Source organism: Terrimonas alba, from assembly GCF_042434975.1.
GTDB lineage: Bacteria > Bacteroidota > Bacteroidia > Chitinophagales > Chitinophagaceae > Terrimonas_B > Terrimonas_B alba.
Window position 1 is genome coordinate 1 of the sequence record NZ_JBHMQM010000001.1, and the last position, 57,671, is coordinate 57,671.

Genomic DNA, 57,671 nt, shown 5'->3' on the forward strand with positions numbered 1-57,671 from the left:
GCAGTAACCGGTGAAGAAACTGTTACACTCTGTCCTGCTGCATTACCATATAGCTGGAACGGCCAGTCCATTACCGATGCCGGTGATTATACGGCAACGCTTACTGCCGCCAATGGTTGTGACTCGGTTGCTACACTGCATTTAGTAATCAATCCTGCAGTAACCGGTGAAGAGACTGTTACACTCTGTCCTGCTGCATTACCATATAGCTGGAACGGCCAGTCCATTACCGATGCCGGTGATTATACGGCTACACTCACTGCCGCTAATGGTTGTGACTCGGTTGCGACATTGCATTTAGTAATCAATCCAGCAGTAACCGGTGAAGAAACTGTTACACTCTGTCCTGCTGCATTACCATATAGCTGGAACGGCCAGTCCATTACCGATGCCGGTGATTATACGGCAACGCTTACTGCTGCCAATGGTTGTGATTCGATTGCCACATTACACCTGGTGATCAATCCTGCAGTAACCGGTGAAGAAACGGTTACACTCTGTCCTGCTGCATTACCATATAGCTGGAACGGCCAGTCCATTACCGATGCCGGTGATTATACGGCTACACTCACTGCCGCTAATGGTTGTGACTCGGTTGCGACATTGCATTTAGTAATCAATCCAGCAGTAACCGGTGAAGAAACTGTTACACTCTGTCCTGCTGCATTACCATATAGCTGGAACGGCCAGTCCATTACCGATGCCGGTGATTATACGGCAACGCTTACTGCTGCCAATGGTTGTGATTCCATTGCTACGCTGCATTTAGTAATAACACCAGAGCCACCGGCTCCGATAGTCAGTATAACACCTGCTATTTGTAACGCAATAAATGGAACTATCACAGTCAATTTGCCTGCGCCGGGCAATGGCATCACTTATAGTATCAATGGAGTCGACTTCCAATCCAGTAACATTTTCACGGCCCTTGCTCCAGGAAGCTATACTATAACGGTTAACGACATTAACGGATGCAATTCATCAACATCTGTCACAATTGATAAGACAACGAATATTTTCAATATTAATCAAAGGGTCACTAATATTAACTGTACGACAACCAACGGCGCCATTGACTTAACGGCAAGCGGCAGTACACCGCCTTACACTTTTGCATGGAGCGGACCTAACAATTTCACTTCCACTAATGAAGATATCACCGGTTTGTCCGCAGGCGACTACACCGTAATGGTAACCGACGCCAATGGATGTACCCAGACAAAGACCATAAAAGTTGGCCGCGATATAAATACAATTGCTATCAACCAGGTGGTAGCAAATACAATTTGCACTGCTAATAACGGCTCGATAAACCTGGTCGTTCAAAATGGGTCGGCTCCTTATGGCTATCAATGGTCAGGACCAAATAATTTCACTTCAACAAATAAAGATTTAAATGGATTGTCAGCAGGTAACTATACGGTTATTGTAACAGATGCAAATGGTTGCAGCGCTTCATCTGCCATAACAATCAGCCAGGTAAATAATATTATTACATTAAATAATTCCATTACAAATGCTACCTGCACAACGATGGATGGTTCTGTAAATCTTATTGTGAACGGTGGTAGTTCTCCTTATTCATATGCATGGACCGGGCCTTCAGGCTTCGTTGCCACAACAGAGGATTTGACTGGACTCGCACCAGGCGAATACAGTGTGGTTGTTAAAGATGTAAACGGCTGCTCAGCTACAATAACAGCAGTAGTTGGTCGATCAGATCTGGCACCAAACATTGTGACATCTGATATTTCATTGTGTTCTCCCGCTAATCTCACCGACCCATCGGTTACAGCCGGTTCGGATAATGGTTTGACATATACTTACTGGCTCGATGCCGCAGCTACTAACCCTGTTGCCAATCCGCAGACCGTACTTGCGGGAACCTATTATATCAAAGGAACAAATGCATTGGGCTGTTACTCGATCAAGCCTGTGACAGTAACCATCGAATCATCACCGGTATTTGTAGTAACCAATCCTGCAGGTGTTTGTGAACCTGCGACTGTAGATCTCACAGCTCCTGCTATTACAGCAGGCAGTGATCCACGCTTGACCTACACATATTGGATAGATCAGGCCACAACGATACCACTGACCAATCCGCAGGCTGTCAACACCAGTGGTACGTATTACATCAAAGCTTCAGCTGTCGGTGGATGTAATTTTGTGAAAGCGGTCGAAGTTGTCGTAAGTGTCACGAAAGGTGAAAAATCAATACGCTATCCAACTATAACCGTTTCGCCAAATACATCAATACAGTTAACTGCGAGAGCTCTATCACTCAATAATAAATACACCTGGTATCCGCCGGTTGGTCTGAACGCTTATGACAGAAAAAATCCAACCTTCCGCCACAACAGCAACGTGGAATACACCATTACAATAGATAATGGAACCCCATGCCCGGTAGTTGATACGCTGTTGGTGATGATGCGTCCGATAAATCCGGGCGGATGCGTGTCGGATATTTTTGTTCCGAAGGCTTGGTCGCCGAATAACGATGGTCATAATGATAAGCTCTACCCAATCCCAGTATGCATCCGTGAATTGATATACTTCCGTGTCTTTAATCGTTGGGGTGAACTTGTATTTGAAACCAATATTCTCCGACATGGATGGGATGGTATTTACAAAGGCGTTCCACAAGTAATGGATACGTATACATGGACATTAGAAGCTATAGGCGAAGACGGCAAATATTATAAGCGTGCCGGCAACTCAGTTCTTTTAAGATAAAATCAACTCATGACATGAACTCTTAAAAACTATTACAATGAAAACCTGGAATCGAATTGTGGCAGTTGTGCTTTTATTGATGGCGACAAAATCCTCGTTTGCACAGGATCCTAGTTTTTCTCAATTTTTTTCGTCACCCTTAAATATCAACCCCGGGCTGACGGCCAATATTAATGCAGACTGGCGGATGATCTCCAATTTCAGAGATCAATGGATCGGGCCGGCGAGTCCTTATGTCACGGGAACGGTTTCTTATGACATGAAGATCATGCAGAACAAAGTTCCTAATGTTGAAACAGAAAATAATATCATTGGTATTGGTACCATGCTAATGTTTGACCACGCCATGAGTGGCGTAGTAAAAAGCACTTATGCATCTTTTAATCTTTCCTACAATATCAAGTTGATAGAAAATGATCAGCAAAAGCAACGGCTTGGATTGGGATTTGGCGCTATCTACGGAAGAAGGCATATCGATTTTGACAGGCTGACTTTTGAAGAACAGTTTACCGGGAGTGGATTTAATACCAGTCTGCCTACCGGTGAACTGGCATTATCGAACATGAAACCTTACTTCTCGGCAAGTGCCGGCATTGTGTACACTTATACATCGCAAAAAAGCAATCTTGATCTTGGAGTGGCGGGTTTTCATTTAAACAAACCTAAACAAACCTTTTTGAAAGATGAAAACCAGATACTGGCGATGCGTAAAGTGGCACATGCCAATTTTGAAACATTTTTAAACGAACGTGTAGTACTGAATACAAATGCCATTTATCAATACCAGGATAAGGCGAGCTATTTTTCAGTTGGCGGAGCACTGGGCTACTATCTCGGTGACCAGGCAGGCTCCTTATTTACTACCGGGCTTTGGTATTGGTCAAAGAATGCTATCATACCTTATGCCGGACTTGCTTATGGTGATTTTCAATTCGGGCTCAGTTATGACATCACCATTTCAAAACTGAACCAGGCTGCACGAAAACCAAAGACCTGGGAGCTGTCCCTAATTTTACGCGGTGTTAAAAAACCGAGCGGCATTATTCCCTGTCCCTGGAAATAATCTATATCAAACGAAAAAGCGTCATAAGGACAAGCCCTATGACGCAACAAAAACTCACCTTATTTAAACCGTCCTTACTTACGAATTTCTAATAACTCTGTAGGAGTAATGAATGTGATCAAATGTGAAGGCACACCCATTTCAGACAAAGAGATAGTTGTAGGATATTCAAAGGATGTATTGCTACAGTTGCCAGCATCCCATCCGTTGTTGATACTTCCGCTTTTGTCTGTCCAGTTTACCCTGTTACCTTTTACAGTGATGTTAGAACAAGATGCACCTTGTTGTGCCCATACATAAAGAGGATTGTTGGTAAACTCCTGTTGTCTTGCGTAGATCTTGTTATTGATCAGAGAGATATTGCTACCACCAGCTGCTGCAATACCATATTGACCCGGATCGAGCAATGTATTGTTTTCAACAATTTGGTAACCGCCACCATAGTCGCCTGTCATGATACCACCCCCAGATGTTGATGGACCACCGCCTCTGAACATATTGTTACGAACAGAGATCGGGCTTGATGCAGTTCCTGAACTTTGATACAATGAAATCAGATCTTCCGGATCACTTTCACCAGCAAAATTCTCTCCCTGGTTGTTTTCAATGAGGTTGCCTTCGCCGCTTACATTGTTAAACTGTACAAACTGACCACGACCACCAGTGCTACGCATACGTACGTTTACAAATTGGTTGTTACGGATTTTGATTGTTTTAGAACCCAGTGCGTAAACACCGGTAGTTACACCATTGAATAAGCAATTCTCAATGGTGATGTTGGAAGAGTTTTCAATGCTGATCGCTTCTGCACTTGCCCTGTCGAAGAAACAGTTTCTGATAGTGATATTGCTGCTTCCATTTAACAGCAACGGATTTCCTGAAATGTCAACAAATCTCAAATTCTCGATTACAACATTTGATTGCCCGGACAGGTTCTTAGCCCCTGATGTAGGCAATGACAGATAAGCAACCGTTCCGGTTGACGGACTGGTGGGCTCTGTCGGCGTCGGAGATGTTACTGTATCCGTTGGAGAAGTAGGTGTTTCTGTAGTAGGAGTGTTGCGACGTCTTCTCTTGTATTCGGCGTCCTCCTTGCTACAACTGGTTATTAACGCTGCACTGAAGGCTAGTGCGAGTACGGCTTTGCCGCTAAACGACATAGGGTTTAGTTTCATAAGTATTGAATTTTCGCCTACATTGCCAACAAGTGTGCCACTAACACTTAACTGAAATCAATGCATTCAAACAACAACGTTTAAATAATTATTCATCAGTGATTAGAATATTTTTTCTGTTTTTTTCAGAATAAAAAACTGCAGATTTTTTTTCTTAGAAAAAATCAACGCATGAAAAAGTAAATAGAAGATGCAATAACATTAACTGAAATCAATGCATTGAAATTTGAATACGATTCTTAATAAATCAAATCACGAAGTAGTACTACTAACAGATGTAGTACTCAGGAAAGTGATGGCATAGATTTTTTTTGTATGACGGTAAGGCCATACACTTATTGAACTGAACAATGTTGCTCAATATAAAATTCAAATAATAAAAAAGGGATAGCCTGGTGAGCTATCCCTTCAAAGTGGAGCTGAGGGGAATCGAACCCCTGTCCAAACATATTCGTCAAAAGCTTTCTACATGCTTATTTCATTATTGTTTGTCGGCGATAAGCAGGAAATGAACAAACCAACTTATCACTTAGCTGAATGATCTTAGTCAACCGTCACAGCCTTCGGTCGCAGCATCCTGTTTTGTTGTTGAGTCGGCGGCGGGGCATGGTAACAGAACAACCGGCCCGGCGGCCCAAATGACTACTTAATCACTGATTAGGCAGCCATGGCATACTGAGTATTGCCATTTAAAGTTTGAATCTTCAGATTAAAGTGCTAATGATACAACGCACTGCATGCTTACACTCTCAAAGATCTATGCTGTCAAAACCGGAACAGCCCCAGTGCCAATTGACAATGGGCAATTGGCAATTGATTGTTTTATATTGCTTATTGTCTATTGTCATTTTCCCCAACCAAACCAATCGTTTCCATTGGCATATAACATCAACAATAGTAACAAAATCATGCCAGCCACTTGTGCATACTCCATGAATTTCTCATTGGGTTTTCTGCCACTCACCATTTCATATAAAGTAAACATGACGTGTCCGCCATCTAACGCAGGTATTGGTAAAAGGTTCATAAAGGCCAGGATGATGGAAAGAAATGCTGTGAATGTCCAGAAAGATTCCCATATCCAAACCGGGGCAAATGCACTCCCAATTGCTTTAAAACCTCCCAAGCCTTTATAGCCACCTGTCCTGGGATTTAGAATTTTTTTAAACTGGTCGATATAATAAGAAAGTTCACTGCCGGTTTTCTTTATACCTGCCGGAAAAGCGGCAAAAAATCCATATTTAGTCACATTCAATTTTAACCACCCCAAACTATCCATTTGTTGATAATCCCTGTAACCATATAGTCCAAACCCGAGTTTTCCTTCGGAATCCACCGGTGTCTTCAACTGTACTTCCTGGTTATTTCTTAGTACCGTAACAAGGACCTCTTTATTCTGCTTTTTATCTAATTGCGCCTTCAGCTCATCATAAAACTGAACTTTTACTGAATCTATCCCGACTATTTGGTCATCTTTTCGCAACCCGGCTTTAAACAGTCGGGATGTGTCGGGTACAAATAAAGCTATTGCCGGTATTCTCGGTTCAATTAATGAAATTCTTCCCTTTTTCTTGTTTTCTATCAGTTGTCCCAGCAAGTCTTCAGGAATATGAATATCCATTACCTTTCCATCCCGCTCTATCGTGATTTTTTCATCAGACACAATCATCCTTTTCAGTGTCCTTTCAAAATCATCAATTGTTTCACCATCTACGGCAATAATTTTATCACCGCTTTTCAGACCTATTTTTTGCAACGTACTATCGGTAACCTGTATTCCATACTTTAAAGAACTAGAAGGTATTTTTTTGTCGCCCCAAATCATCAAAACAAACGCATAGATAATAAATGCCACCAGCACATTCATAATGATCCCACCCAACATAATGATGAGTCTTTGCCAGGCTGGTTTGCTTCTAAACTCCCATTCTTTTGGTGGTTGTTTCATTGCTTCTTTATCCATGCTTTCGTCAATCATCCCGGAGATTTTCACATATCCACCCAGGGGCAACCAACCTATCCCATATACTGTTTCACCAACTTTCTTCTTTACCAATGAAAACCATGGATCGAAAAACAAAAAGAATTTCTCTACCCGGCAACCAAACCACCTGGCAGTAATATAGTGGCCAAACTCATGCAACACAATTAGTATTGACAAGGCCAATAGCAACTGCCCCACCTGCACGCCTACCGCACCCCAATTGATTGCTAATAAATACATATTCAAAAAATATATTTTATAAAAAATTGAAAGAATCGCAAATATCAGCTAAATATAAAAGATTTTTTAACCGTTGCTGAATTATTTGATTTTATTAAGAATAACAATATAAAGGAAGCAATTGTTAAAGCCGGATAAGATCGGCGGCATAGTTACGGGCCATGCCATCGCTTTCAAAATATTCATCCAAAGTCGGGTTTTCAATAAAGTTGACCTTTTGCATTGTCTTTTCAATGATATCCGTCATATCCAAAAAGTTGACCCTGTTGCGAAGAAAGGCATATACAGCAATTTCGTTAGCAGCATTCATGACTGCAGGCAGGTTGCCACCTTTATTCAACGCCTCCATTGCCAGTACAAGGTTTTTGAATGTTCGCAGATCAGGATCTTCAAAAGTCAATGTGTTTACCTTTTTGAAATCGTAACGTGGAAAATTGTTAGCAATACGCCTGGGAAAAGCTAATGCATACTGAATAGGCAGCTTCATATCGGGTAATCCCATTTGAGCTTTTATACTTCCGTCTTCAAACTGTACCATGCTATGAATAATACTCTGCGGATGAATAACCACTTGTATCTGCTCAGGCTTTAAGTTAAACAACCATTTTGCTTCGATCATTTCCAGCCCTTTATTCATCAGTGTTGCTGAGTCAATACTCACTTTCACACCCATATTCCAATTAGGGTGCTGCAATGCATGTTCTCTTTTTACATTAACAAGGTAGTTAGGTTTTCTTCCAAGAAACGGGCCTCCGGATGCAGTCAGGATGATTTTTTCAATACGGTTTCTTGTTTCACCAACCAGGCATTGAAAGATAGCTGAATGTTCTGAATCGACCGGTATCACAGGAACCCTGTTCTCCACCGCTTTCCGCATGATGATATCACCGGCTACCACTAAAGTTTCTTTATTAGCCAGAGCAATGGGCTTACCAATGCTAATCGCTTGTAAAGTTGGCCTGAGTCCGGCATACCCCACTATAGCGGCCAGCATCAGATCATAACAATCCATGGCCGCCACTTCCTCCAATGATTTTTCACCGGCAAAAACTTTTATATCGGTTGATGCAAGGGCATCTTTTACTTTTAAATATTTTTTTTCGTCGCCTATGACTACCATGTTGGGATTGAACCGCAAAGCCTGCTCTATCAACAATTCTTCATTAGTATAAGCAGTCAATATTTCGGCCGAAAACAAACCAGGATTAGCTGCAATCACATCCAATGCCTGTGTGCCAATTGAACCTGTAGAACCGAATACTGCAATACGCCTGGTCAATCGCTCCGCCGAAGCGTCTGCCGATTCAGCCTTTTTATATTGTTGTTCTTTCATTTTTTACAATCTCTAATTTAATTCCCGGCAGCTATCAGAAATCATTAATTATCCATCCATTTAATTAAATCATCGGCAATCTTTCGATCGTTACTCAAACGGGGTACCTTATTTTGTCCCCCCAATTTACCCACTGACTTCATATAGTCAATGAAACCATTTTTTCTTATCGCGGTCAATTTCAACGGCCGTAAAATATTCCCGGAGATAAGATCATCATAATAAACATTTTTCTGACGCAAATTTTCATCCAGCTTTTTTGCAAAGGCTTGCATATTGGCTGGCTTATTTTCAAATTCGATAAACCATTCATGATAAGACTTCCCTTCTCCTTCACTCACATAAGGAGCAACTGTAAACTCCGTTATTTGAACATGCTCCTCCTCAGCAGCTTTTAAGAGACTTTGCTCCACTTCCTCTCCTATTACATGCTCACCAAATGCAGAAATAAAATGCTTTGTTCTGCCAGTCACAACAAGCCTGTAGGGATTCGTAGATACAAACTTTACTGTATCTCCTAAGTTATATCCCCAAAGTCCTGCATTGCTATTAATAATGAGTGCGTAGTTCTCACCGACTTTCACATCAGCTAAAGAAAGGCGGGAAGGGTTGGCATTGTTGATTTCACCGGCAGGAATGAATTCAAAGAAAATTCCACTGTTGGTGTTTAACAAGAGACCTTCTGCATTTTGAGAATCCTGGAAAGCAAAAAATCCCTCACTTGCTGGAAATAGTTCTATCGTATCAATCTTCTTACCGATACTTTCAAACAACTTGGCTTTGTAGGGTTCAAAGTTTACACCACCTTGCACCATCAGGCTGAAATTCGGGAACAGTTCTGCTATCTTCCTGCCGCTTCTCTTCATCAGTTCATCAAAATACATCTGCATCCACGGTGGTATCCCGCTGATCAGGGTCATATCCTTGTTGATCGTTTCATCCACGATCTTATTCAACTTGCTTTCCCAATCTTCAATGCAATTAGTTTCATACGAAGGCAGCTGATTGGTGCGTAAATAACCCGGCACATGATGATTGACGATTCCACTCAACCGGCCGGTGGGGATACCACCTACCCTTTCCAACACCGGCGATCCTGACAGGAAGATCATTTTACCATTGGCAAATCTTGAATTCCCTGTTTCCGCCATATAGCAAAGCAGTGCATTCCGGGCGGTATTAATATGATTAGGAATCGAGTCTTTGGTGATTGGAATATACTTTGTGCCACTGGTAGTACCCGAGGTTTTGGCTAAGTAAATGGGCCGGCCTTTCCAAAGCACGTTATGCTTTCCTTCTTTTATCAAATCGATGAAAGGACGGAATTGCTCATAGTCCCGAATGGAAACGGCCTGCTTAAATTCGTCGTAGGCGTTCACCTTGTCCAGCCCTGCCTGTTTTCCAAACTCGGTATTTCGTCCGATTTTAATAAGATCTTTCAGAATATTTTCCTGGTCAACAACAGCGGTAGCCATGCCTTTACGGATACCTTTATATATATAGGAAGCAAATGGCTTAGCTAAGAAAGACTTGATTTTCATCTGTATATATCGGTTTTGCCCGCCTGATGAAACGGGCATATGTCTTAATTATGGGTAACTGAATCGGCAATTCACAAAGATAAAGGAAGGCAATTCAAAAGGGCCGTGATTTTGGTCATTAAAACTTTGACATTTCCGTTTGCGGGTTGAAATTTTCCCCTTACCTTTGCCACCCTAATTTCAGATTATGATAGCAGTAATAAAAGTGGCCGGTCAGCAATTTAAAGTAGAAAAGGATCAGACTCTGTTCGTTCCGCATGTAGCAGGAAACGCCGGAGATAAAGTAAACCTGGAAGTAATATTAGCGGAAGCTGATGGAAAGCTCTCGGTTGGTTCTGCTTTAAAAACAAAAGTATCTGCAGAAATCCTTGATCATGTAAAAGGCGATACTGTGATCGCTTACAAACAAAAAAGAAGAAAAGGCTTTCACAAAAAGAAAGGTCATCGTACTGCTTATACAAAAATCAAAGTAACAAGCATCGCTTAAGAAATAACAAATTAAAAATTACAAATTCCAGTTACAGTATACTTTGAAATTTGGAATTTATTATTTGGAATTTAAAATTTATAAAACATGGCACATAAGAAAGGTGAAGGTAGTGTAAAGAACGGCCGCGATTCACAAAGCAAACGCCTTGGTGTAAAAATTTTTGGTGGTCAACCCGCTGTTGCAGGTAACATCATCCTTCGTCAACGTGGTACTGTTTATCATCCTGGAAAAAATGTTGGAGTTGGAAAAGACTTTACATTGTTTGCATTGAGTGATGGTGTAGTTGAATTCAGAAAAGGTCGTAACGACAGAACATATGTTTCTGTAACTGCAGCTGAAGCATAACTTCTTCGATTGTCATTTTGTGGAAAAAAAATTTGGGTAGTATAAAATAATTATTATTTTTACTTACGATAACCCATTTCACTAAACATTAAATTCTAAAAAATGGCAACAAAGAAAAAAGCAGCTAAAAAAGCAGCTCCAAAGAAAGCAGCTAAGAAAGCAGCTCCAAAGAAAAAAGCAGCTAAGAAAGCAGCTCCAAAGAAAAAAGCAGCTAAAAAGAAATAAGTTTAATTTCTTAGAAGTTTATAAGAGTCCTGAGTTAATCAGGACTTTTTCTTTTATAGTACTCCTTTCTCTTAACCAAAATAAAATTTCCCGCATTATATTAACTTGCGTCAATGGATAACTCTGCCATTGCCGACAACTTTTCTCTTCTCTCCAAACTAATGGACATCCATGGAGAGAACTCATTCAAAACAAAAACCTATTCCATTGCAGCTTTTAATATTGATAAGCTTCCGCTGCAATTAAAAGATACTCCCCGTGAAAATTTGTTTAGTATCCAGGGCATCGGAAAAAGCGTTGGAGAGAAAGTGATTGAAATGCTTGACCACGGGCACCTGACTATCCTCAATGAATATATCGCTGCTACGCCTGTTGGTGTGGTTGAAATGCTAAACATAAAAGGCATCGGCCCAAAGAAGATTCATACGATCTGGAAAGAGATGGGAATTGAATCGGTCGGCGAATTATTATATGCCTGTAATGAAAACAGGCTAACCCTCTTCAAAGGTTTTGGAGAAAAGACACAGCAAAACGTCCAGGAGTCAATTGAATATTACCTGCAAAACCAAGGAAGCTTTTTATATGCCCAGGTTGATGAATTATTTCCACAGATAGATGCCTACCTGAAAAAAATATTCACTCCCGAAAAAGTTTGTGTAACCGGCGCATTTCGAAGACAGGACCTGACAATTGATGAACTCGAGTATATCGTTTTGGAAAACAATGACACGATAAAACCAAAATTTCAAACCGCACAACCACCAGAGTTGTTGGAAGAAACGTCCGGCAGTCTCTTATATAAATTAAAAAATGGCTTAAAACTAAAATTATATACAGGAGGAAAAAACAGGGCGGAACATTTATTTAATACAACCGGCTCCCCGGATTTCTTAGCAGCTTTTCAAACAGAATTTCCGGACATTTCCGGTGTGCTAACAGGAAAAGAAGATGAAGATATTTTCACACAGGCAGGTGTTCAATACATACCACCCTGTCAACGGGAAACCGCGGGTATCATTGACAAAGCAAAAAAGAAGCAACTACCCGCTCTCATACAGCCTGCAGACGTAAGGTCAATTATCCATAGCCATAGTAACTGGAGCGACGGCGCCAATACGATTGAAGAAATGGCAAATGAGTGTATAAAAAGAAATTTAGAATACCTGGTTATTTCAGATCACTCCAAAACGGCGGCTTACGCCAATGGTCTGTCGGAAGAAAGAATCAGGGAACAGCACCGGTATATCGATGAATTAAATAAAAAGCTGGCTCCATTCAAAATATTCAAGAGTATAGAGTGTGACATTCTGAATGACGGAACACTTGATTACAGCAACGATATTTTAGCAAGCTTTGATCTTATCATTGCCTCTGTTCACAGCAACTTAAAAATGTCAGAAGAAAAAGCAATGCCCCGTTTACTAACTGCTCTTTCTAATCCCTATGTAACCATTTTGGGACATTTAACGGGGCGTTTATTATTGAGCCGTAAAGGCTATCCACTCGATCATAAAAAAATAATTGATGTTTGCGCTGCCAACAATATCGCGGTTGAAGTAAATGCCCACCCCCGTCGTCTCGACCTCGATTGGCGGTGGATAGAATATGCGACCGAAAAAAATGTGGTGCTTTCCATTAATCCCGATGCACACTACCTCGAAGGCTTCAATGATGTTAAATATGGCGTATTAGCTGCGCAAAAAGGTGGCTTGACAAAAGAACAAAACCTGAGCAGTTTTTCATTGCAGCAATTTGAAACATACCTGGCAAACCGCAAAAAACAAAAAGGCATTTAATTGGCTAATGGCACTTCCACATGAAAAGTAGTGCCATTTCCTTTTTCTGTATCAAACCATATTTTCCCTTTTACCTGTTCCACTATTCCTTTACACATTGCCAGTCCAAGACCAGTGCCTGATGACTTCGTGGTGAAGTTTGGAATGAATATACGGGATTGCATTTCCTGCGGTATTCCTTCGCCATGATCTTTGATATTTATTTTCACCACTCCGTCATACCGTTCTTCCGTGACTTCGATCTTGCAGTCTCCCTCCTCACTGGCTTCCACGGCATTGGCAAAAAGATTGGTAAACAAACGGTTCATCTGCGTTTTATCAGCATTCACAATGATTTTTTCAGGCAAAGGTTTCCAGATAAACTCAATGTTTTCGTCCGATCGATACAACTCATGCAATGAACGCAGCACATCATGCAAATCAAACTCTTCCATATTTGTATTACTGATATTCGCAAACTGTGAAAAGTCGGCAGCGATTTTTGACAGGTGATCTATTTGTTCCACCAAAGTATTAGCAACATTGCTTGACAATTCCTTTACATTGGGATGATTGCTATCTATCGATTTTTGCAGGTACTGAATACTCAGCTTCATGGGCGTCAATGGATTTTTGATCTCATGCGCTACCTGCCTCGCCATTTCACGCCACGCTCCTTCTCTTTCTGTCTTGGCAAGAGCTTCAGCACTCTCTTCCAGCTTTGCCACCATTTTATTGTATTCTTTGACAAGATCACCGATTTCATCCTTCCGGCTCCATACAATTTCTTCGTTCATCCTTCCCAGGTTCACATCTTTCATCTTATCACTTATAATTGAGAAAGAACGGGTGATCCTGTTGGTAATAAATAAGGCGATAAGTCCCGCTATCAATAATATAAAGGCATTAAGATTGATCACCGTCACGATAAAGTTGGATATCTCCTGGTCAAGCTCAGGCTGCGATGTAAAATAGGGAATGCTTAAATAGGCGTAGGCTCTTCCATCTTTATCCCTCACAGGTGCATAGATACTTAAATAAGAAAGATTGGCAATCTGCTCTTCCTGCACATATTCGATCAGGTTTTGCCTGTTCAGGCGGTAAAAAGCAACGGGATCCATTTTTTTACTCAGGACGCCTCTTGTATAAACATTATCCTCAGATGAAACCTGTAGGTCGCCATTCAGATCATATACATTTACATCCACACCATGAATAACAGAAACATCTTTTACCAGTGCCTGCAGGGTGTAAACGGAACCCGAATCATTCATCTGAACAAACGGATCAAAGGGATATTCGCTGTCAATCCTTTTTTCCATTTCGTTCACCATTATTTTCATCGTACGGCTTAGCTTGTCGCTGTTATTCCGGTGATACCGGTTTTTAAAAAATGTAATAGTTGCAACTCCGATAATGATGAAAGAAAATATGCTGATAAAAATAATCGTGCTGTGCACCTGGTTCCGGATGTTGAAATGAAAAAAGCTTTTGAATCCGTCCCAATCATACACCGCTTTTAAAATCAGTGACAGTATCTGCACAATAAAAACGAGAAACAGAAACGAACAGAATATGTAGGAGAACAAGGTGATGGCTTCAATTATTGTATCCCCTTTACGGGCCATAACTACCACTTTTTCATTACTGGCCCGGTACCACATTTCATCATAATCTCCATTTGCTTTTCGTTCGAACTCTTTGTTCTTCGGAATATCCTTATCGGTCAATTGTGTTGCAAAAGGATACTTATTAGAAAGAGCAATTAGCTTTTTCTGGCTATACACCGCATAGGAATAAATAGGCGAATTCTCGGGATCATTCTTTTTATATTGCTTAAAAAATTCCGGGAACAGTGCATCTCCCCTGTATTTTTTAGGATTAGAAATCAGGAAAAAGTAGCCGAGCTTGTTCGAATTGCTATCCGTAACAACCCTCTCAGTGATATAGGTGTATTTATCAAAAGCCGTTTCGTAATAGTAAAGATCAGGCGTTTTGGTGGGATGAGATTGAACGGTTACAATCGTGTTTAATGCATCAAAAGTGGTGAAATCTTCATTATACAAAGGTCGTTTGAGCGAGTCGTAAACATAGAGCTTTGTCTCATATTTATTGATATAGGCGCTATAATTGCTCCGCATGATGCTATCGCGGATATAATGATTGCTGGCACTGTCCCCGAAACGATAAAAATTTTCCTGCAGAAAATCATTATCCAAATATTTCATGGCAATGTTCATCAGGCGTTCACTGGACGCATCCGTTTGATCCGCTAATTTTTCAGCATAAAACTTTCTTTTTTCCCACTCTGCCTTCCGGTTCTCCGCCAACATGATGGCTGCAATGGAAACCGAGAATAAAAAGATCCAGAACAGGATGCCGGCAATATTGATACGGATGCGATTTAAGATCACCCCGTCCTTGTTAACTAACCACGTGTAAAGAAGCAGCCAGGCCAGTACAGGAATATAAAATAAGACTGCCGGATCTCCGGATTTTAAACTCAGGTAAATAAGGCCTGAAAACCCGATAGCAAAATATACCAACCATATATTGTTGCTGAATAACGGGAAAATCACTCTAAACAATAATTGCGTGAAATAGTAGTAAGACAGTGACAGCGTAGCCAGCACTATAAAACCAACGACGGTATACCGGTCAAGACTGAAAAAGTTGGTAACATCAAAAGATATTTTTGAATCAGCGACAATACTTCTGATAACCGACGAAAGAATAAAAGTTGAATAAATTAGCAGGCAAAGGCAAAAAACACCGGCCGTCACCCTTAGCCAACGATAAGGCAGCCATTGCACGATATTTTTTACATGCTGTACTTTGTACCAGGTAAATAATACCAACCAACAGAAAAAAGTGGAATTCATCAACAGATCACCCAATGATCTCTGAATAATATTTGAGCCGTAGATGGAAGGATCAAACAATTCAAACTGGCGGAGATTTAACAACTCCGGAAACATGTAGATGATGATCCGGATAGCCAATAAAGACACTCCTAAAAAAGCAATGCCTTTCCATCTTTTATCCCTGGCCAATGACTCCGCCACCAAATGAGTAAAGAGTAACAGCAACAGCAGTCCGCTAAATCGTAAAATGATGGTGAGTTTGTTGTTGTAGGGTACAGCACCAGCTGTTTTTTTATCGAGATAGTATAATGTGTTGCCCGTTAAGGATTTTACAGGAAAGTCAGTTTTTGTTTTACTCAGGACAACCCGGTTATCGGCTGAATTGCTGTAAACAAATTTTTGTGGCAGATACTCCGTCTCCAAAAAAAATTCTGATCGCACCGGTATCATCGCATACGCAAAAACCGGGTAGGCAGGCAGGTTAATAATTCGCTTGATCACCAGGTAATAGCCATTATCCAGGTGCATAAACTCTTCCATATCTCCTGCTCCAAATGTCTGGGACGGTGGCAGAATAAGCTGGTCATTCCAAAAACTTAAAGACAGCGTATTCGTGGTATTGATCCGGTATAAAAATATACCATAGGACCTTGAAATGACATCATGAAACTCATTAGCCGATTCCGTGTTTTCTACCAATTTCCTGATCAGTACGGTGTCAGCAAGAAACGAATTAAAATTCTTTTGTTGCCGGTGAAGATAGTTTTCAGCATTCTTGACCTCCTGTATTACCGACGTGCGATTGGTATATAGCTTATTAAATATGAAAGAAAGTGCAAAAAGAATGGCTGCCAGGAGAAGCAAGCTGGATTTCCAGACAAAACTATTTTTAAAGAGTGGCTTCACGTATCCCTATGTTGTTTTACACTGTTCCAGATGTCGTCTAATTCTGTAAGGGTCATTTTGGTCATATCTTTTCCTTCCTTCAAAACCTGTTGCTCCATCTGTGTAAAGCGGTGGATGAATTTTTTATTGGTTAGTTCAAGAGCATTTTCAGCATCCACCTGCAAAAACCGTGCATAATTAATTAAAGAAAATATAAGATCACCAAACTCCTCTTCCACTTTCGCTTGTTGACCCGTATCAATGACCTCCTTCAGCTCTTTCATTTCCTCTTCCACTTTTTCCCAAACCTGGTCTTCGTTTTCCCATTCAAAGCCAACCTGCTTCGCCTTTTCCTGCAACCGCATCGCTTTTACCGTGGCTGGCAATGATGCCGGCACCCCACCCAGAATCGATTTTTTGCCCTCTTTCAATTTCAGCTTTTCCCAATTTTTTTTCACTTCTTCTTCATCCGCAACTTTAATCACTTCTCCACCATTGGCGGCATCACCGTATATATGCGGATGCCGGAATATCAATTTTTCACTGATGCTCGTAATCACTTCCTCCAAATCGAACTTTTTTTGTTCATTGCCGATTTTTGCATAAAACAAAATATGCAACAGCAGGTCACCCAATTCTTCCTTTAAGCCCTTCCAGTCCTCGTTGGTTATAGCATCAGCTAATTCATAAGTCTCTTCAATGGTCAATTGTCGGAGGCTTTGAATTGTTTGTTTTCTATCCCAGGGACATTTTTCCCGGAGATCGTCCATTATAGAAACCAGTTTAAGAAAAGCTCCACTCAGTGTATCGTTCATTAGTTATCGTTAAAGTTGAAAAATAGAAAAAAGGAAAAAGAACACCAGAAGAATCATAGCTACGATAAAACCCATAATATTCAACAAAACAAACTTGACAAAGGTTTTACCACTGCCCTGGTGGTAAAATCGCTTCATAGCCCGAAATAAGTAGACCGGCCAAAACAATATCGTTATGAATTGAACAATGCCCCAGATGCTCCAGCCAGTCATATCATCCATTTTATCCCAGAAAAAGATAAACAACAACAGGATAAAACTAAATATATAATGATGGATGGTGAATATGCCATGATCAGCATAATAAAACTCCTTTCTCCGCCTGATATAAAGCAATTTCAAAATCAATGCAAAAAATGGAAGGGAGATAAATAGTAAATATGGGAGTTTATGCAATACTGAATCCGACAAAGTGGTCATAGAAAAAGATCCTTCCTTTTTATATTTCTCGTTCAACCGGATCGCCCTTTTATTCCATAATCCTTTTAGCCATCCGTCTTTTTCACCCGCGGGCAACACTTTTTGCAAAGAATCATACTCGTGCCTGCTCTTGTAATCCCGGCCAATAGTGCTCACCATCGTGAAATCTTCCGACAAAGGAACTAAATCCAGGGCGGTCAGAGGTTTGCTGGTATCTTTTAAAATTTCAAGCTTCTTCTTCAATTTCTCATTCGCCATATCCCGCCCTAGTTTTTTTTCCACCCGTAGAATGATAGAATCTCTTGCATGAAGACTAAGCGGCTCGTTGCCTTCTGTAATTTTAAATGCATCCTTTGGATTAATCAGGCTGAAAAAGATAAGGAAAAAAATGGCGGACGTAAATACATACATCCTCACCGGGTTCAGGTAACTCATCCTCCTGCCCTTCATGTATTCAACCGATAAAAAACCTGGTTTGAATAATAAATCCTTCAGTGTAGTAAAAAACTTCCCGTCGAAATGGGTGATATCATTAAAAAAATGCGTGACCATCCCGAAAAAAGTCTCCTTGGGTTCTATGTTTTCCTGGCCACAAATGTGACAGAACCTTCCCTGTACAATCGTTCCGCAATTGAGACAATTTTTTTCTTTTCGTTCCGGGCTGTGAGACATGTAAAAATTTTTCTAAAAATAAGTACTAAAAATACAAGAACTGGTTTCTTTTTCGTTACTGCAGAATTCAACTATTTTTGAGCCGAATCAATATCAGTCTCTACATGAAAAACATCCTGGTTTTTATTGCCCTGTTCCTGACAATTTCCTCTTTTGGCCAATTTTACTACAATGATATTGCTGATGCGCGGGCCATCAGCGACAGGATGAAAATTTACCTAAATCAAAAGGTAAAAACCGTAACAGCCACTGGCTATGACGCCCGCAATGTAAAAACAACGGACTTCAACGAATGGCAGGAAATTGACCCATCCAAAAAGATTCTGAAAATTACAAGCCGAAACGGTCAGCAAATAACCCGCCAGTCGTACCAATTTGATGACCAGCTGAAACTTATCGGCATAATTGACTCGTCAAAAGACATAAAAAGTACAACCGTATATTCTTATAATGGAAAAGGTAATATTGTCTCCATCAAAACTACTACTACTGATTCGTTGAAAGACTTTTCTGAAACCATTGAGCATTCCTATATCAATAATGCCGCGGGCAAACCTGAAAAACTTTGGCGGATCACCAATGGTACAGATAGCATGGAATATCGCTTTACCGTGGACGATAAAGGAAACGTAATTGACGAGCATTTGTACAGGCGGGATGTTGCCTTTGACCCTATATATTACTATTATGATGATAAAAACCGGTTGACGGATGTTGTCCGTTATGACAAGAAATTAAAAAAATTGATGCCTGACATGCTCTTTGAGTACGATGAGTCTGACAGGGTGATTCAAAAAATGAATGTGGTATCATCCAACCGGCCTGACTATATCATCTGGCGATATATCTTTAATGAAAAGGGTCTGAAGACCAAAGAAGCGCTGTTTAATAAACAAAAAGAGCTCACCGGCAAAATCGAATACGCTTACACTTTCCAATAAGACAGTGGGTCTATAACCAGCTTCCAAACATTTCTATACGATAGTTGTTATAAATAGCTGTATTTACTACCAACTGAAAATAAAATATAATAAGTATGAAGTATAGAAATCTGGCCAACACAGGTGAAAAGCTTTCTGCCATTGGCCTTGGCTGCATGGGTATGAGTTTTGCCTACGGCCCGCGGAATGATGCTGAGTCCCTGGCCACGCTTAACAGGGCACTCGAACTGGGTATTAACTTCTGGGACACGGCTGATATGTATGGCTTTGACCACAATGAAGAGCTAATTTCAAAAATATTGGCGCCCAACCGGGATAAAGTATTTATTGCAACAAAGTTTGGTTTTCGCCAAAGAGAAGGAAGCACTTCCAATTTTGCCGGCACTTCTGCCACCTACTTTGATGGTTCTCCCGCTTACCTGAAACAGGCCGTGGAAAAGAGTCTAAAAAGATTAAATATAGAGACGATTGATCTTTATTATGCCCATCGTATCGACCCTAATGTGCCCGTAGAAGATATGGTTGGAGCAATGGCGGACCTGGTGAAAGAAGGAAAAGTAAAATACCTGGGTTTATCAGAAGCCTCGCCTGCTTCCATACGTAAGGCACATGCGGTTCACCCAATCGCCGCACTGCAAAGCGAATATTCGTTGCTGACAAGAGATCCCGAGAATGAGATATTAAAAACTGTCAGGGAACTAGGAATTACGTTTGTTCCTTACAGTCCACTGGCAAGAGGTCTTGTCACCGCCACTCTTGGCGAAAAAGATTCATTGGCAGCGGATGATTTTCGCAGAACACTTCCCCGGTTTGACAATGAACATTGGGAGAATAATAACAAGCTGGTCGAAGAATTTGCGGAACTGGCCGCTTCTAAAAAAGCCACTCCTGCACAACTAGCCCTGGCCTGGGTACTGGCGCAAGGTGATGACATCATCCCAATACCGGGCACTAAAAAAAGAAAATACCTGGAAGAGAATGCAGCAGCCGTCGATATTACACTAACATCTAAAGACCTGCAGGAAATAGAAACCCTGATAGCAAAATATCCCAACATTGGTCAACGCTATAGTGATGGCGCTATGAAACTGGTGAATCATTAATTCAAATTTATCTTCAGCATCAGGAGCCGCATCATACGATGCGGCTTTTTATTGTGTAATCATGCAACTGCTTTAATAAAAAATTTCTCACATACGATTAAAGCAAAAATTTATACAACTAATACGTTGAATATTCCGGTTTAAGCATTTCGCCAGTAAACAACCGGGTTGCCACAAATAGTTTCGTGTCTCCAAAAAGTTAGTTATAGCTGGTATCTGTGGCCCGATTGTGTTGAATTCTTTATGTACCCTGCTTTATCACTTCCTTTTTCATCCTTCGAAACCATTCTATCGCTTTGACCACATCAAAGACGGGACGACTTTTTATACTTAACTCTTTAAACCTTTATGAAAAAGATTTTTACTTTTCTAGTGCTCTTGCTGTTTACACAAGCATCCGTATTCGCTGCACCACCAACGGTTACCGGCAGCAACTTAAAATTCAGTGACCTTGACGGAAACAGGTTCTCTACCAATTTTACCACGGGAAATGGTGTTTACCGAATAATCGTCATGAAAGAAGGCAGTCCGGTTACAGGTTTGCCTTTAAATGGAAGAGAATACAGCAGCAATTCTAATTTTGGAACAACCGGCACCGAATTTACCGGGCCGGGAGAATTTGTTGTAGCGAGCAAAACTAGCTGGAACAGCTTTATTTTTCAAAATTTAAAACCCGGAACTACTTATCACCTCGCCGTATTTGAATACAATGGGACCGGCACCAATGCTGAATACCTGATGTTGCCTCTTACCGGCAGTGTGTCTACCGTAACAGCGCCAACAACACAGGCAGCATTCACAACATCAACTGCCATTGGTAATGCTATTACGTTAAATTTCACAAAAGGAAATGGCAGTGGTCGTTTGATACTTGCTCGAAAAGCGGCACCCGTAAATGCATCGCCAGTTGACCTTACCTATTATTATGCAGAAGAGAATTTTGGCAGCGGAACAAAAATCAATACTGACAATTTTGTAGTGTACAAAGCAAATGGAATATCCACTACTGTAAAAAATCTCGAGCCGAACACAACTTATCATTTTTCTATTTTTGAGTATAATGGCAACTCATCGCCTGTATTTCTAGACCCGGCTGCGACAACTTCATTCGTCACTCATACCGGGCCTACAGTTGCATCGTCGTCCATTGGTTTAAGTTATGTAGAAGGAAACAGTTTCAGAGTAGGCTGCACACAAGGTAATGGTGCAAGAAGATTATTTATCATGAGCAAAAATGGGCCCGTTACAGCTGCACCTGTCAATGGCATAAACTATGCGGCCAATAAAGTTTTTGGAACAGCGGGCACAGAAATTGCTCCCGGTGAATTTGTAGTAGCCGCCATCGCTGGCAATTCTGTCGACGTCACGAACCTGGAAGGAAATACGCTTTATTATTTCAGGATATACGACTATGATATTGATAATGCAGGCAACACCTATTATCTGACCAGCAGTTCCGCGATAAAAACAGGCAGCACGGCGCTTATACCAACTACCATCGGCTCCAACCTGAGATTAACAAGCCTTACAGGCAGCAGTGCTTCTATCGGGCTTACACATGGCAACGGAGCATACCGAATGGTTATAGTAAAAGAAGGAAGCCCTGTTGACGCCGTACCCTCCGATTATTTAACTTATGCAGGCAATACCAATTTTGGCAGCGGCACTCAAATAACTCCGGGCAACTATGTCACACATGGTCTTATCAATGGTAATCCTTTTACCATAAACAACCTGAAACCTGGCATCACTTATCATGTGGCTATATTCGAGTTTAACGGGAATTCTGCACCGGTTTACTCCAGAACGGGGGCAACGTTTAGTTTTTCAATACCAGTAGAACCCACTGCCTGCGCCACTTCTCCCTGGACCACTTTTACCGAAGGAAGTTCGTTCAGGCTGGTGTGGACAAATGGCAATGGCGCCAAACGGATTATTATTGCCCGCAAAGGATCTGCGGTGACAACGATGCCTGTTGATGGAACCATTTACAGCGCCAGCCCGAATGTGGGCGAAGGCTCAGCTCTTTCTGCCGATGAATTTGTGGTATATGACGGCTCTTATTATTCTGTTGACCTGAAGCAAATGGATATTAGCAGTACTTACCACTTTGCAATAGTTGAGTACAATTTGGGGGCCGATGGCAAACCTGATTATCTTACCTCCTGCTGGTTGCCGGCTTCAGCCTCTACTGCTACCTGGCCCACTACCCAAACTACCATCCAAAGTGCGACTGGCATACAAGCCAGCCAGGCCACTATTAATTTTACAAAGGGTAATGGAACAAGCCGCCTGTTTATTATGCGTGAAGGCGCTGCAGTAAATGTGGAGCCGCAGGACCTTATAAAATATACTTACAACGCCACCTTTGGTACTGCGGGCACACATATCAGCGATGGCAACTATGTTGTAGTCTCTTCCAACGGCACTGGTTCTTTTGCTGTATATAACCTGAAGCCATTGACAACGTATTATGTCAGTGCTTTTGAATTCAATGGTTCTGCTGAACCTGCCTACCTGCGTGGTATTTCTTCCACGATTAGTTTTACTACTATTGATGTCCCGGGAGCTACGGTGCCCACGACACCTTCCCTAAATCCTGTTTTCACTGGTATCGATGGAAATAAACTGACATTTAAATGGACCAATGGCAATGGTGAAAAAAGAATAGTTGTCATGAAAAAGGATGGCCCAGTGAGCTTTGTCCCTGTTGCTGCAACAAGCTATACCGCCAATGCCGTATTCGGCACAGGCACTGATCTTGGTGACAACGAGTATATAGTTTATAATGGTATAGGCAGTACGGTGGACATTACCAACCTGCAGCCAGCCTCCACGTATCATTTTGCCGTTTTTGAGTATAATGGTACTGAAAGTTTGGTGCGTTATCTTACCAGTTCCACATTAACAGCCAGCTCCGCTACCGCGATGGCACCTTCTGTTAATAGTCATGATATAAATGCATCAACAACTATCAATAGCCTCACCTTAAGCTGGCAAAATGGAAATGGAAGCGGACGTATCGTAGTGATGAAAGAAGGATCTGCAATAACGGCAACACCTGTCAACCTTAGCGTGTACCCTGCCAATGCTGTTTTCAAAAGTGGTTCTCAACTGGCCGCAGGTGAATATGTGGTTTATGCCGGAACAGGAAACTCAGTTACTATTACCGGGCTTTCGCAGAACACTTATCACTACAGCATATTTGAATATAACGGTGTTAGCGCACCGGTGTATAACACAACTGCATTAACCGGCCTTGCCTCCGTTGGGTCTACTCTGCCTGTTAACCTTGAATATTTTGTCGCACGGGAAAAAGACGGAAAAGTTATTCTTAATTGGGCCACGTCGCAGGAAATTAATAACGAGCATTTCGTAGTGAAGCGTAGCAAAGATGGTAGTATTTTTCACTCTATCAAGATCATTAAGGGCGCTGGCAACAGTGATGCTACACTGGAATATTCTTATACAGATGACTTAACCAACGATGCAGAAAAAATCTATTACCGGTTGAAACAGGTAGACATCGATGGCCGGTACACGTATTCAAAAGTTGTAGTAGTAAACATCCAACAATCAAAAAATAGTATCAACATTTATCCTAACCCTGTACTGGATCATTTTACAATAAAACTGCCAGCCAGTATTACACAAGCAACAGTTATCTTATACAACAATAACGGTGCAGCTTTAATCACGCAGAAGATCAATACAGCAAAACAATTCGATGTAAGACATTTGCCCAATGGCGTCTATTACATTTCGGTACAATATGCTGATAAAAAGTATCGGCATACATTAATCAAGCATTGATTAGGGTCTAAATATAAAAGCCGGAAGTTTCTACTTTCGGCTTTTGCTTTTCAATCAGAAGCCGCTTAAATGCAAAAGTGGAACGCTGATAATGCTGATTATTATGATTTACTAAGATAAAATCAGCGAAAATCATCACTATCTTAACATGGCTGCGCCTGCCTGCTGACAGGCAAGTTCTATTCTGAAAAATTTAAACATCTTCTTAGAAAGATAGCTGATCAAAATTTCCAACCCAGGCCAATCAAAGGCAAGTTATCTTCTTTGGAAGCGGCGTATGTAAATGTCAGTACCATGCGACGAAGCGGTGATATCCAAAAACCTGCACCATAACCGCTCACCCATTTATTACTATCGTCATTGTCAGCCCACACTCTGCCGGTATCATAAAATCCGAGAAAGCCCAATGATCCGGGAAAGAGATAGGTTTTGAAATTCGCTATCCGCCATCTCAGCTCAACATTATTGTAAAATTTCGACTCACCGGCAAACCTGTATTTTCTGTAGCCACGCAAATTATCTTCACTGCCGAGGTATTGCGCCTGGTAAAATTCAAAATCTCCAAAATTGTGACCACCGCCAACTCTATCCACCAACACTAATGCATTTTTTACAAGACTGATATAAAAACTGAGATCAGAATTGACTTGCGTGACATCATACTTCGTTTCATTCAATCCCGATAAATAGCGAACCCTTGTCTGCCAGAATATTCCCTTTTCGGGCAACACTTTGTTATCACGGGTATCAGCCGTCAATGAAAATTTAGCACCAACATAGGATTGCTTTGTAAAGGCGGTGCTTCTATCCAGGTCATCATCAAACTCCTGCACAATCCGTCTCTTCCTGTTGTTCTTGTCGGTGGAATCCATTTTAAAAAACTGGAATGTCGGTCCCAATGTCACAATAACTTTCTCTGAAAAATTTTTACGCAGCAATAAGGAAATGTCTCCCAGGTTATACCTTGTCCAATAATAACGGAACTTACCCGGTTTTGACTTATCATAAACCGTTGCATTGCCGTAGCCAAAAAAGTTGGTGATATTGGGGGCCTGGATATCTGTTTCAAACAACAGATCGGATCGCCTGCCAAACGTCCCGATAAACTCGGCATTATATTTAAAATTGAAAGCCTTTGTCCGCAATGCATGATTCAGCGTAATGGTGTGGCTGTTTTTGTAAGGCGTTTTCCTGAATCCATGATGTATGACCTTGAGCCAACCACCCAGGTAAACTCCATCATCCCGGTTGAAGCCCACGGACAAAAATGGTATTACCTGGTTGTATTTATAATAGATCGGGTTATAATAATTGGCCATACTATCTTTTGCCATTTTATTTTTCAGATTACCAACGATCGTATTGTTGCCTGGCAAACTATCATAAACAATTCCGCCTTTACCCGACGAAGCTGTATTTTCAAATACATCTTCGCCATCACCACCGATCATGCGGATCTTGATTTTATCATTGGATCCCTTGATGACAAACTTATCATCGCCGCCAAATCCATATAAGTTCAGCTCCTTTGTGTCACCGGGATCAAACAACCTTTCAAACATTTTGATATCTCTTTCGCCCCCCTTACTAATCTTATAGACCTGCAGCAAAACGGATCCATCTTCATGGCGTGAAATATCAAACAGTTCTTTTTTATCACTGCTGGTGACGTCAACGATTTCTGCGAGGAATTTGTAATACTCCATCACGTCCGCTGCCAGATATTTTCGTCTTTCTTTTAAAATAGCAATGATCTTGTCACCTGAAATATTTCTAATTTCAGGTGGTTGTTGTGCGATCGCTTTTTCAATAACAGCGTCTGTCATTTTTGGAAGAAAAGCATCTACAGCATCCCGCCAATCTTTTTCCGTTAAGCCATTCAGGAAAAACCGGTCGAGATTGCGGGCAGCAAAGTTGAAGCGTTTTATGTTCTTTGTCCTGGCTTTGAGTCCTTCCAGTTGCGGCACCAACCAGGGCCATTGCACAATATGTGGTAGCACTCCCTGGTTAATATAAAAAGCCTGGTCTCTGTCTTTGGGAATGGGATAAAACTGTTTGCCTTTGTCTTTATCGTAAGCTCCCCATTCCCATTGTCCTTCATGCCTGTCAAAATCCATGACGAACATGTCCAGTATTCTTGCTCTCAATAATGCATGCTGATCGGCAGAGTTATCATTATCATCCCGAAGTTTCTTCACCACCTCTTCGGTGTCATAATCTTTTTTTACGGAGTCCGGTGTTTTCTCTTCCAGGTAGGCCAACAGGTTTTTGAAATCTTTTCGATGCTCACCGAGTTGGGGATCATCCGGTATATACACTACCCTCACTTTAAGATAAGGCACACCTGCCGCCTCAGCCAATGTTTGCATTGACAATGCAGCATAGGGATATGAAGCCGAAATACCATCCGCTACCAGGTCTTCTGCTGCCTCACTTTGCAGATCGGCCGGCAATGTTTTGCTGGTAATAAATTTTTGAATCGATCTGAAATTATATTCCTTTTTATTGGCATTTTCCAGGCGAAGTGAACGGGTTTGTTTGCCACCGCCCCGTTTTACCGGGGTAAGTCCCCCGGCCTCCGTAGCAAGATTGATCACCGGAACTTTTACCGGTGTCAACCATTCCCGCCGGTAATTAGCGCCCATCCAGAATTTTCTGCCACCATTGATTTTAAATAATGTTGAGCCAGGTACCGTAATTGAGTCATTGTTTGATTGGGCGAACGAGTCGGTAAAAGCAACAATAAAGACTAAGGATAATAGCCGAAGTAATCTCATAAATGATCTTTTAATAATTGAGCAAACCAAATTATAGGGTAATCGATTTAAGTCTCAATAAAATACTAATCCTCACTAAACCAAATTATATTCCAATTCAACCTCTTCTTGTCAACAAATAGAAATTACATATTAAAGCTATGAAAAATCGGACTGCCCCGGAGAATTTGAAGTGAAAGGGGGAAGTTCTTCTACAGGAAAGCATTTTCCGTCGTTCATGAGATACAAGATTGCACTGGAAAAATAAAGCTGGCGAAGTGTATTGCCGTCCCAAAAAACGAAATGAAAGTTTCAATACTTGTGCCGTTAAGCTGTTCGTTACTATAGTCCTGACTTAGTTGCGGCGTTAATAGGTATATCCGTATAGAGAGTATAGCTTATAGTAAAATAGCCTCCGGGAAAACCTGAGATTACATTATTTTCTTTATTATCTTTCTTTTGATCTCATCGGTACAGTGCTCCACAAATGTATCAGCAATAATAGTAATCTGGCGGAAGTCCAGCGGCTTTGTAATAAAACCAGCATTGTATTTTAAGGCAAACTCCCTGTCGTCGGGAAGAGAGGACGTGGTAAAAAGAACGACGGGAGTATGTTTAAACCGATCCATGCTTCGCAGCTCTTTCAGTGCTTCTTTGCCATTCATTCGTGGCATATTAATATCCAAAATGATTAAACAGGGCGCAGGCTCTATCGGGGAAAGCGATTTTAAATACTGGACAGCTTCGACACCATCGTTTGCCGTTACCAGCTCAATATTCTCAGCATATTTTTCAAAAGCGTCTTTTACGATCATCAGGTCATCCGGATCATCGTCAGCATATAATATGGAATGTTTGATGAAGTCAAAATTGCTTATCATGAATTGGGGGTTGCGTCAAAAATAAAATAAAGTAAACACACCTGGTAAAATGTTTTTTCTTCTAACAGCAACTGATGAGTTCTTCAATATCCATTTGATGCAGGTAAGCATCGAGCCGGTTAGTTGATTCAAAACAACGTATCCTGCTCACAACCCGCCGGTATTTTTTATATATGATCTCTACATAAAAACTATTGAACTGGTATAAAATTTTATACTGTGATTCTTCCCTGAGTTTACCAATAAAAGTGCCTTCTTTGTAAAGCAGGTCCAGTTGTTCGCATTGGGTAAGCAAGCTAAATTCAAATAGTTTCATGGTGTATAACGGTCTTTGTTGTGATGCAGGGGTAAAGTTAATTTAAATGACTAAGGACGCAACATGATACCACGGTTGCCAGCGGCAGTAAAAAGATAGTATAACAAAAAAGGATAATCCGAACCTATCGAACTATCCTTTTTTGTGCCCAGGACTGGATTCGAACCAGCACGTCCTTTCGGACACCACCACCTCAAAGTGGCTTGTCTACCAATTTCAACACCTGGGCAATTATTTCAATCTCTTCAGAGATTCTTTTCCAATGCCTGATTTCAAAAACTTCTCTTTTTCTCTTGCGTCAACTCTCGTTTGAAAAGTTTCGGTATAAATAAGCACAAATGGCTTGTAAGCTTTTGTACTTCGGTTTTCCCCATTGTTATGCTCTTTAAGCCTCCTTTCAATATCTCCAGTCAAACCAACGTAAATATAATTCCTCACCTCACTTCTTATGGCATAGACTATGAACATAAGTTAACCCAAAGGGACTGGTCTACCAATCCTGCCTGCCGGCAGGTTCAACACCTGGGCAGACTAAGTTCTAAAGTTTACCAATTTTTGAAAGTTCAATCGGGCAACTTTATGGGAGTGCAAATATAACAGATATGTTGGAAAGAAGAATATTGGTGCTACCCAAATTTCGCAAACCACAAACCCACCCCCATCGAATATTTCCTTATGCAAAATTGCTTCCTCCCCTCCGGGGAGGGGAGGTAAAGTTTTTTAGAATATTTCCCTTGAACTTGCGAACTTTTAAACCTGTCTGCCGACAGGCAGGCCAGTAAACTATTGAACTATTTCTTCAGCATTATTCTAAATGTCGTTCCTTTTCCCGGCTCTGATTGCTTGACAAAGATCTCTCCCTTGTGATATTGTTCTATAATGCGTTTCGAAAGACTTAAGCCTAGTCCCCACCCTCTTTTTTTAGTGGTGAACCCGGGTTTGAAAACCTTAGAAATATTTTGCCGGGCAATCCCCTTGCCGGTATCCGTCACATCAATGATCACTGCTTTTTTTTCATCCCTGATATCCACCTTGATGTATCCTTTTCCCTCCATCGCATCCAACGCATTCTTCAAAAGATTTTCAATCACCCAGTCAAACAAAGGAGCCGAAACAGTAGCATTGATGGATGATTTGCCATATGTATTGACCACGAAACTTACGGAACCCGGTGATCGCTTCCGGATATAATCCACCATATCACTCACCTGTTTTACAATATCGATTACATCCAGTTGCGGCTTACTGCCAATTTTTCCAAAGCGATCGGATACGAGACGCAGTCTTGTTACATCCTTACCCAGTTCCTGTGCAATACCCTGCGTTTCGGTTTTCTCTTTCATCACTTCTACCCAGCCCTCCAGCGATGATACGGGTGTTCCCAATTGATGTGCTGTTTCCTTTGCCATACCGGCCCATACCTGGTTTTGCACCGAACGATAATTGCTGCGCAATGTCAGCAGCGTCACGATAATAAATAATCCAACTATCACCAGTTGCACCAGCGGATAATAGCGTACTTCGTTTTGCAGTTGTGACTCACCATAATAGTATTTAGTATAAGTAAGCGGTTCCCTGGTGATTTCAACCAGCACGGGCGGATTGATACTTCCAAAATGCTTTACCATTTTGCGCAGGTAGTTGCTATCACGGGCCACTTTGACGGAATCAAGGTTGACGTACTGACCCGACGGATTATCGTTCTCATCGGTTTCAATAATCGGGATGTCTACATTGTCCCCGGCAATCTGGTTGGTAAAAAGCAATACATTGGGATCCTCACTCAGCGCTTTTATTTTTAACGATTCTCCAAAAGCTATAACCCGCCCTCTTTCTTCTTTGGCAATCTTCCGGGACACATAACGGGAATAAAAGATAGTACCTGTAACAATCAGTATGGCAATCATCGCCAGTCCTATCCGCCAATTTAAAAGTTGCTGAAACATGTTCTCAATTTAACAAGGATAATTCGTCCCGTTCATTTTATGTGTAAATATTAAGCTTTCTTACCATTCCCAGCAAAGACGGGATGAAAAAGTTTCTGTACGTTTGAACAAATTTATCAATAAGCATTGATGCCTTTACCGAAATGTGCTATCGTCATTCTTAACTGGAACGGGAGAAATTTTCTTGAACAGTTTTTGCCTTCTGTTTGCAGGTCCACTTATGGAAATTATGACCTGGTTGTAGCAGACAACAATTCAACAGACGATTCCATTTCATTTTTAAAGCAGCACTACCCTTCCGTTCGCATTATCAGCCTTGCCGAAAATTTTGGTTTTGCCAAAGGTTATAATGAAGCCCTGAAGCAGGTTGATGCGGATTATTTCATTTTATTAAACTCTGATGTTGAAGTAACCCCCGGTTGGATAGAACCCATGGTCGGTTTGCTGGAAAACAATGCTTCCATAGCAGCCTGCCAGCCGAAGATTCTTTCTTTTCACAATAAGAAAATGTTTGAATATGCCGGTGCTGCCGGTGGCTGGATCGACAAATATGGTTATCCCTTTTCGAGAGGCCGGGTTTTCGATACCTGCGAAGAGGACCGGGGACAATACGACCAGGCGGCCCCTGTTTTTTGGGCGAGCGGCGCCTGCTTATTTATCCGGGCTGCCGTTTTTCAACAAATGAATGGCTTTGATGATTTCTTTTTTGCTCACCAGGAAGAGATTGATCTGTGCTGGCGCATGCAACTGGCGGGATATAAAATTTATTCCTGTCCTGCTTCTATCGTATATCATGTAGGCGGAGGAACGCTGCCAAAAGGAAATTCAAAAAAGACTTTTCTCAACTTTCGAAACAATCTCATCATGCTTTCCAAAAATGTTCCGTCTTCCAAAAAAAACTGGCTCATTCCTTATCGCATTTTGTTGGACATGGTCGCTGCGTTCAAAGAACTGTTATCAGGTGATGCAGGCTACTTCAGGGCCGTGATGAAAGCGCATTGTGCATTTATAAAATGGCGATTTTCTCCTGCGAAGAATAAGACAAGTGCAATCATAAGCCCTTCGAAGCTGGATGGATATATTTCAAAAAGTATAATCTGGCAATATTTTATCAGGAAGAAAAAAACCTTTTTTGAAATTGCGGATAAAACAGGATAATTATTTATTTTGAACCCCTATTTTTGCACCACAATTAATCTCAGCATGGCGACTATCCAAAACGAATATCAACAAGAACTGCAAAAGGTACAGGACAGGGATTTTACACATAACTGGGTTTCTTCCTCCGCTTTTCTTTTTTACCTGCAGATAGCCTGCGTGGTAGCATTTATTTTAGGCGGTTGTTATATGCTCAGCACCAAACGCTTTGAGAAGCCAAAAGTGCCGATCCAGGAAAGCACCTTATACACGCCAAAGTATAAATAATTTTAGCTAAAAAATTTTTTTGCAAAAGCTGATATACCTATTTTTGCACCCCCTTAGTTCTTTGGACATCGGAACTCTGTTCCGATAAACTTTAATCCGGAACAGAGTTCCGGAATCCATAAGCGGAAGTAGCTCATTTGGTAGAGCACGACCTTGCCAAGGTCGGGGTGGCCGGTTCGAGCCCGGTCTTCCGCTCTGAAAGTCCTTCCTCCTTTGGCGGAGGGATTTTTTTTTCGTTCTCGTTGAGAATCGAATGCCCTAGTGGTGGACCTGCCGGCAGGCAGGATTGGTAGACACGTCCCGATTACAATCGGGATGACCCACAACGGTCGCAACGGTTCAAAATAATTTAGTTCTTGTTATTAATAAAATGATTGCCCCGGTGGTGGACCTGCCTGACGGCAGGCAGGATTGGTAGACACGTCCCGATTACAATCGGGATGACCCACAACGGTCGCAACGGTTCAAAATAATTTAGTTCTTGTTATTAATAAAATGATTGCCCCGGTGGTGGAATTGGTAGACACGCAGGACTTAAAATCCTGTGACCCGCAACGGTCGTAACGGTTCAACTCCGTTCCGGGGCACAACTTAAAAGCGACGCAAGTCGCTTTTGTTGTTTTATGTACTTTACCTATATTTTATATTCTGAAAAATGTGATCGCTATTACATTGGCTATTGTTCAGACGTTTTGAAACGATTAGAAAGACATAACGCCGGAATGGTAACTGCAACACGAAACTGCAGACCTTATTTGATCAAAGCAACAAAGAACTTCTCAACAGAACTGGAAGCAAGGAAACAAGAACTCCGGTTAAAAAAACAAAAAAGCAGAAAATATCTTGAATGGCTGGTTGCAGGCAATTGGTAGACAGAAAGCCGGATTCGAACCTCTTTAACAAAAAAGCCCCCGAAGAATCGGGAGCCTGAGATTGAAACGAAAACCAACTATTTTGAATTCATTACACAGCATTCTTTTGTTCCTGTGTTTTAAGCCTGACTTTATTTAAGTGTACCAAAAATACTAATGCGGCAATCAGCATTATCACGGCTGCCAGGTAAGCGATAAAAAAGCCATAATCTTTTTGCAGCGACAGCGGCCTGTAGTCTGTTTTCTTTACCGCAGGTTTGGCAAATGGCGCTTTCTCTTCACCGGCAGGTTTCGCCTCTGATTTTATATACTCCACAATACTTTTGATATGATCATCCGTCAGATCAGGATGATCGGGCATTGGCACATTATTAAACTGGTTAAAAACGGCCACCGCATCTTTGTCACCGCTTTTTACCAGCGTTTGTGATGAATGCACAAATTTGATGATCCAGTCAATAGAGCGTCGCTGATCCACGCCGGCCAAAGCGGGACCGGTCATTGCCTTATTTATATTGTGACAGGCAGCGCAGCGGCTGGTAAAAATTGTTCTCCCTTCTTCAACCGGCGGAGCTGCATGTACCAGGATTACTCCGCTCAATAATAATAGCAGTAGTGGTAATTTCTTACAGTTCATGTTTTAATTTTTTTATATCGTTTACCAATTGTTTCACTTCTGTGTCGCTGGTGCCATCATAGTAGCCCCGTATTCTCTTTTGTGGATCGATCAGCACCAGCCTTTCGCTATGGATAAAATCATTCGGACCACCATCACCATCCGTTGCCACGATCATAAAACTGTTACGGGCCAGTTTGTAGATCTCTCTTTTATCACCGGTCAGCAGATCCCACTTCGCCGTAACAATTCCAAACCGGTCTACATACGTTTTTAACTGTGTGGCACTGTCACTTTCGGGATCAACACTAAATGAACTCAGCCAGATGGCACTGTCATTTTTAAATTCCTCATTGACCCGCTTCATACTGCTTGTCATTTTCGGGCAAATGGTTGGACAATGCGTGAAGAAGAAATCTGCCACCACAATCTTATCATCCCACTGCTTTTCCGTTTTTACAGTCCCATCCTGGTTCACCAACCGGAAACTACCAATGTGATGATCTTTTGTTTTACCAATGACCGGCAATGCTTGAAACTTTTTTTCGTAGAAATTCAGCAAGGCCCAGGCGCTGAACGGCAACACAAACACGGCTACGATGAACAATACTATCGTGGATCTTTTTTGCATTACTTCTTAACTGACGCTTCCGGTACAGGGTTATCTATATTGAATCGTGGAGAACCCGGTCCACTGTTTTTATTTACATTATACAGAGCGGGGACATAAGCCAGCAGGATGATCACCAGCATAGTCACCAGCCAGGGTTTAAACCTGTCAAAAATGGGTACTCGTTTTTCATCATGATAAGCTTCACTTACCGGTATCTCCAACTCTCCTTCCACTTTCTTTTTGCTGAAAATGGTAGCGAAGAAAATAATGATGAAAAGCATACCGGCAATAAACATGATGATACCACCCAGCAAAGCCAACAATGTAGTCGGCACCCAGTCGCTACGGAAAAGTGGGTTTTCAGGATCGAGATAAGAAGTGCCGAGATTGGTTCTCCGTGGTTCGCCACGCAAACCACCCCAGCTCATACCGAAAGAAAAGATCAGCATGCCTATTACCCATAAATAAGGAATGATGGTATTGAGCTTTGGCAACGCAATTTTCTTTCCACTCAGTTTTGAATAAATGTATAAGCTCATACCCACAATACTCAGGAACACCGGACCAGCTACGGTCATGTGAAAGTGCCCCGGCATCCAGGCCGTATTATGTACTACTGTGTTTAATGAATAAGAAGCATTGATGATGCCGGTAACGCCACCGAATACGAATAAAATCAGGCCACCGATAAAATAGGCAAACAAAAACCTGTTCTCGTCAAACCAGGGGAGCTTTGCCATCCAGCCAAACAATCCTTTGGCTCCTCTCTGCCTGCCTGCATATTCCAGCGACGCAGCCAGTGTGAAAGCAGTGATAAAGCTTGGTATTGCTACACCATAGGTCAGCATGCCATGAAAGAATTTTACACCTTGTGTAATAGTCGGATCGCTGTATTGGTGGTGCACACCCACCGGAATTGAAAACAATAAGAACAGGAACAACGCAACTCTCCCGGCAAGATCAGAATATAATTTACCACCAGCCACTTTTGGAAGAACGGTATAAAACATGATGTAGGCAGGTAACAACCAGAAATACACCAGTGCATGGCCAAAGAACCAGAATAATGTTCTTGCCAGGTTCACATTCACGGTATCTGTCCATCCCATGGACCAGGGAATCAATAATACCAGCACTTCATAGGCTACAGCCAGTGTACATACAAACCAAATGATAAAATTGATGAGGGTGCCTAATACCGCTAATGGTGTTTTGGTTTCAGGATTTTCTTTTTTCCATTGATTGTACATTCTTGCCCAATCAAACAAAGGAATCCATGATCCCACGATTAGCAGAGCAGCGCCGAGATAGAACAAAGGATGTGCTTTCAATGGCGGATAAAAAGTGTACAGTACAGATGCTTTACCGGCCAGCATGGCCCAGGCTGCCATCAGCACACCGGTCAGCATAAGCCAGAAGCTAAGCCACATTAATTTTTTATTCGGCTCTTTTTTAAAATAGAAAGCGATCGTCACATGACCAAAAGCCACGGCAAAAAAGGTAGTAAGTACCAGCGCATTGATCACACCGTGCAACGTGAGACCCTGGTAGTAATCCAATTTTGCAAAAGCACTTTGGTGCAAGACACCGGCCCGGTAGATTGTTTGCATCAGTCCATGATAAATGCCTATGGTCAATAATGCTACGGGGATGGCCAGTTCAAGAAAGATGACTCGTTTGAATGATTTTGATACTTGCATGTTTGTTAGTTTCGATTTTATTTAGCTTCAGGATAATTGACGATCACCTGCGCCCGCATGTTTTGGTGACCTACGCCACAATATTCATGGCAAACGATATCATATACGCCGGGCTTATCAAACTTTACCGTTGTCTTATTGACAGCTCCATGAACTGCCATCATATTGATATTTTTTTGGGCGATATTGAAACCGTGCACCACATCTTTTGAAGTAAGGTAGAAGTCCACTTCGCTGCCAACGGGTACATATATTTCAGATGGTTGAAACTGCCACATGGAAGCCACAGAAAATACCTGGTAGGTAGTTGAGTCCAGTTTATTGATCTTCGGTTCTTCGTAGGCCTTGTCGTACGGCAGGCACTCCGGTACATCGCTTTTATATTTTCCCTTTGCATAGAGCAATGAAAAAACAAACAGGCCAATCACCGCTAAGGTGATCGCCACTACTTTTTTTTCAGATTTGTCGATTGTCATAATCAGTTAGTTTTAAACTCGGTCGATCATTAATAAATAGATACCATACCAGAAAAGCAGTGCGAGGATGACTAACAGGATAAAGAAAGCCATGGCACCTTTGGGAATAAATTTTTCTTCGTTGGGTGATTCCATATTTGTTGTTTTTGACATTTCGGAGACAAAAGTATCCTGCACTATTTCCGCAAATGATGATTCAAGGTATTCGGACCACATGATTTTTATCAGGTGGGAAAATGAGGATCGTCAAGCTGGTTGATCGAGTGTTTAGTCTTACTTCCGGATGATTAATATCTGCCTGGTATTTAACCTTAATCATATGATACGAAATGGATGCAGATGACATTTGCTAAATGAATACTACAAGCATCAGCCCGCTATTGGTAAGAAAGTACAACCAGCCCGTACCCCGCTATACCAGTTATCCTACGGTCCCTTTCTGGTATGATAACATCGATAAGGAGAAATGGAAAGGACAATTTGCCCGGCAATTTGATAAACAAAACGCAGCCAACGGCATCAGCATTTATATTCATCTGCCTTTTTGTGAATCACTATGCACCTATTGCGGTTGCAATAAAAAGATCACCCAAAATCATTCTGTGGAAGAAGAATACCTGGCAGCCATTGAAAAAGAATGGAAACTCTATCGCCGGTTGATGAGTCAAACTCCTGTTATAAGAGAAATACACCTGGGCGGTGGCACCCCTACTTTCTTTTCGCCGCAAAATTTAAAAAGACTGCTCGATGCCATACTCAAATACAGCATCGTTCATCCGCAACATGAATTCAGTATTGAAGGACATCCGAATAATACGACCAAACAACATTTGAAGCTTTTATATTCTCTGGGCTTTCGCCGGATCAGCTATGGTGTGCAGGACCTTGATCCCGAAGTACAGCGGGTCATTAACCGAATCCAACCTTTTGAAAATGTAAAGCAGGCTACTGAAAATGCAAGAGCAGCCGGCTTTCGTTCGGTGAACTTCGATCTGATCTACGGTTTACCCCTGCAAAACATCCAAAGCATTGAAAACACCATCAACCAGGTGATCACCTTAAAACCGGACCGTATCGCCTTTTACAGTTATGCCCACGTACCATGGACAAGCCGTGGTCAACGGTTATTTAATGAAACCGACCTGCCCGGCGCTGAAGAAAAAATCCTGTTATACCTGAGGGGAAAAGAATTGTTGACAGCACATGGATACACTGATATTGGCATGGATCACTTTGCGCTGCCGCATGACGAACTATTCGTCGCAAAACAGAATGGTAAGCTGCACCGGAATTTCATGGGTTATACCACGCAAAACAGCGGACTTTTATTAGGACTTGGCGTATCCAGCATCAGCGATCTTGGTAATGCGTTTGCACAAAATGACAAAACATTGCATAACTACTATGCGCTTATAAACAAAGGCGAGCTGGCTGTCACCCGCGGTTATTTTTTAAATGAAGAGGACCTGGCTTTCCGTCAATACATCAAAGACATTTCCTGTAAAGGAGCAACTGTATTTCAACCGGAACATCTCCCCGTATTACAGGAATTCTGTTTCCCGCAATTGGAGCAGTTGGCTGCAGATGGTTTAGTAGAATTTGATCTGCACCAATTAAAGATTACAGAGGAAGGGCATTATTTTATTCGAAATATTTGTGCTGCTTTTGATTTGTATCTCCAACGGGGCAGTTCATTAACCAACAAAGAGACTTTTAGTAAGGCGATATAAGAAGATTTTTTAAACCTTGTTGGTGAATCCATAATGATCAGCCAAGCGGATCGTTGTATAAAGCATCTTTATTTAATAGATTTGGCTTATGAAAGCATTGGTCATAACTCCAAAAGACGATAATGAATTTAAATTTCTTTCCGATCTTTTAAAAAAACTCGGTATTAATTCTTCGTCATTGACCCAGGATGAGTTGGAAGATATCGGTATGTCTAAACTAAACTATTGCGTGAGGTTGACAAAACAAAAAAAATCAGCCGGGCTGAAATAATGAAAAAGCTATCCGCCTGATGAAAGTCGAATTTCTAAAGAAATTTTCTAAAGACCTGGATGACCTTAACACAAAATCAGTAAGACAATCTCTGATAAAATGCCCATCGGTCGTTCAAGTCTTGGTCTTGAACCATGCTAATGTTTTTGTCTTTTGTTAAAAATAGCTTCTGAAGAATTGAAAATATGGTGACAGGTTTTGCCGGCACAAAACAGAATCCGGCAGGATGACCGATACCTCAAATATTTAGCAGCCAACGTCGCAACTCCTATTCAACCGGTGAGCTGTTGCATACAAGCACAAGCTTACCTGTCACACCTCCTTTACCGAGCAGTTCATGTGCTTTTCTGGCTTCGGCAAGCGGAAATTGCTGTGCGATGAGCGGTTTGATTTTGTGATGTTGAAGCAGATCAAACAGAGCTGTCAAATCCTGTCGAAAATATGCCGGTTTCAGTCGCATGAGCGTTTGGATGCTGTAGGGAACCACCCGTCTGCGGCTTGGAAGAATCCAGCTGAGGGCAATATACAACCCGAAGATGGAGATGGCACGAAAGCGATGACGGCGCCCCGAACGTCCTAGGGTTGACCGCCCCCCACGCAGCGAGCCGGTAAGACCAAAGGCCACCACCCTACCGCCATGGCGGAGCGCCTTGCGGGATAGCCAGATATGGGAGCCACCAATGCTTTCAAAAACGGCGTCCACACCATCACCTGTGAGGCGGTGAATTTCCTTTACGAAATCCTGGTGTTCGTAATCAATAGGGGTACAACCCATATCGGAAACAGCCGCCGCATCGGCTGATGTACAAGTACCATACATTTCCAGCCCGGCGAGGCGACCAAGCTGCAGGAGAGCCGTTCCAACTCCGCCTGCCGCACCGTGAATCAGCACACGTTGGCCTTGTTTGACTTTTGCAGAACGGTGCAGCATTTGATAAGCGGTGATGTAGTTCAAAACAAGACTGACTGCTTCGGCGTAATTCAGTCCGGCTGGTACATGCACCAGGCTGGTTTGCGGCAGGCAGACAAATTCTGTGTATGCACCAAAGATCGGAAGTGCAGCAACTATCTGACCTGTTTGTATTCCTGAAACACCTTCGCCAAGGCGATCCACCATACCAACCAAATCCCAACCCGGTGTAAAAGGTAGCCGTGGTGTTTCAGGATGAATGCCTTCCCGCATCATAACGTCGGGCAAAGAGACGCCTGCTGTCAACACTTTTACTCTTACTTCACCTTTCTTTGGCTCGGGACATTCTTCTTCAACTACGCGGAGCTCATCAGGTCCGCCGTAGTGAGTGATGAGGATGCGCTTATATTTCATGACGTCATTCCTCCTTTGCTGTGCATTGGTTTATTATGCTCAGCTTTTTGATGTTTGCAATGAGAGAGATTTAATGATCCGCTTGTTTAAAGGTAATTATGAAAAACCTGAAAACTCCTGACGATGATCAATAGTAGGATTGACAATCGCAATTCATCTGAAGCCCCACTTAGGTGTACTTTCAGTATAAAAAAAGTAAGGTGATGACTAATTGCTCTTTGGTCACATGGAATCTTGCCTGTCGGCAGACAGGTTCACCATAAAAATTTTCATCGCGGATGGTATGAATTTACTCGTCCGCCGCGGCGGATTATAGTTCATTTCTTTTGTTATCAGAATGACGATCCTGTATCAGGCTTAACAATTGAGGTCAGAGAAGCTCTTTATAGTAATAAGAATATTTTCAGAATAGCAATCATGTTTGAAAAATGATGAACACTTTTCCTGGAACGTCTTTTCATAAATGTAAAAATCCGCATTATGACGATTGAAGAGGAAAGAGTAAAAACGGCAAATTGGAGAACATGGGGGCCTTATGTAAGCGACCGGCAATGGGGGACGGTGCGGGAAGATTACAGCGCAAACGGCGACCCCTGGAACTATACCACACATGATATGGCCCGGAGCAAAGCATATCGTTGGGGCGAGGAAGGCATTGCAGGTATTTGTGACGATGAACAGCTTTTGTGCTTTGCATTATCACTGTGGAATAAACAAGATCCGATTCTCAAAGAACGCTATTTTGGATTGACCAATACCGAAGGCAATCACGGCGAAGATGTGAAGGAACTTTATTACTACCTGGATAATACGCCTGCACACTCATACATGAAAATGTTGTATAAATATCCCCAGGCATGTTTTCCGTATACACAACTTCTTGAAGAAAATCGCCGCCGGTCTAAACAAGACACCGAATTTGAACTTATTGACACCGGGGTATTTGACGACAACCGGTATTTTGATATCGTAGTGGAATACGCCAAACAATCACCACACCATATTCTAATTCTGATTTCTATCTATAACCGGGCAAGCGAAGAGAAGTCCATTCATGTACTTCCTACCATCTGGTTCCGGAACACATGGGCCTGGGGACATGATACTAACAAGCCCCAATTAAATTCCAATAGAGCCGGAACCATAGAGGCGTATCACCAGGCCCTGGGTCAATATTACCTTCGGTGCCAAGACTTACCCGAATCATTGTTCTGTGACAATGAAACCAATATTGTTCGTCTCTATGGACATGCTGGAATCAAAGGCTATTATAAAGACGGCATCAACGATTATCTAATCCGGGGCACTGCAAGCATCAACCCTGGAAAAAAAGGCACCAAAGCTGCCTTCAATCATGACCTCACTATTCCTGCCGGTGAACATATTGTCATTCGCTTATCTCTGTCGCAGGATTCGAATTATGACTTTGAAAGTTTTGATCAAATCTTCAATCAACGGAAAGAAGAAGCTGATGCTTTTTACCGGAAAGTTTTGAAAGATGAAAAGAATCCGGATATCATCAATATCAAAAGGCAGGCGCTGTCAGGCCTGTTGTGGAGTAAACAATTTTATTATTACGATGTGCATCAATGGCTGAAGGGTGATTCCGGACAGCCTCCACCACCTTCGCAGCGATCGGAATTACGGAACACCGATTGGAAACACCTTCACAGCAAAGAAATTCTTTCGGTACCTGACAAGTGGGAGTTTCCCTGGTTTGCCGCCTGGGACATGGCATTTCACTGTTACGCCTTGTCAATCGTGGACAGGGAATTTGCCAAAAGTCAGTTATTGTACATGGTAAACGAATGGTACATGCACCCCAACGGTCAACTGCCGGCTTATGAATGGAACTTCAGTGACTGCAACCCTCCGATTCACGCCATGGCCATTTGGGAAATTTACAAAGCTGAAAAGGAAGCTAACCAGGGCAAAGGGGATGTGTTGTTTTTGGAAAAAGTATTTCATAAGCTCATGCTCAATTTTAACTGGTGGGTAAACCGAAAGGATGCAATAGGTAACAATATTTTCGAAGGTGGTTTTTTGGGGCTGGACAATATTGGCGTGATAGACCGGAGCAACCCTTTGCCCAATGGCAGGTATCTCGAACAGGCAGATGCAACAGGTTGGATGGCTATGTATGCACTGAATATGCTTCGCATTGCCCATGAGCTTTTATGGCATAATCCCGCTTATACTGAGATAACGTCGAAGTATTTTGAACATTTTCTTTACATCGCTGGCGCCATGAATGGAGTAGAAGGAAATTTATGGGATGATGAGGATAACTTTTATTATGACCGCTTGCTCCTGCCCGATAATATATCTGTATCCCTAAAGATCAGAAGTCTGGTGGGTCTGATACCACTCTTTGTGGTAGAAACCGTAGCAGACAATGAAATAAAACAAGATGAATTTTTTGATAAGCGCAGAAAATGGTTTGAAGAATACCGGCCTGACCTGGCCGAACTTGTTTCGCACTGGAATAAAGTAAACAAAAATGATACTCATCTCTTCAGCCTGATGCGGGGCTTCAGAATGAAGATGACATTGAAACGTTTATTGGACGAAAATGAATTTCTTAGCAATTATGGCATTCGATCCCTTTCGAAATTTCATTTGGAACATCCTTTTCATTTTAACGAAGGAGATCAGGTTTACACAGTAAAATATACACCCGGCGAAAGCGACAACAATATGTTCGGCGGCAACAGCAACTGGCGGGGACCTGTCTGGTTGCCTATGAACTGGCTGATAATTGAAAGCTTACGACGATATCATATTTTTTACGGAGACGATTTTAAAGTGGAATGTCCAATCGGGTCCGGCAGTTACATGACGTTAAACGAAGTGGCCGATGAATTGAGCCGCCGGGTACTCCGGATCTTTGAGCGAAATGAAGAAGGCATCCGTCCGGTATTTGGCAATTTGAAAAAACTGCAAACAGATGAGCATTTCAGAGATCATCTGTTGTTTTACGAATACTTCGATGGTGAAAGTGGCAGAGGCTTAGGCGCCTCGCATCAAACAGGGTGGACGGCTTTGATTGCAACTTATTTTACAAACAAGTAAATAGCAAACAAGAATGCTTAAACTTGGAATCAATGACAGGTTTTTTGATTGTTTCGGGATATTGAATGGTTTGTGCGATTGAACGATAGTTTACCAACTGACATAATAGAAGAAAAGAAATAAGATGTTTCATCTTCGAGTCATTTTGCCACTTAACAAAAAATCTTTACTTTCTCCTTCTGGCAGAGGGTATTTACACGGCTATTTAAATCGATCATAAAACGCTTTCTCCAGTTCTTCCCGATGATCCGGATGGGCGATGCTGATCAATGCCCGTCCTCTTTGCTTGAGGTTCTTTCCAAACAGGTTGACAATACCATATTCGGTCACCACCCAATGCACATGGCCACGGGTGGTAACAACGCCGGCTCCCTGTTTTAAAAATGGTACGATACGGGACTGGCCTTTCGTTGTGACAGATGGCAAAGCAATAATGGGTTTGCCTCCTTCTGACAAAGACGCACCGCGGATAAAATCCATTTGGCCGCCTATACCGGAAAATTGATAAACACCAATTGAGTCGGCGCATACCTGGCCGGTCAAATCTATCTCAATGGCGCTGTTAATAGCAGTTGCTTTTGGATTTCTGCGTATCACACTCGTATCATTCACATACGCAATATCCATCACCCGCATTTGCGGATTGTCATGCACAAAATCGTAGAGCTGCCTGGTGCCGGCCATAAACCCGGTGACGGAACGGCCTACGTTGATTTTCTTCCGGCTATTATTAATAACACCGCTTTCCAGTAAAGGAATGATACCATCCGACAACATCTCCGTATGTATACCCAGGTTTTTATGGCCATGCAGGTTTTGCAATACCTGGTCGGGAATGCTGCCAATGCCCATTTGCAAAGTGGCTTCATCGTCAATCAGCGAAGCCACATTCTTTCCGATTTGTTTAATAGCATCCGAGGTCTTAGTTGAATAATCCACCTCCGGCAGATCACTTTCATCCCATACCATGGCATTAATTCTTTTGACATGCAAAAAACCATCGCCATGTGTACGTGGCATTTTAGGATTGACCTGTGCAATAATTATTTTGGCCGTATCAACTGCCGCTTTGGCAATATCTACCGAAGTGCCCAGCGAACAATAGCCATGCAGGTCAGGCGGCGAAACCTGTATCAATGCCACATCTATCGGTAAAATATTTCTGCGGAACAACAATGGTATTTCACTAAGAAAAATAGGTACATAATCACCATCGCTGCTATTTACCACCGATCTTGTATTAGCAGAAACAAACAAGGAATTAAAGAAAAAACTCTTTCCGTACTCAGGCTTATCAAAATCGATATTTCCGAGATTGGTAATGCTTACCAGCTCTATATCTTTCAACTCAGCATGCCGGTTCTGCAAAGCTTTGACAAGTGTGACCGGCGTAGCGGCACTGCCGTGTATAAAAACACGGTGGCCTGATTGAATATGTTGTACTGCCTGTGATGCGGACACAAACTGGTGATTGCTCATTGTGTTAACTGTTTTGTAGGGTTATGAAATAACAGCCGCAAAACTATTGAAGAAAACCGATGCCTGTTGTGAGCAATATCAGCAGGCGCCCTATATAAGATCAGGGATTGACCCGGTAAAACAGCTATCTAGCCAACAAGATGAGCCAAACCTTTACTGACTGGTTCGCAAAGATCAATGATCTTTTTTTGTGAGAATAGTTTTTGAATATGATCACGGCTGACTTTATACTCATCATGTATAGGGCAGGGATGGGTTGCGGAACATTTGCTCAATCCCAACCCACACTCTTTAAACACATCCCTCCCATCTATGGCCTCAACAATCGCCATGACAGGCTTTCTTAATTGCTCCTTAGCAATATAAAAACCACCGGAAGGTCCTTTTACACTATTAATAACTCCCTCCCTCACCAGTGTTTGCAACAATTTGCCTACCGTATGTTCATTGCCGTCTATATATTCCGCAACTTCTTTGATACCGGCATTCATACCTGATCCATATTTCGAAGCCAGGTAGAGAACCGCTTTTACCGCCGTTTTACAGGTCAAACTCAGCATATTCTATTTATTTAAAAACATTTTTCCTTTTGCTGATATCAATGTGGCATTCCATCGCGGGTTAAATGTCAATGACACATCCATATCATCACCCGGGAACGCTGCGTGCAAAGCATTCTTCACTGCGTCAACGATGGATTCACCCATGGGACAAAATTGCGTCGTTAATGTCATCAGCGCATAAATTTTTCTCAACTCCTCATCAAAATCGATTTGATAGATCAGGCCAAGGTCCACTACACCCAAGCCTATCTCCGGGTCTTTCACCTGCCGCAGTGCAGCCAGTGCAATATTACACCTGCTGCTGTTATTCGTAATTACATTCATGATAGTGCCGGGCGGTGTTTAACTATTTTAAAAACATTCAGGTTGTACAAAAGGGCAGCCGCCAGCAAAAGTATAGCGGAAGATTTTAAGATAAACAGGTATGATAGCATGATACCGGCAGCAAACAATATAAACCCGGCGATATAAATTACAACCATCACAGCAAATATCTTTTGATCGAAGAGCTCTTTTGGATCCGGTGTTTTCCCCATTCCTGCTTTTTCATGATATATTTTATTCCAGACAATAAACGGTAGTGTCTTAAATGTCATTCCCAGGATGATCGCGGTTATCCAGCCAAAGAAAATAGTAAATCCATAGGTCAGTACCAGCCGCGTATTATCGGTCACAGTCATTGAAAAGACCATGATAATAAACAGGATCATCAATGGCAACATCGTCATTAACACTGATAACAGGGATATCTTCACCGGCTTGTCAACATGTTTCCTGATCCTTTGTTTGTAAGCCTGATAAATGTAATACCCGAACAGCAGTAAAGCCATCACCACAAGTGACAAGGCCACCAGGAAGAAAGATGATTTTGGAAAATAAATAAACAATCCTATAAAAGAAAGCAACCCACCATTGATCAGCGCATAGATGCACCAGAGCAACTTAGTATTCTCATACGTTGAAATAAGAAACATGGGAATAAGGCGGGAACCAACCCCCATGATCAATAACAAAAACCAGCCGATAATGCCCAGATGTGCGTGCAGGGGTAGATAATTCAGCGATTCATTGGATAATAATGGGTAAGAAAAATTGTAAACCAGGATCAATCCAAGAGCCGTTGTAACAAGCAGCCAGCAAACAGCGGTAAATACAAAAACAGCTTGCACATTTTCCTGCTTGCTTTTTGAAATACTGAGTGCAAGATTTATTAAATAGACAAGGATAGCTGCATTGATCAATATACCACCCCATCTTGCAGGCCAGCCGATATTGAAAACATAAAAAGCATAGACCAGCAATGGGATACCCAGGGCCGCCAGCACAAAAGAAAGATAAGCCAACCCGTTGCTGAATAGCTTTGTTTCAATCAGCACCGGCACCAGTTGGTGACTGGCGCCCAATATGATCATGGTGCCCCAGCCCAGCGCCATGGCATGAGTGATCGCCAATACATGCGGATGAAAATAATGCTGTGAAAAAGCCGGGCTTGAAAACACTAAAAGAACTGTGCTTCCCAAAAAAGCCAATGCCGCATAGATATAAAATGGCAACACTACCTTATGTGTTGTATGCTTTACAGGGTTGTGTTTTTCAAGCGGGACATTCATACTAATCTTTATAAATTAAAAGATTCACCTCTCCTTCCCTGATCTCTTTGATACGGTAACTGAATTTTCTTTCAACCAATTCAGGAAGCAGGTAAACGGGTATCCGTTTATGATAAACAAACAAGGCCATGCCGTCAGACAGTTTATCCAATGCGTCCAGAATAGTCATCATGGGCAATGGCATTTCCAGGCGGCGCACATCAAGCTCCTGCAATTTATCTTTATGTTTTTGCAACACTTCATCCCATCCTTGCTGTGCGTCCATCACAGGTTCTGCGATCTGTGTTTTTGTATTTTCTTTTTTATAGAAATAAGTTTCCACCAGGTCATCGCCAATAATATCTGCATAAGACTCAAAGCCCTGCTTTTGCAATAACTGAATAAGCGGCTCCGGATAAAAACTGTTGACAATTTTTAATGACTGTCCCGGTTTCAGCCATTTTATTTTTTGCATGATAAGAGCAAGCGGGTCTTTCCCCGATGTTATCAGCGGTCTCACATCCAGCTCAGTCAGCTGATCCTTCCGCATGGCAAGCATGAAGGCCGGCAAATCTCTTTTTTCCTTATCCTCTGCTAAAACGCTGCCATCAATTTCAAAACCCAAAGGCCTTAGCTTATTGAAAAAATCAGTCACTTTACACCCTCCAATCTTTGAAGCAGTAGCGATGCTGGTTCTTGCTGCCATTAGTTTTCGCAACAATGGGTTTCTGAGCTTTTCAAATTTTGGGCTGATGCTTATAATAGCATCCAGCGCATCGGCCCTCTCCTTTATTATACTGCCAATTTTTGTATGAGCATTGATCACCATTTCATTGCATTTTATTGTTCATTGATTGTATGTTCTCCGACTCCCCTCCCATCCTTCGACAAGCCCAGGAGAGAGGGGAATTAGAGCCCCTAGCCAGTAATTGCTTTATAGAATTTGCAAGATTTTAGTCGGACAATATTGATTGATTTTATAATCCGGATTTATCAGGCACCCAAAAAACATCCTGCCATTGCGCATCCACCTTGTTGCCGCGGTTGTCGACATGTGTTGCGATCATTTCAAGTTCTGCATCGCTCAGCGTTTGCTGAATCGAAGCAAACAATTCTCTTTCTTCAAAACGAATATGATCCCTCAGGGTTTCAGCAAACTGCAGCAACAACGTCTCACTTCTTCTGTCATTTCGGAGCTGATTAATCATATCATATATCACGGCATGCTCTTTTTCCGCCCGTTGGCGCAAGACATTATCAACAGGCAGCTTTGGAAAAAGTGTTTGTTCCTCTTCTGTAAAATGCGGCTGCAGGTCTTCTTCGAAAAAATAAAGAACATAGTTGCTGATCCGTTCCGGTGCAATCGCATTAGCCAGGCCCTGCTTTATTTTCCATACAAGTAAGAGCCCGAAATGATGATCACGGGAAAATGAAACAAGAGCCTGTAGCCGTTTAATGGGAGTATGATCCTTCATGATTTGAATTTTTTTCAATTGCCAACGCTTTTGGAAACAGGATATTATTTTCAAGATGAATATGGATATGTAAATCGTTTTCAAATTCATCGAGCATCCGGTACAAAAGACTGTAGCTGGCACAGGCATCCTCAGGCAATAAAAAATTATTGGAAAGAATTCTTATTTCCTGTAATGCCTTACCCGCCATCTCATGCTCTATCTCCATCATGCTGACAGGATTTTGAATGGTCCCAAACTGTACTGCATGTACGGGTGGTTGGCCAGTGTTGGCAGCTCTTACTAATTCTTTGATATAAGGAAATAAAATTTTTTCTTCCTTTATCAAATGTGCTGATAGTTCAACATTCACTTCTTCTACCAATTGGTGAATCGCAGGCAGTTCAGGATGACGGCCGCCATGCACACGGGCACATTTTGCCGCATACTGTACAAGATCCGGCAATGTTTTTTTCACATAGCTGTGATGTGTGTTCACAATATAGTCAGCCAGGAAGTCAAGACTCCAGTCATCATAAGGTAAAGGGCGGGTGACAGGATTTTGATCCGCCTGTTGCAATTCCTGTTCGATCTTTGTTACATCCAACCCTTTTTCTGCGCAGGCCTGCTTTACCGTTTTCTTACCCCCGCAACAGAAGTCAAGACCATATTTCTTAAAGATCTGCGCCTTGCGCAAATCTTTGGCTGCAATCTGTCCCAGTGTTTCATCGTTCTCACCACTAATGCGCTTGCTGATACGCACTTTCCACCACTCCGGCCCCTGCTCCAGGTAGCCCCAGTGAAAGACATTTCCTCTTTCTCCCAATAACTGGTAATAAAGCGGCTTGGGATCATGGTCGTTGTGAATAATTAAACTCTCCCCTTCTTCGAGTTCATCAAAACGGGTAAAAATGGTGGGATGTTTTTGTCTCGGCTCGAGCAAGGTCACATCCAAAATGTTTTCTTCTGCGGTAAGCATATTTTATGTTTTAAAAGTTAATCAGCGTCCTCAAAAGTAAAAAATAAAAGTATTTAAATGCTTTTATTCCATCGGTATTTAAGCCAACCTGACGAAAATCATGTTTTCTGCGTGAGTTGGGTGACAAAAGTTACTTCACCGCAATTGCGCCTATCAGATTTTTGTATCAACAACCAGCAAAAAATAAATTCTTATGGCTCAACATGAAATAGAAACGCAATGGATGGGAAAGATGCAATTCAATGCACTTGTCAATGGTCATACTATTGTAATGGATGCTCCGACACGGGCAGGCGGCGAAGAAAACGGTCCAATCCCAAAACCTTTTATACTTACTGCCTTGTCCGGCTGCACGGGAATGGATGTAGTGGCCCTGCTTCGTAAGGCTAATATCTCAGTAGATGATTTTAGTTTGAAAGTAACCGGCGAACTAAGCAAGCAGCAGCCACTTGAATACATAGCCATACATATCGTTTATGAAATAAGGGGCAGGAACGATGATAAAGATGCTGTACTTAAAGCCGTCAATGACTCGCAGGAAAAGATCTGCGGCGTAAGCCATATGCTGAAAAAAGCATTACCAATAACATGGGAAATAAATTTTAACGGCGAGATGGTTTTTGACAACAGAACAGTATGAATCAAACTGTTTTTTTAACTAACCATCCCTCTCCAAAGGAGGGCTTAGAACCCAGTAATGGTTTTATAGGATTGGCAAGACTTTAGTCAGACAATAGTGATTACTTATCAAGAAGCGAATACTGGTAATTCAAATAATCCAGTTCCACCTCCGCTAAATCAAGGGCTTTGGTAAAAGTCTCCCGGCCGGAAGAGGCCACAGCGGGCAGGCCACGATAATAGCTGATACCATTCCTCAGATTTTGATAAAAAATGGTGTAGCTCTTTTTATTTTTTTCAAACCTGCTTTGTTTATCGTCCTCCAACTTCTCTTTCAGGTAATCTATATATAAATACAGTTCTGCAATAAACATGTGTGGCCTGTCGCCATTAGCCAGGATATTTGTTCTTCCATAAATATGATCCGTCATGGTTTGCAATGAAACCACTTTGGAAAAATTGACAATATTAGGGCCAGGACAAATGGTTACGGCATCCAGTTTTTTAACAAAGGGCTGGTTATAATGAATCGCCGCTGCATTGCTCAGGCCAATGCACAAACATTCTTTATCCAACACTTCTTCCATTTGTTTTTTATAAACCTGCCCAGGAAGATTAAACGATTGCAACTGTTCGATCTTTAGTTTCTGGTATTTGCGGGATGCCGTGCAGATTGGCTCTTTGGTAAACTCTGTATTAAAAGCCAAATGCTTCTCCGTACAGGGGCTGCCCGGTTTGCCATTACTGATACGTGACAGCTTTTCGTTGTGTGAACTGGTTCCTTTGAGGTAATGAAACCTCACGCCTAACGGCGAATTATGGCTCAGCACCACATCTTTTTCTTTTGCGGCGCATAACAGCTTCAAAGTATTTTCATCCACCGTGGTTGCTTCGGGCACCAGTAAAAAAGGCGTGCCCCATCCCGTGCTTTCGACAGTATAATGGCGGTGCAAAAATTCATCCTCTTCATGAGTGCCAATGCCACCCTGGACAGAGATGGTCAGTTGCGGCGGATAAATAAATTTTTTATTCTTCTTTTTTAAAAGGGCTGCGTTATAGATCTCAAAAAGCGAATCAATCAGCTCTTGTTTGTTCATTTTAAACTCTTCCAGTATCGGCCCCAATAAAAATCCGTCTGTCGCAAAAGCATGACCACCGCAGTTCAACCCCGATTCAATCCTGAACTCGCTTACCCAAATCCCCCTTCTGGCCAGGTATTTTCCCTGTATCAATGCGGACCGGTAGTCACTCACCTTTACAATTATTTTCTTTGTAAACCCGCCATCTTCGTTTACATCAAACTCACTACAGTTGCCCAGGTAATTATACAACCGCGGGTTCATACCCGCTGAAAAAACGATTGACGAATTGACAAGGTTACTCTTTGCATATCCCCTCAGTGCTGCCACCGCATCCGAACTATCGGGCAACAATTGTCCAGTCTTATCATAATTATCCCGATCTGTTTTTGTCATGATGTTCACATCAATACTGCCAGGTTTTATTTGCTCACGTAACCAGGATTCCAATTTTTGTTTTTCGGGCCGGCTGGTTGTCTTCATCATTTGCCGGTACAATAGTTTTAACTGACTGTCATCGGGCAGCATTTCAAAATATTTTACGATCTCTGAACCAGTTTCAAAAGCAGCCTGTTTTAATTTCTCCACCTGTGCCTGCACAATCGTATTGACCAGGTTGAGATAATCCGTAATTCGCCTGGCCCTGTAATCTGTTTCATGGGTGCTGATGGGTTGATACTCCATATTGATTGCCGGGTAATAATGCCGCCTCATCATCTCCACCAACCTGTCTTCAACAATGGAGATAACCGATGAGATGCCAAACCGGGCCACCTTAACAGGGCTGTCAATGGTATAAGCCAAGCCCATCACGGGAATATGAAATCTATGAAGTGGGGTATTACACATAAGATTTTTGAAATGAATAACAACTTAATTTTCTCAAAAACAACAAACGATACAGGAGCATCCAATATCATTTGTGTCTTTTTTTTGACCGGTCAGTATATTGAATCCGCTATATCGTTCTGCATACTTATATACGGATTATAGTTCGCTCTTATTTGCAATTCTATTGCTTGCAATACTTCTCCTGCTTCCTCTGGGTCAAACTCCTCGTGCTGCTTTTTGCTAACGCCAAAACGTGTTAACTCAAAATGAATATCCGGTGTAATATTGTGATTGCTCAGGCAGGCTTTTGAACAAGCGAGGGGGCAACCATCTATCACAATTATCGTTCTTCCCGATTGAGCGGTCCTCACCAACTTTTTTACGTTACCACCCACACCGGCAATACACGACATTTCAGCAATATTTTTTCTATCAAGCTGTATGGCAATATGGTTGGCCATTTGTGCTGCACTGCTACATCCCGAACAGGAGTAAACAAGGGGTTTCTTTTCACCAGTCGTTTCTTTTGTCATAAAAAATTGAATCAGGAAACCAAAAGTAGATGATGTAAGTATCTAATTACTTTTCTTTAACCCCTATTTGCGTTGACCTGACGAAAATCATGTTTTCCCTTCGAATGACATGACAAAAGTTATGTCACCGCAATCGTAACGGTCAGACTTTTGCACCCAATAACAACCTAATAAACAAATTTCATGTGAGATGGAAAATAACTTTAACCAATAAGATAGCTTGTCAAACAAACCTTCATTGCAACTGAAGAAAAGAGCAACCAGTCTTTTAAGGTAATCATCAACTAAATTCTTTTTATTACAACCACTATGCTTCAAATAACAAAGATCTTTCGCTTTGAAATGGCTCATGCCATTCATGGTTATCCCGGTAAATGCAAAAATATCCACGGTCATTCTTACGAATTGTACGTCACCATAGCATCAGCTGATACGAGTGAGAACTTCCTGCCGGGTCCCGGCCTTATCATGGACTTTAAAGAATTAAAACAAATCGTGAACGAAAGCCTTATTCAGCAACTGGATCACCAATTGGTATTGTCCCGCGATTTCCTTAAAGCACACCCTGTTCCTTATCCGGACAATCTTTTACAATGGGAACATGAACCATCAGCAGAGAACATACTGGTGTATGCTCAACAAATTATAAGTAAAAAATTGCCGGCGACTGTCCGTCTTGTCAAATTAAAATTGTTTGAAACAAACGACTCCTATGCTGAGTGGCTCATTGATCACCAATAAGGTCCGATTTATCTTCACAGTTTAACCCGCTGATACATGATGTAGTCCTTCTTATCTTTTTCCACTGTATAAGCAACTACTGAATTTTGGTCATCCAACGAAGCCACTACAGGATAAGAAGCTGTTGGTGTATCGGTGGTAATAAAACTTTGCTGTTCACTTTTTCCCGTTGCTGATCTTTTTTGAACAGCTATTCTCCTGAAATATTTATTATTTACCTGCACCGGTTCATCCCATGCCACAACAAGCTCTCCATTTGGAAAAGAAGCAATTTGCGGATGCGATCCCGCTGCGCTGATGCGGTCAGCCTGATTAAAACTTTTTCCATTATCGTCAGACTGGGTATAAAAACATCCTTTGTTGCCGCCGCCTGTGAACCAGGTGAAATGCAAGCCTTCTTTATTCTCCGTCATTGCAGGGCCGGTATGCGGGCATCCCCTGATTACCCAGTTATCATTACTGATCAGCTTTGGCTCAGAAAAATTTTTACCACCATCCATTGAAACGCGGTGCAGCATATCCCTGACGCTATCTTTTATAATACCACGGTATAAGACATGGATGCCTGCTTTACTGTCGATGAACAGATCGGTACGGCAGCACTGGCAACAACCTTCGCCGATCATCCTTTCATGCTGAAATCCGTTCGCCCCTTCAGTCTTTGCGAAATAAAGCGCCGAACCTTCTTTGTCCGTTGCTTTCCGGTTATCTAACCAGATGATCGCTGCTTCACCGGAAGGAAGCAGGGCCACATCATAATAACGCTGATCATAACCGGCTGTATCATTCACCAATAGTTTGCACCGGCTCCATGTTTTACCTTCATCAAATGACTGACTGTAATAAACAAGCCCCGAATATTTATTTATTGGATTAGGATTTGCTGCGCCCCACAAGGCAATGATTTCACCTGAAGGTTTGAAAATGACCTTTGGCAGGTTTTCAGAATGTGGCTGAATATTATCGCTGGAAGGAATGGTAATAGTTTTTCCAAAGGTCTTACCTGCATCATCCGACACGGCATAGCAAAAAACAAATGCAGAATCATTCACCGATCTTGCCCAACTCATCACAATATTTCCTTTGTTGTCTTTTGTGAGATAAGGACAATTGCCGGGAAGCAAATCAATTTGTACGGCCGCCCCTGCATTGATCAACGTTTTTTTATTCTTGCTATAACAGGAGAAAAGAAGAAATAGTACTCCTGCCCCAAAAAGTGATTTATAAAAATTCATTTATTTCTTTTTAAAAAGTTCACCAAAATCATAACTAATACCCATATTAAAATGCCTTGGTTCAGCAGGAGTATAACTATAACCAAAATTGCTTTTGCTACTGGTGTAGGCATAATATTTATCAGCAGCATTCATCATGTTCACCCATAGTTCTATCGCCTTCCATTTGTAACCCACCCTCACATGAAATACATCATAACCGTCATACTTTACCGTATTCATGGGATCCATATAGTAGTTTCCGATTTTTTGCCACTCCACTCCCAACCTCAGTCCATTTACAAATGCAGGGCGCCACCATATCTCTGCATTATGCATCCAGTTGGGTGCGCCATTCATTTCATTACCGTTATAGGAAACTCCTTTTTCGACAAACTCCGTAAACCGGTGTTTGCTGAGTGCACTGCTGAAGCGAAGGCTGATGCTTTTTACCGGGCTTGCATTCAGTCCGAATTCAATTCCTTTATGCCGGGTTTTACCGGCATTCATGTTATGCGAACTTCCATCATCCATTCTTACAGAAATGATTTCGTTGGCACCTTCCAGTTGATACACACTGATATCCGCACTCAATTTTCCTTTTACCAATTCCGACCAGCCGCCTACTTCATAGTTATAAAAAACAGCGGGTTTTAATTCAGGTACTTTCACTCCCTTATACATTTCGGTAACCTGTGGCGGTACAAATCCTTCGCTGTAGTTGGCATAAACACCGGCAGTGGAAGAAAAATTATACGTAAAGCCGATCTTGGAACTGACTCTTTTAAAATTATTCTGTGTATCAGGCGACCCGCTATACGAAGAAGGCTGCAGGTAGTTATTAAATTCATAATGAAACAAATCATAGCGCAACGAGGCAACGACTCTTAATTTTTCAACCGGGCTAAATTCAAAATTGGCAAAGGCCGCATAATTATTAATATCACTTTTATAGTGTGTCAACATGCTGTCCATGCTTTGATAGCCGGTATATATTCTAGAAACACTGTCTTTGTTGACCCGGATGTATTCAGCCGAATAGCGGGAAGGACTAATGTCAACATTCAAACCACCGATAAGCACGGCTTTTTTCCAGTTTAAATTTTGCTTGTGCTGAATCATCAATGCATAACTATTAAAACTCACTTCATTGATCTCACCATGGGCCAGGTCCTTTTTCCCTGTCCATGTCCCGTTGGAAAGCCGGCGATAATCATCCTTGATGGCATAAGCAGGGTTTTGACCGATGCTGTTATCACGAAAGATGACGGATGCAGTCGTTTTACTGTTATCGCTCCAGTTATGCGACAAGGCAGATCGATAACGGAGACCTTTGACTTCGCGGTAAGTGAATGTATAGTTGCTGCCAAATGACTTGTCAACAAAACGACTGCTATCTATACCTCCTGTCATATCACTGTAATAATTCATCCAGGTGACACTATTTGTAAGCAACGTTTTTTCACCAAAACGATAATCGATTCTCGCTGTCAGGTTAGCTTTATGAAAATCGCTGTATTCAATAAAACTATTTCGCTTATCTGCATAATAACCACTTAGGGCAAAGCCCCATTTGCCTTTACTGAACGAGGTTTGCAGATCGGTTCTTTTATAACCGATATTATTTCCCTGCAACGAAAGTTTTGCAACAGGCACAGCCGTCGGGGCCACCGTGATGAAATTAACCACGCCACCAATGGCCTCGCTACCATACAGCGAGGAAGAAGGTCCTTTGATCACTTCAATGTTTTTTACTGCAGCCATATTCATTTCCAGCAATGCATTGTGATTGAACAAACCGGTAGTACGGATTGGGATACCATCTTCAAGATAGAGGAACAAACTTTTTGTCGTCATGGGCTGGCGAATACTCATACTGTGCTGTTCGTTACCAAGATTCACCATATACACACCGCTTACTTTATTCAATACCTGGTCTACGGTAACCGGTTTTGCATCCTGTATCATTTTTGACGAAATAGTAGTGATGGCAACAGGCGCTAAAGAACGTTTCACTCCTTCCCGGCTGGCTGTCACAACAACTGCCTGCATCGGCGAATTATCCTGTTGAAGATTTACAATTGTCATGAGTTGACCCGCCTGGATAGTGACCGGTTGATAGCCAATATAGGATACTTCAAATGATACACAACAATGTGCCAGCGGCTTCAATTCAAATTCGCCAAGCGCATTGGTAGCGCATCCGCAGGAGCAGCCAGCAGAGCAATGAACAGATGCACCAGCGACTGGTTCTTTAGTTGCGGCATCAATTATTTTCCCTTTGAAAACCTGTTGACTATTCCCAACAGTAGCGACTGTCACAAAAACCAACACAGCAGCAATTAGTTTATAGATAGATAACATACCAATTTAATTTGGATAGGGTAATGCAATCCGTTGATAGTGCCGACATAGCTCCGCAACGATATTGCTTTTCAAATAATCAAAAAGTCAAATTGTAAAAGAGGAATGGTTCAGGCAGAAGGGGGATGAAAGAAGCTTATGGACCTATCAATGGGTTTGCCCGGGTCAGTAGCGTTACCATAATTGGTAGAGGAAATGATTACAGGCGTTTCTACTGTTGCGAAAAACGACCTGGAAGAAAGTACAAGAGAAGTGATTTCGAGCTTCACTGATTCAGGAGTATTTTGTTCCTGCTTCTCTTTTTCTTTCATTTTTTTCATCAATACACAATTACCCTTACACTTTAACTGCGGCCGGTAACGGTTCTCGCAAAGGCTTTTGGCTATATAATCCCTGTTAAGATTGAAAGCCAGTACCACAAACCATGTACTAAAGGTTTGGGCCATTAAAAGCAAAATCAATGTGGCAGTTGCGATGAATTTCATTTCCGTTACAAAAGTATCAGTAATTGCCAGATAAAATAACCGGGCTGCTCAACTTATTTACTGATCTTAATCATACCTGCTGCTGACCCGTGTAATTACGCCATTTACTTAAAGCTATTTTCTTTGTAAATGAAAATGAACCTGGTAAATGTAAAAAACCGGCTATCGACATTCAACCTTGCGGCGGAAAAGACGGAAGCCGGGTACATGCTTTTGCAAAAAAAATTGCTGAGTATTTGCCTTTTTAATTTTTTCCTGCTAGCATTGGCGGGTCTTTTGCTCCGTGCCTATCCCCTCGTTTCGATCCCCTTTTTTACGTATAAAAATGTATTGCATGCCCACTCTCATTTTGCCTTTGGGGGCTGGATAATCCCGGTCCTGATATATCTTATACTGAAATTTTTTCCTGGTATATACACGGCATCCACTTATCTCCACTGGCGAAATATAATTGTATTGATGCTGGTATCGGCCTATGGCATGCTCCTGAGTTTTCCTTTCCAGGGATACGGCGCAGTCAGCATTGTGTTCTCCACCCTTTCACTTGGAGCGGGATTTTATGCAGGCCTTTTAATAAGGTCTGCCGTGAGACCTCAGTTTTTTCAAACATCTTCGGCGTTTTTGCTGGCAGGTTTTTTTTATTTTTTTATTTCAGCTATTGGTCCTTTTGCCACCGGGCCGCTTATTGCGTTGGGCAAGACAGGCACGCCTATTTATTATAATGCTATTTACTTCTACCTGCATTTTCAATACAATGGTTTCTTCACATTCATCGTTTTGGCCGTGCTTTATAAAATGATTGAACGAAAAAAATCATTTAATCATGGAAAATTAGTTTTCAGGCTGATGAATATTGCCTGTATTCCTGCTTATACTTTATCCGTTTTATGGACACAGCCGTCCATCCTCCTGAATATAACCGGCGGAGCAGCCGCGTTCGTGCAATTAGTGGCTCTCTTTTTTTTGCTGAAAGATATGAAGGGATTAAAATGGGAAACCGCCATGCAGCATTGGCTATTTCGGATTTCCATTTTTGCTTTATTGGTAAAAAGCCTGTTGCAATTGCTTAGCGCTTTACCTTCTGTGGCAGAACTGGCTTATCAAAACCGGAATTTTGTAATCGCTTATTTACACCTGGTACTGATTGGTTTTATCAGTGTGTTTGTGTTTTCTGTTATCGCCAGGCCAACATCATTCAACCGCTTGTCATATAACGGCATCCTGGCTTTTCTTTTTGCATTTATCAGCACCGAATTATTACTTGTATTGCAGGCAGCAGGTTATCTTGAATTTCTTCCAACACAATTCTATCTCCGTCTCC

At 41.8% G+C, this 57,671-nt stretch carries 48 protein-coding genes, 3 tRNA genes and 1 other RNA gene (1 of these 52 running past the window's edge); 20 read left to right on the forward strand and 32 right to left on the reverse strand.

What is annotated here, in order from left to right:
- Positions 1 to 2,739 (forward strand): T9SS type B sorting domain-containing protein (locus ACFEL9_RS00005; RefSeq protein WP_385884991.1); only part of this gene is annotated, 2,739 nt, incomplete at its 5' end.
- Positions 2,740 to 2,776: 37 nt separating this feature from the next.
- Complete coding sequence (locus tag ACFEL9_RS00010) at positions 2,777 to 3,802, forward strand: PorP/SprF family type IX secretion system membrane protein (RefSeq protein WP_385884993.1); 1,026 nt, start codon at positions 2,777 to 2,779, stop codon at positions 3,800 to 3,802.
- A 74-nt stretch (positions 3,803 to 3,876) separates the two neighbouring features.
- On the opposite strand, the gene ACFEL9_RS00015 is transcribed toward ACFEL9_RS00010, so the two are convergent.
- The 5 genes from ACFEL9_RS00015 to ACFEL9_RS00035 all read right to left on the reverse strand — a co-directional run bounded on the left by ACFEL9_RS00015 (position 3,877) and on the right by ACFEL9_RS00035 (position 10,075).
- Positions 3,877 to 4,977 carry a right-handed parallel beta-helix repeat-containing protein gene (locus tag ACFEL9_RS00015; protein ID WP_385884995.1) on the reverse strand — a complete coding sequence of 367 codons (1,101 nt, stop codon included), beginning with the start codon at positions 4,975 to 4,977 and terminating at the stop codon, positions 3,877 to 3,879.
- Between the two features lie 411 nt (positions 4,978 to 5,388).
- Positions 5,389 to 5,761: a transfer-messenger RNA gene (ssrA, locus tag ACFEL9_RS00020) on the reverse strand.
- A gap of 60 nt (positions 5,762 to 5,821) precedes the next feature.
- Positions 5,822 to 7,201, reverse strand: coding sequence for an RIP metalloprotease RseP (rseP, locus tag ACFEL9_RS00025; RefSeq protein WP_385884997.1), 1,380 nt, complete (start codon positions 7,199 to 7,201; stop codon positions 5,822 to 5,824).
- A gap of 124 nt (positions 7,202 to 7,325) precedes the next feature.
- Complete coding sequence (locus ACFEL9_RS00030; protein WP_385884998.1) at positions 7,326 to 8,534, reverse strand: 1-deoxy-D-xylulose-5-phosphate reductoisomerase; 1,209 nt, start codon at positions 8,532 to 8,534, stop codon at positions 7,326 to 7,328.
- Positions 8,535 to 8,578: 44 nt separating this feature from the next.
- Positions 8,579 to 10,075, reverse strand: a complete 1,497-nt coding sequence (locus ACFEL9_RS00035) for a GH3 auxin-responsive promoter family protein (protein WP_385885000.1) — start codon at positions 10,073 to 10,075, stop codon at positions 8,579 to 8,581.
- 187 nt (positions 10,076 to 10,262) lie between these two features.
- Between ACFEL9_RS00035 and rplU the strand changes: the two genes are divergently transcribed.
- From rplU to ACFEL9_RS00055, 4 genes are all read left to right on the forward strand, one after another.
- Complete coding sequence (gene rplU, locus ACFEL9_RS00040) at positions 10,263 to 10,562, forward strand: 50S ribosomal protein L21 (RefSeq protein WP_276504940.1); 300 nt, start codon at positions 10,263 to 10,265, stop codon at positions 10,560 to 10,562.
- A gap of 87 nt (positions 10,563 to 10,649) precedes the next feature.
- Complete coding sequence (rpmA, locus tag ACFEL9_RS00045; protein ID WP_276504939.1) at positions 10,650 to 10,910, forward strand: 50S ribosomal protein L27; 261 nt, start codon at positions 10,650 to 10,652, stop codon at positions 10,908 to 10,910.
- Between the two features lie 102 nt (positions 10,911 to 11,012).
- Positions 11,013 to 11,135 carry a hypothetical protein gene (locus ACFEL9_RS00050; RefSeq protein ID WP_276504938.1) on the forward strand — a complete coding sequence of 41 codons (123 nt, stop codon included), beginning with the start codon at positions 11,013 to 11,015 and terminating at the stop codon, positions 11,133 to 11,135.
- A gap of 113 nt (positions 11,136 to 11,248) precedes the next feature.
- Positions 11,249 to 12,931, forward strand: a complete 1,683-nt coding sequence (locus ACFEL9_RS00055; protein WP_385885001.1) for a DNA polymerase/3'-5' exonuclease PolX — start codon at positions 11,249 to 11,251, stop codon at positions 12,929 to 12,931.
- Here the strand turns inward: ACFEL9_RS00055 and ACFEL9_RS00060 are convergent.
- From ACFEL9_RS00060 to ACFEL9_RS00070, 3 genes are read right to left on the reverse strand one after another with little or no spacing between them, the layout of a single operon-like run.
- Positions 12,928 to 16,680, reverse strand: coding sequence for an ATP-binding protein (locus tag ACFEL9_RS00060; RefSeq protein ID WP_385885003.1), 3,753 nt, complete (start codon positions 16,678 to 16,680; stop codon positions 12,928 to 12,930). The genes ACFEL9_RS00055 and ACFEL9_RS00060 overlap by 4 nt on opposite strands.
- Positions 16,677 to 17,474, reverse strand: a complete 798-nt coding sequence (gene mazG, locus ACFEL9_RS00065) for a nucleoside triphosphate pyrophosphohydrolase (protein WP_385885005.1) — start codon at positions 17,472 to 17,474, stop codon at positions 16,677 to 16,679. Before mazG ends, ACFEL9_RS00060 begins: the two co-directional genes overlap by 4 nt.
- A gap of 9 nt (positions 17,475 to 17,483) precedes the next feature.
- Entirely contained in the window at positions 17,484 to 18,566 is a 1,083-nt protein-coding gene (locus tag ACFEL9_RS00070) for a DUF3667 domain-containing protein (RefSeq protein WP_385885007.1), read from the reverse strand.
- A 104-nt stretch (positions 18,567 to 18,670) separates the two neighbouring features.
- On the opposite strand from ACFEL9_RS00070, the gene ACFEL9_RS00075 reads away from it, so the two are divergent.
- The 3 genes from ACFEL9_RS00075 (at position 18,671) to ACFEL9_RS00085 (ending at position 24,423) form a co-directional block, all read left to right on the forward strand.
- Positions 18,671 to 19,507 (forward strand): hypothetical protein, encoded by an 837-nt coding sequence (locus tag ACFEL9_RS00075; RefSeq protein WP_385885008.1) that lies wholly within the window; start codon positions 18,671 to 18,673, stop codon positions 19,505 to 19,507.
- Positions 19,508 to 19,602: 95 nt separating this feature from the next.
- On the forward strand, positions 19,603 to 20,610 hold the full coding sequence (locus ACFEL9_RS00080; RefSeq protein ID WP_385885010.1) for an aldo/keto reductase: 1,008 nt from the start codon (positions 19,603 to 19,605) through the stop codon (positions 20,608 to 20,610).
- A gap of 348 nt (positions 20,611 to 20,958) precedes the next feature.
- Positions 20,959 to 24,423: a T9SS type A sorting domain-containing protein gene (locus ACFEL9_RS00085; RefSeq protein WP_385885012.1), complete on the forward strand. Its 3,465-nt coding sequence runs from the start codon at positions 20,959 to 20,961 to the stop codon at positions 24,421 to 24,423.
- 221 nt (positions 24,424 to 24,644) lie between these two features.
- Here the strand turns inward: ACFEL9_RS00085 and ACFEL9_RS00090 are convergent, their stop codons facing one another.
- The 6 genes from ACFEL9_RS00090 to ACFEL9_RS00115 all read right to left on the reverse strand — a co-directional run bounded on the left by ACFEL9_RS00090 (position 24,645) and on the right by ACFEL9_RS00115 (position 30,322).
- Positions 24,645 to 27,200 carry a BamA/TamA family outer membrane protein gene (locus tag ACFEL9_RS00090; protein ID WP_385885013.1) on the reverse strand — a complete coding sequence of 852 codons (2,556 nt, stop codon included), beginning with the start codon at positions 27,198 to 27,200 and terminating at the stop codon, positions 24,645 to 24,647.
- A gap of 410 nt (positions 27,201 to 27,610) precedes the next feature.
- Positions 27,611 to 28,060, reverse strand: a complete 450-nt coding sequence (locus tag ACFEL9_RS00095) for a response regulator (protein ID WP_385885015.1) — start codon at positions 28,058 to 28,060, stop codon at positions 27,611 to 27,613.
- A gap of 61 nt (positions 28,061 to 28,121) precedes the next feature.
- Positions 28,122 to 28,376, reverse strand: coding sequence for a hypothetical protein (locus ACFEL9_RS00100; protein WP_385885017.1), 255 nt, complete (start codon positions 28,374 to 28,376; stop codon positions 28,122 to 28,124).
- 145 nt (positions 28,377 to 28,521) lie between these two features.
- A tRNA-Leu gene (locus ACFEL9_RS00105) sits at positions 28,522 to 28,605 on the reverse strand.
- 2 nt (positions 28,606 to 28,607) lie between these two features.
- Entirely contained in the window at positions 28,608 to 28,844 is a 237-nt protein-coding gene (locus tag ACFEL9_RS00110) for a GIY-YIG nuclease family protein (protein ID WP_385885018.1), read from the reverse strand.
- A 323-nt stretch (positions 28,845 to 29,167) separates the two neighbouring features.
- On the reverse strand, positions 29,168 to 30,322 hold the full coding sequence (locus tag ACFEL9_RS00115) for a sensor histidine kinase (protein WP_385885019.1): 1,155 nt from the start codon (positions 30,320 to 30,322) through the stop codon (positions 29,168 to 29,170).
- A gap of 129 nt (positions 30,323 to 30,451) precedes the next feature.
- On the opposite strand from ACFEL9_RS00115, the gene ACFEL9_RS00120 reads away from it, so the two are divergent.
- The 5 genes from ACFEL9_RS00120 to ACFEL9_RS00140 all read left to right on the forward strand — a co-directional run bounded on the left by ACFEL9_RS00120 (position 30,452) and on the right by ACFEL9_RS00140 (position 32,619).
- Entirely contained in the window at positions 30,452 to 31,480 is a 1,029-nt protein-coding gene (locus ACFEL9_RS00120) for a glycosyltransferase family 2 protein (protein ID WP_385885020.1), read from the forward strand.
- A gap of 45 nt (positions 31,481 to 31,525) precedes the next feature.
- Positions 31,526 to 31,747 carry a hypothetical protein gene (locus ACFEL9_RS00125; RefSeq protein ID WP_385885022.1) on the forward strand — a complete coding sequence of 74 codons (222 nt, stop codon included), beginning with the start codon at positions 31,526 to 31,528 and terminating at the stop codon, positions 31,745 to 31,747.
- A 122-nt stretch (positions 31,748 to 31,869) separates the two neighbouring features.
- Positions 31,870 to 31,942: transfer RNA gene (locus ACFEL9_RS00130), tRNA-Gly, on the forward strand.
- A gap of 306 nt (positions 31,943 to 32,248) precedes the next feature.
- Positions 32,249 to 32,334: transfer RNA gene (locus ACFEL9_RS00135), tRNA-Leu, on the forward strand.
- Positions 32,335 to 32,370: 36 nt separating this feature from the next.
- Positions 32,371 to 32,619: a GIY-YIG nuclease family protein gene (locus ACFEL9_RS00140; protein ID WP_385885024.1), complete on the forward strand. Its 249-nt coding sequence runs from the start codon at positions 32,371 to 32,373 to the stop codon at positions 32,617 to 32,619.
- A 91-nt stretch (positions 32,620 to 32,710) separates the two neighbouring features.
- Here the strand turns inward: ACFEL9_RS00140 and ACFEL9_RS00145 are convergent, their stop codons facing one another.
- From ACFEL9_RS00145 to ACFEL9_RS00165, 5 genes are read right to left on the reverse strand one after another with little or no spacing between them, the layout of a single operon-like run.
- Positions 32,711 to 33,256: a c-type cytochrome gene (locus ACFEL9_RS00145; protein WP_385885026.1), complete on the reverse strand. Its 546-nt coding sequence runs from the start codon at positions 33,254 to 33,256 to the stop codon at positions 32,711 to 32,713.
- Positions 33,246 to 33,866, reverse strand: a complete 621-nt coding sequence (locus tag ACFEL9_RS00150; RefSeq protein WP_385885028.1) for an SCO family protein — start codon at positions 33,864 to 33,866, stop codon at positions 33,246 to 33,248. The genes ACFEL9_RS00145 and ACFEL9_RS00150 overlap by 11 nt, the downstream gene beginning before the upstream one ends.
- On the reverse strand, positions 33,866 to 35,548 hold the full coding sequence (locus ACFEL9_RS00155) for a cbb3-type cytochrome c oxidase subunit I (protein WP_385885030.1): 1,683 nt from the start codon (positions 35,546 to 35,548) through the stop codon (positions 33,866 to 33,868). The genes ACFEL9_RS00150 and ACFEL9_RS00155 overlap by 1 nt, the downstream gene beginning before the upstream one ends.
- A gap of 17 nt (positions 35,549 to 35,565) precedes the next feature.
- Positions 35,566 to 36,024 (reverse strand): cytochrome c oxidase subunit II, encoded by a 459-nt coding sequence (locus tag ACFEL9_RS00160; RefSeq protein ID WP_385885032.1) that lies wholly within the window; start codon positions 36,022 to 36,024, stop codon positions 35,566 to 35,568.
- Positions 36,025 to 36,036: 12 nt separating this feature from the next.
- Positions 36,037 to 36,240, reverse strand: coding sequence for a cytochrome c oxidase subunit 2A (locus ACFEL9_RS00165; protein ID WP_385885034.1), 204 nt, complete (start codon positions 36,238 to 36,240; stop codon positions 36,037 to 36,039).
- Between the two features lie 137 nt (positions 36,241 to 36,377).
- Between ACFEL9_RS00165 and hemN the strand changes: the two genes are divergently transcribed.
- Positions 36,378 to 37,754 carry an oxygen-independent coproporphyrinogen III oxidase gene (gene hemN, locus ACFEL9_RS00170; RefSeq protein WP_385885036.1) on the forward strand — a complete coding sequence of 459 codons (1,377 nt, stop codon included), beginning with the start codon at positions 36,378 to 36,380 and terminating at the stop codon, positions 37,752 to 37,754.
- Positions 37,755 to 37,842: 88 nt separating this feature from the next.
- Positions 37,843 to 38,025: a hypothetical protein gene (locus ACFEL9_RS00175; RefSeq protein ID WP_385885038.1), complete on the forward strand. Its 183-nt coding sequence runs from the start codon at positions 37,843 to 37,845 to the stop codon at positions 38,023 to 38,025.
- Positions 38,026 to 38,293: 268 nt separating this feature from the next.
- Here the strand turns inward: ACFEL9_RS00175 and ACFEL9_RS00180 are convergent, their stop codons facing one another.
- The gene (locus ACFEL9_RS00180; RefSeq protein ID WP_385885039.1) at positions 38,294 to 39,349 is read right to left on the reverse strand and encodes a medium chain dehydrogenase/reductase family protein; all 1,056 of its coding nucleotides are present in this window, start codon (positions 39,347 to 39,349) and stop codon (positions 38,294 to 38,296) included.
- Positions 39,350 to 39,829: 480 nt separating this feature from the next.
- Between ACFEL9_RS00180 and ACFEL9_RS00185 the strand changes: the two genes are divergently transcribed.
- The gene (locus ACFEL9_RS00185) at positions 39,830 to 42,421 is read left to right on the forward strand and encodes an MGH1-like glycoside hydrolase domain-containing protein (RefSeq protein ID WP_385885040.1); all 2,592 of its coding nucleotides are present in this window, start codon (positions 39,830 to 39,832) and stop codon (positions 42,419 to 42,421) included.
- A gap of 201 nt (positions 42,422 to 42,622) precedes the next feature.
- Here ACFEL9_RS00185 and ACFEL9_RS00190 read toward each other — a convergent pair whose 3' ends face one another.
- From ACFEL9_RS00190 to ric, 7 genes are all read right to left on the reverse strand, one after another.
- Positions 42,623 to 43,900 carry an acetyl-CoA hydrolase/transferase family protein gene (locus ACFEL9_RS00190; protein WP_385885042.1) on the reverse strand — a complete coding sequence of 426 codons (1,278 nt, stop codon included), beginning with the start codon at positions 43,898 to 43,900 and terminating at the stop codon, positions 42,623 to 42,625.
- A 128-nt stretch (positions 43,901 to 44,028) separates the two neighbouring features.
- Positions 44,029 to 44,460, reverse strand: coding sequence for an RrF2 family transcriptional regulator (locus ACFEL9_RS00195; protein ID WP_385885044.1), 432 nt, complete (start codon positions 44,458 to 44,460; stop codon positions 44,029 to 44,031).
- 3 nt (positions 44,461 to 44,463) lie between these two features.
- Positions 44,464 to 44,787 carry a metal-sulfur cluster assembly factor gene (locus ACFEL9_RS00200; RefSeq protein ID WP_385885046.1) on the reverse strand — a complete coding sequence of 108 codons (324 nt, stop codon included), beginning with the start codon at positions 44,785 to 44,787 and terminating at the stop codon, positions 44,464 to 44,466.
- Positions 44,784 to 46,073, reverse strand: a complete 1,290-nt coding sequence (locus ACFEL9_RS00205; RefSeq protein ID WP_385885048.1) for a cytochrome C oxidase subunit I — start codon at positions 46,071 to 46,073, stop codon at positions 44,784 to 44,786. Before ACFEL9_RS00205 ends, ACFEL9_RS00200 begins: the two co-directional genes overlap by 4 nt.
- Before the next feature lies 1 nt (position 46,074).
- Positions 46,075 to 46,881: a DUF2249 domain-containing protein gene (locus ACFEL9_RS00210; RefSeq protein ID WP_385885050.1), complete on the reverse strand. Its 807-nt coding sequence runs from the start codon at positions 46,879 to 46,881 to the stop codon at positions 46,075 to 46,077.
- A 148-nt stretch (positions 46,882 to 47,029) separates the two neighbouring features.
- Positions 47,030 to 47,527: a hemerythrin domain-containing protein gene (locus ACFEL9_RS00215; RefSeq protein ID WP_385885052.1), complete on the reverse strand. Its 498-nt coding sequence runs from the start codon at positions 47,525 to 47,527 to the stop codon at positions 47,030 to 47,032.
- Positions 47,505 to 48,485: an iron-sulfur cluster repair di-iron protein gene (ric, locus tag ACFEL9_RS00220; RefSeq protein ID WP_385885054.1), complete on the reverse strand. Its 981-nt coding sequence runs from the start codon at positions 48,483 to 48,485 to the stop codon at positions 47,505 to 47,507. The genes ACFEL9_RS00215 and ric overlap by 23 nt, the downstream gene beginning before the upstream one ends.
- Before the next feature lie 193 nt (positions 48,486 to 48,678).
- Here ric and ACFEL9_RS00225 point away from each other — a divergent pair, with 193 nt between their 5' ends.
- Positions 48,679 to 49,125 carry an OsmC family protein gene (locus ACFEL9_RS00225; RefSeq protein ID WP_385885056.1) on the forward strand — a complete coding sequence of 149 codons (447 nt, stop codon included), beginning with the start codon at positions 48,679 to 48,681 and terminating at the stop codon, positions 49,123 to 49,125.
- Positions 49,126 to 49,225: 100 nt separating this feature from the next.
- Here the strand turns inward: ACFEL9_RS00225 and ACFEL9_RS00230 are convergent, their stop codons facing one another.
- Both ACFEL9_RS00230 and ACFEL9_RS00235 read right to left on the reverse strand, forming a co-directional pair.
- Complete coding sequence (locus tag ACFEL9_RS00230) at positions 49,226 to 50,992, reverse strand: hypothetical protein (RefSeq protein WP_385885058.1); 1,767 nt, start codon at positions 50,990 to 50,992, stop codon at positions 49,226 to 49,228.
- A 131-nt stretch (positions 50,993 to 51,123) separates the two neighbouring features.
- A complete protein-coding gene (locus ACFEL9_RS00235) occupies positions 51,124 to 51,546 on the reverse strand; it encodes a putative zinc-binding protein (protein ID WP_385885060.1) in 423 nt (140 codons plus the stop codon).
- Positions 51,547 to 51,855: 309 nt separating this feature from the next.
- Between ACFEL9_RS00235 and ACFEL9_RS00240 the strand changes: the two genes are divergently transcribed.
- Positions 51,856 to 52,287, forward strand: a complete 432-nt coding sequence (locus ACFEL9_RS00240) for a 6-pyruvoyl trahydropterin synthase family protein (protein ID WP_385885062.1) — start codon at positions 51,856 to 51,858, stop codon at positions 52,285 to 52,287.
- A 14-nt stretch (positions 52,288 to 52,301) separates the two neighbouring features.
- Here the strand turns inward: ACFEL9_RS00240 and ACFEL9_RS00245 are convergent, their stop codons facing one another.
- The 3 genes from ACFEL9_RS00245 to ACFEL9_RS00255 form a co-directional block, all read right to left on the reverse strand.
- A complete protein-coding gene (locus tag ACFEL9_RS00245; protein ID WP_385885064.1) occupies positions 52,302 to 53,522 on the reverse strand; it encodes a sialidase family protein in 1,221 nt (406 codons plus the stop codon).
- Positions 53,523 to 55,865, reverse strand: a complete 2,343-nt coding sequence (locus ACFEL9_RS00250; RefSeq protein ID WP_385885066.1) for a TonB-dependent receptor — start codon at positions 55,863 to 55,865, stop codon at positions 53,523 to 53,525. It lies immediately after the preceding gene.
- Between the two features lie 110 nt (positions 55,866 to 55,975).
- On the reverse strand, positions 55,976 to 56,350 hold the full coding sequence (locus ACFEL9_RS00255; RefSeq protein WP_385885068.1) for a hypothetical protein: 375 nt from the start codon (positions 56,348 to 56,350) through the stop codon (positions 55,976 to 55,978).
- Between the two features lie 129 nt (positions 56,351 to 56,479).
- Between ACFEL9_RS00255 and ACFEL9_RS00260 the strand changes: the two genes are divergently transcribed.
- Positions 56,480 to 57,671, forward strand: the 5' portion of a protein-coding gene (locus ACFEL9_RS00260) for a hypothetical protein (protein ID WP_385885070.1). Its footprint extends 101 nt past the window's final position; the window shows 1,192 of its 1,293 coding nt (coding positions 1–1,192); the start codon lies at positions 56,480 to 56,482; its stop codon lies off the right edge, out of view.

Coding starts and splice junctions, on each gene's coding strand:
- ACFEL9_RS00010 (WP_385884993.1), top strand. CDS start 2,777: ATGAAAACCTGGAATCGAATTGTGGCAGTTGTGCTTTTATTGATGGCG.
- ACFEL9_RS00015 (WP_385884995.1), bottom strand. CDS start 4,977: ATGAAACTAAACCCTATGTCGTTTAGCGGCAAAGCCGTACTCGCACTA.
- rseP (WP_385884997.1), bottom strand. CDS start 7,201: ATGTATTTATTAGCAATCAATTGGGGTGCGGTAGGCGTGCAGGTGGGG.
- ACFEL9_RS00030 (WP_385884998.1), bottom strand. CDS start 8,534: ATGAAAGAACAACAATATAAAAAGGCTGAATCGGCAGACGCTTCGGCG.
- ACFEL9_RS00035 (WP_385885000.1), bottom strand. CDS start 10,075: ATGAAAATCAAGTCTTTCTTAGCTAAGCCATTTGCTTCCTATATATAT.
- rplU (WP_276504940.1), top strand. CDS start 10,263: ATGATAGCAGTAATAAAAGTGGCCGGTCAGCAATTTAAAGTAGAAAAG.
- rpmA (WP_276504939.1), top strand. CDS start 10,650: ATGGCACATAAGAAAGGTGAAGGTAGTGTAAAGAACGGCCGCGATTCA.
- ACFEL9_RS00050 (WP_276504938.1), top strand. CDS start 11,013: ATGGCAACAAAGAAAAAAGCAGCTAAAAAAGCAGCTCCAAAGAAAGCA.
- ACFEL9_RS00055 (WP_385885001.1), top strand. CDS start 11,249: ATGGATAACTCTGCCATTGCCGACAACTTTTCTCTTCTCTCCAAACTA.
- mazG (WP_385885005.1), bottom strand. CDS start 17,474: ATGAACGATACACTGAGTGGAGCTTTTCTTAAACTGGTTTCTATAATG.
- ACFEL9_RS00070 (WP_385885007.1), bottom strand. CDS start 18,566: ATGTCTCACAGCCCGGAACGAAAAGAAAAAAATTGTCTCAATTGCGGA.
- ACFEL9_RS00075 (WP_385885008.1), top strand. CDS start 18,671: ATGAAAAACATCCTGGTTTTTATTGCCCTGTTCCTGACAATTTCCTCT.
- ACFEL9_RS00080 (WP_385885010.1), top strand. CDS start 19,603: ATGAAGTATAGAAATCTGGCCAACACAGGTGAAAAGCTTTCTGCCATT.
- ACFEL9_RS00085 (WP_385885012.1), top strand. CDS start 20,959: ATGAAAAAGATTTTTACTTTTCTAGTGCTCTTGCTGTTTACACAAGCA.
- ACFEL9_RS00090 (WP_385885013.1), bottom strand. CDS start 27,200: ATGAGATTACTTCGGCTATTATCCTTAGTCTTTATTGTTGCTTTTACC.
- ACFEL9_RS00095 (WP_385885015.1), bottom strand. CDS start 28,060: ATGATAAGCAATTTTGACTTCATCAAACATTCCATATTATATGCTGAC.
- ACFEL9_RS00100 (WP_385885017.1), bottom strand. CDS start 28,376: ATGAAACTATTTGAATTTAGCTTGCTTACCCAATGCGAACAACTGGAC.
- ACFEL9_RS00110 (WP_385885018.1), bottom strand. CDS start 28,844: ATGTTCATAGTCTATGCCATAAGAAGTGAGGTGAGGAATTATATTTAC.
- ACFEL9_RS00115 (WP_385885019.1), bottom strand. CDS start 30,322: ATGTTTCAGCAACTTTTAAATTGGCGGATAGGACTGGCGATGATTGCC.
- ACFEL9_RS00120 (WP_385885020.1), top strand. CDS start 30,452: ATGCCTTTACCGAAATGTGCTATCGTCATTCTTAACTGGAACGGGAGA.
- ACFEL9_RS00125 (WP_385885022.1), top strand. CDS start 31,526: ATGGCGACTATCCAAAACGAATATCAACAAGAACTGCAAAAGGTACAG.
- ACFEL9_RS00140 (WP_385885024.1), top strand. CDS start 32,371: ATGTACTTTACCTATATTTTATATTCTGAAAAATGTGATCGCTATTAC.
- ACFEL9_RS00145 (WP_385885026.1), bottom strand. CDS start 33,256: ATGAACTGTAAGAAATTACCACTACTGCTATTATTATTGAGCGGAGTA.
- ACFEL9_RS00150 (WP_385885028.1), bottom strand. CDS start 33,866: ATGCAAAAAAGATCCACGATAGTATTGTTCATCGTAGCCGTGTTTGTG.
- ACFEL9_RS00155 (WP_385885030.1), bottom strand. CDS start 35,548: ATGCAAGTATCAAAATCATTCAAACGAGTCATCTTTCTTGAACTGGCC.
- ACFEL9_RS00160 (WP_385885032.1), bottom strand. CDS start 36,024: ATGACAATCGACAAATCTGAAAAAAAAGTAGTGGCGATCACCTTAGCG.
- ACFEL9_RS00165 (WP_385885034.1), bottom strand. CDS start 36,240: ATGTGGTCCGAATACCTTGAATCATCATTTGCGGAAATAGTGCAGGAT.
- hemN (WP_385885036.1), top strand. CDS start 36,378: ATGAATACTACAAGCATCAGCCCGCTATTGGTAAGAAAGTACAACCAG.
- ACFEL9_RS00175 (WP_385885038.1), top strand. CDS start 37,843: ATGAAAGCATTGGTCATAACTCCAAAAGACGATAATGAATTTAAATTT.
- ACFEL9_RS00180 (WP_385885039.1), bottom strand. CDS start 39,349: ATGAAATATAAGCGCATCCTCATCACTCACTACGGCGGACCTGATGAG.
- ACFEL9_RS00185 (WP_385885040.1), top strand. CDS start 39,830: ATGACGATTGAAGAGGAAAGAGTAAAAACGGCAAATTGGAGAACATGG.
- ACFEL9_RS00190 (WP_385885042.1), bottom strand. CDS start 43,900: ATGAGCAATCACCAGTTTGTGTCCGCATCACAGGCAGTACAACATATT.
- ACFEL9_RS00195 (WP_385885044.1), bottom strand. CDS start 44,460: ATGCTGAGTTTGACCTGTAAAACGGCGGTAAAAGCGGTTCTCTACCTG.
- ACFEL9_RS00200 (WP_385885046.1), bottom strand. CDS start 44,787: ATGAATGTAATTACGAATAACAGCAGCAGGTGTAATATTGCACTGGCT.
- ACFEL9_RS00205 (WP_385885048.1), bottom strand. CDS start 46,073: ATGAATGTCCCGCTTGAAAAACACAACCCTGTAAAGCATACAACACAT.
- ACFEL9_RS00210 (WP_385885050.1), bottom strand. CDS start 46,881: ATGGTGATCAATGCTCATACAAAAATTGGCAGTATAATAAAGGAGAGG.
- ACFEL9_RS00215 (WP_385885052.1), bottom strand. CDS start 47,527: ATGAAGGATCATACTCCCATTAAACGGCTACAGGCTCTTGTTTCATTT.
- ric (WP_385885054.1), bottom strand. CDS start 48,485: ATGCTTACCGCAGAAGAAAACATTTTGGATGTGACCTTGCTCGAGCCG.
- ACFEL9_RS00225 (WP_385885056.1), top strand. CDS start 48,679: ATGGCTCAACATGAAATAGAAACGCAATGGATGGGAAAGATGCAATTC.
- ACFEL9_RS00230 (WP_385885058.1), bottom strand. CDS start 50,992: ATGGGCTTGGCTTATACCATTGACAGCCCTGTTAAGGTGGCCCGGTTT.
- ACFEL9_RS00235 (WP_385885060.1), bottom strand. CDS start 51,546: ATGACAAAAGAAACGACTGGTGAAAAGAAACCCCTTGTTTACTCCTGT.
- ACFEL9_RS00240 (WP_385885062.1), top strand. CDS start 51,856: ATGCTTCAAATAACAAAGATCTTTCGCTTTGAAATGGCTCATGCCATT.
- ACFEL9_RS00245 (WP_385885064.1), bottom strand. CDS start 53,522: ATGAATTTTTATAAATCACTTTTTGGGGCAGGAGTACTATTTCTTCTT.
- ACFEL9_RS00250 (WP_385885066.1), bottom strand. CDS start 55,865: ATGTTATCTATCTATAAACTAATTGCTGCTGTGTTGGTTTTTGTGACA.
- ACFEL9_RS00255 (WP_385885068.1), bottom strand. CDS start 56,350: ATGAAATTCATCGCAACTGCCACATTGATTTTGCTTTTAATGGCCCAA.